Source organism: Huaxiibacter chinensis (assembly GCF_022171985.1).
Classification (GTDB): Bacteria; Pseudomonadota; Gammaproteobacteria; order Enterobacterales; family Enterobacteriaceae; genus Enterobacter; species Enterobacter chinensis_A.
Genome location: NZ_JAJVHF010000012.1, coordinates 56,718 through 111,993, shown reverse-complemented (window position 1 = coordinate 111,993; position 55,276 = coordinate 56,718). Strand labels below are relative to the sequence as shown.

The following is a 55,276-nucleotide window of genomic DNA, read 5'->3' as shown; positions in this document are numbered from 1 at the left end:
TAGCTGAACAGGAGGGACAGCTGATAGAAACAGAAGCCACTGGAGCACCTCAAAAACACCATCATACACTAAATCAGTAAGTTGGCAGCATCACCAGGTACCAGGATACTCTTCGCAAGCGCCTATTTGATCTGAACCCCTTTTTACCATTATGCAATGCGATGCGGCTAAAAATTACCCTGTCCTGGGTTGACTGAGTGCGTAGCGAGACGCAATGTAAATCTGTTCATTTCACATACAAAATGGCATAACACCCCTTAGCCGAATGAGTAAAGGGAGTAAAAAAAAATGATGGACATCGCCATCTCGCCTGCGCAACCGGATCATTTTGAAGAACTACGCGCCATTGAATTGGCCGCTTTTGAAACGCTGCGAAATGCGGGCGCGGTAACGGGTCAGGCCGCCGCGGGTAGCCTTGCAGAGTTCACGCATTTTTATCACCACGGACTGCTGCTTGCGGCGTTTACCCCGAATAAGGTGCCCGTTGGATTTGTCGCGGGGACGTTTGAGGAGCGATGGCTGCACATTGCTGAAGTCGATGTGCATCCTGACTGGCAACGCAAAGGAGTGGGGCGATTGCTGATGAAAACGATCCTTTCCGCAGGCCAGGCGCTCGACCTGCGCGGCGCTACGCTGACAACGGATATTGCCGCCGCGTTTAATGCCCGATTTTACGCCACGCTGGGGTTTGACATCGCGGATACCCATTCGCAACCACCGCATCTGGCACGCAGACTGGCTGACGAAATCGCCGGAGGTTTTGATCCTGGTCGGCGTACGGCAATGTGGATGAGTTGGCCGGGAAAATGAGACGTATCGGCTCACATATCCCGGCGTGAGCGAAAATTCAGGCGGCCGTCGCCGCCTGAACAGGGCTTATACCAGCGCGTTTGGGCACGCTTCACCCTTTTCAATCTGCTGTAAATTACCCAGCGTCGTTTCTGAAATACTGATCAGCGCTTCGGCAGTCAGGAAAGCCTGGTGGCCAGTAAACAGCACGTTATGGCAGGCAGACAGGCGACGGAACACATCGTCCTGAATCACATCATTGGACTTATCTTCGAAGAACAGATCGCGTTCGTTCTCGTACACGTCCATGCCAAGTGCCCCAATTTTTTGGGTTTTTAGCGCTTCAATCGCGGCTTGTGAGTCAATCAACGCGCCCCGGCTGGTGTTAATGATCATCACCCCATCTTTCATTTGATTAAAGGCTGACTCATTAAGCAGGTGATAGTTTTCGGGCGTCAGCGGGCAGTGCAAAGAAATGACATCTGACTGGGAGAACAGGGTCGACAGATCGACATATTCTACGCCCATCTCCAGTGCCGCTTCGGCTGGATAGGGATCGAACGCCAGCAGACGCATACCAAAGCCTTTCAGAATACGCAGCGTGGCCAGGCCAATTTTCCCGGTGCCGATCACCCCGGCGGTTTTACCGTACATGGTAAAGCCGGTCAGGCCTTCAAGAGAGAAGTTGGCATCACGGGTGCGCTGATAGGCGCGGTGAATGCGACGGTTCAGTGACATCATCATGCCAATAGCGTGTTCTGCCACGGCTTCCGGGGAGTAGGCCGGAACACGTACCACTTTCAGCCCCAGCTCTTTAGCCGCCTCCAGATCGACGTTATTAAATCCGGCGCAACGCAAGGCAATGTATTTCACCCCGTGCTTTTTCAGCTCTTCCAGAACCGGGCGGCTGCCGTCATCGTTCACAAAAATGCAGACTGCTTCGCAGCCGTGAGCCGTTTTAGCCGTTTTTTCGGTCAACAGAAAGTCGAAAAATTCAAGCTCGAAGCCAAAAGTCTCGTTAACATGTTGCAGATACTTTTTGTCGTACTGCTTTGTGCTATATACCGCGAGTTTCATAAGACTTTCTCCAGTGAGTTTACCTTCACGTTAGCATGGTTAAAATAATCTTACAATTTATAAAATTTTATTGAATTCAATAAGTTCTATGAATAATTCTAGAGCATCTATCCTTAAAAATGGCGTTTACTTCAACTGACTGGCTAAACATGCCACAATAATGGGCACCGTCGGCTTATTTTTTCGCTAAATCAGGATATTAACTACCCATGAAGGGTAAATACAAAGCCGCTATCGCGCTTTCTTTGCTGTTCATCCTTGTGCCGCTTACGCTGTTGATGACGCTCGCCCAGTGGCTGCCCACCATCGCAGGGATCTGGCTACCGTCCGGCACGCGAATCGCCTTTGAACAAAGCCCACGACTGACGCGCCACAGCATTATTGTTCCCGATCTTCGTTATCTGGTTGAGGACTGCGAAATTGCACGCCTCCAGAATGCGACTATTTCTCATCCCAGCCGCTGGAAAGTGGACATCGGGATGCTGGATCTCAATACCGTTTGTCTGAGCAAACTGCCCTCATCCGGTCAGGCGACCACCGCCCCCAGGACGCTTGCCGAGTGGCAGGCCCTCCTGCCCAATACCTGGCTCACCATCGATCGGCTCACCCTGTCACCCTGGCAACAATGGCAGGGAAAATTGAATGTGTCACTGACCCCAGCCGTTCAGGAGATCGTATATCAGGGCGAACAGGTGAGAATACGTTCCTCGCTGCGCGGACAAACGCTGACGGTCAGCGAGTTTGCGCTGCACCTGCCGAACTATTCACAGCCAATAACCCTGGTCGGTGAATTTACGCTGCCGCTGGTGCCAGACGGCGCCCCGGTCAACGGTCATGCCCAGGCGACGTTCAACGTGCCACAGCTCTCCTCGAGTGTCGATGCCGACCTCGACTGGGAAAACAATCAGGGACAGCTGGTGATGATGGCGCGGGGCAAGCCCGATCCGCTGCTTGATTTGCCCTGGCAAATGACCAAAGACAGACTGAGCGTAAGCGACGGTCGCTGGAGCATCGAGCCGGCGGGTATGCCGCTGAGCGGCAGAGTCGCGTTCAACGTTGATAACTGGCAGCGCGGTCTGGAAGGCGCGACGATCGGCGGTCGACTCAATGTGCTGACCCGTGGCGATGCAGGTAAAGGTAACGCCGTGCTGACCATCGGCCCGGGAAAACTGAGTATGGACCAAAGCGCCATGCCGCTGCAGCTCACCGGTGAAGCCAAACAAAACGATCTGATTCTTTACGCCATTCTTCCCGCGCAGTTGACGGGCAGTCTGGCCGATCCGCAGCTGAGCTTTGCCCCGGGCGCGCTGTTACGTTCCCGGGGAAGAATCATTGATTCTCTGAATATTGATGAGATCCGCTGGCCGCTGGCGGGGGTGAAGCTGTCGCAAAAAGGGGTCGACGGACGCTTGCAGGCCATTCTGAAAGCGCATGAAAACGAGATGGGCGATTTTGTGTTGCACCTCGATGGCCAGGCGAACAACTTTTTGCCGGACAACGGTCTCTGGCAATGGCGTTACTGGGGTGACGGACACTTCACCCCAATGAATGCCCGCTGGGACGTGGCGGGCAAAGGGGAGTGGCGCGACAGCGTGATTGAGCTGACAGCGCTATCGACCGGCTTTGATAAATTGCAGTACGGCTCGATGCTGGCCAGCAAACCGCGCCTGACGCTCGAAGCCCCGGTGCGGTGGCAGCGCGCGTCGCACCCTCCGCGCTTTAGCGGCGCGTTATCGCTGGATACGGCACAAACGACCTTCACGGGAGGCAGCGTTCTTCCGCCGTCTACGTTGAAATTTAGCGTAGACGGCAGCGACCCCACGCTGTTTCAGTTTAAAGGCGATCTGCACGCGGGTGATATCGGGCCGGTGCGGGTGAATGGTCGCTGGGACGGCGAACGTCTGCGCGGTCAGGCATGGTGGCCAAAACAGTCTCTGACGGTATTCCAGCCGCTGCTCCCGCCTGACTGGAAAATGGATCTGCGCGGCGGCGATCTCTATGCACAGGTGGCATTTTCCGCTGCGGCAGGACAGGGGTTTGAAGCTGGCGGGCACGGCGTGGTAAACGGCGGTAGCGCCTGGCTGCCGGACAATAAAATCAATGGCGTCGACTTTGTGCTGCCGTTCCGCTTTAGCGAAGGCGTCTGGTCACTGGGGACGCGTGGGCCGGTGACGCTGCGCATTGCCGAGGTGGTAAATCAGTTCACCGCCCAGAATATCACCGCCGATTTACAGGGCGATTACCCCTGGTCGGAAGACCGTCCGCTGTTGCTCAGCAACGTCAGCACGGACATCTTAGGGGGCAAAATTACCCTTCAGCAGTTACGGATGCCGCAGCACGATCCGGCGCTACTGCGGGTGCAAAATATCTCGGCAAGCCAACTCATCAGCGCGATTAACCCGAAACAGTTTACGATGTCCGGCCCGGTCAGCGGCGCGCTGCCGTTCTGGCTGAATAACGAACGATGGATCGTTAAAGATGGCTGGCTGACTAACCCCGGTCCGATGACGCTCCGGATTGACAAAGACACGGCGGACGCCATTGTGAAGGATAATATGGTGGCCGGGGTGGCGATTAACTGGCTTCGTTATATGGAAATTTCGCGTTCGTGGACGAAAATCAATGTAGATAATCTTGGCGTATTAACCATGCAGTCGACCCTGAGCGGAACCAGTCGGGTAGACGGGAAAAGTAATACCGTCCATCTCAACTACACCCATGAACAGAATCTTTTTACCCTCTGGCGCAGCCTGCGTTTTGGGGACAATTTACAGGCATGGCTTGAACAACATGCGGCGCTACCCCATGCCCGCTGTCAGGCTGGGAAGAAAGAATGCGAGGAACAACGATGAAAAAGCGGGCAGGCGCGCTCGGCGTGGTCATGGTCGGGATGCTAACGGGCTGTACGCCACGCATTGAAGTCGCGGCACCAAAAGAGCCGATAACCATCAATATGAACGTGAAGATTGAGCACGAAATCCATATTAAAGTGGATAAAGATATCGAAACATTGCTCAAGTCGCGAAGCGATCTGTTCTGAGGTGCGGATGAAAAAGCGGATTATCACAGGGTTGCTGGTGCTGGGGTTAAGTGCGCCGGCATTTGCGCTCACCCTTAATGAGGCGCGCACGCAGGGGCGGGTAGGCGAAACCCTAAGTGGCTATATTGCGCCACTGCGCCAGGACGCTGACACGCAGGCATTGGTCAAAGAGATCAATGCAGCCCGCAGTGAGAGCTATCAGAAACTGGCTGACAGCCATCATTTACCGGTAGATGAAGTGGCAAAAATGGCCGGCCAAAAACTGGTGACCCGGGCGCAGCCGGGAGAATATGTTAAAGGCATTAACGGCAAGTGGATGAAGAAGTGATCAGCGATAGCGCTTGCGATACTCGCCAGGCGAGACGCCAAAGCGCTGCTTAAAAGCCGTTGAGAAATGGCTATGATCGGCAAATCCCCAGCGGTAACCGATGCCCGCCAGCTTTTCCTCATCGCCCGTCGCCCGCAACACCTGCGCACAGAGATCCAGACGTCGGTTTTTGATGTACTGCGCCACCACCAGCCCTTTGTCGGCAAACATGCGATACAGACTGCGCACCGACATGCCGCACTCGGTGGCGATCCACTCCGGACGTAACGCATCCGACTGTATATGGTCGTCAATCAGCGCGACCACATTGCGAAACAGCCGTTCCTTACGCGGCTGAGCCACCTCACGCTGCTGGAAAGCAGGACGGAGCAAACAGACCATCGCTTCCAGCGCCGCCTCGCTCTCCTGCGAACTGAGCGCGGCGTTATTCATACTCTCCCTGAGCAAACGGTGGCTGAGCTGAACGGTAGGCAAATGGCGCGAAAGCGTATGGGCGCAGCTCACCTCCTGGAAACGGCACTGTTGTTCAAGGATTTGGCGCGGTAACAGCAGCGAAATCTGCCGGGAAGGCTCTTGCCAGTAAAGGGCGCAGGGGCGTGAGGCGTCGATTAAGGTAATATCGCCCGCTTCGATCAGGGTCTGGCTGCCATCCTGCTCGACCGTGGCGCGGCCTTCAAGCTGAAAGACGGTATAAAACCAGGCATCATTGCTGGTTTTGATCTCCTGACGGGTACGAAACAGACTGACGGCACCGGCGGTAACGGTGCTGAGCTTGAGGCTGCGGGCGTAGCTGGTTTCCAGCTCGCCGATAAACTGACCGGGCAGAGGGCGAGCCGCGAAGCTCCCGCAGACCTGGTTAATTTGTGCCAGCCAGTGCTGATATTTTTCCTGTTCGCTTGCACACGCCATGGCTCATCTCGCTGCTTTTTAGTTGTTTTCGTATTGTTACATTTGTGTTGCATTTTGTCAGAACCTAAAGGCTGACTATAGGAAAGAACACTCCCTGGTAACAGCGTTATAAGCGGCAATTATCACAATTTGCGGTGCCTGTCACAGGTGGCAAAGCGAATGTCACAGAGACAAAAGCACAATACGTAAACCCCGCATAGACTGCGTTAACACCCTGCGAAGAAAGAGAAAGGAGTTACCGATGTCTGAATCATCTATCGCCATTCTGCCCGCCGTGCAGCAGTTTCTGGACCGACATCATGGCCTGTGGATCGAAGGCCGCCAGGCGGCCTCTGACAGCGAAAAACGGCTGAATATCTACAACCCGGCGACAGGTGACATTATCGCGTCCACCGCCGACGCCAGCGTGGACGACGTGGATCGCGCGGTGATGTCAGGCTGGCGCGCGTTTGTCGCCCGCAGCTGGGCCGGAAAGCTGCCCGCGGAACGCGAACGGATTCTGCTGCGTTTTGCCGATCTGGTGGAACAGCACGGTGAGGCGCTGGCCCAGCTCGAAACCCTTGAGCAGGGAAAATCAATTAACATCTCGCGGGCCTTTGAAGTGGGCTGCACCCTGAACTGGATGCGCTACACCGCCGGGTTAACCACCAAAATTGCCGGGAAAACCCTCGATCTCTCTATCCCTTTGCCACAGGGCGCGCGTTACCAGGCCTGGACCCGCAAGGAGCCCGTAGGCGTGGTGGCGGGGATTGTGCCGTGGAACTTTCCGCTGATGATTGGCATGTGGAAGGTAATGCCCGCCCTGGCGGCAGGGTGCTCAATTGTCATTAAACCCTCCGAAACCACACCGCTGACCCTGCTTCGGGTGGCGGAGCTGGCGAGCGAAGCCGGGATCCCGGACGGCGTGTTTAATGTGGTGACGGGCAGCGGTGCCGTGTGTGGCGCGGCGTTAACGTCTCATCCCCATATTGCGAAAGTCAGCTTTACCGGCTCAACCGCAACCGGAAAACAGATTGCCCGTGCCGCCGCCGACACGCTGACCGGCGTGACGCTGGAACTGGGCGGTAAAAATCCGGCTATCGTGCTGAAAGATGCCGATCCTGACTGGGTAGTTGAAGGACTAATGACCGGCAGCTTCCTCAATCAGGGGCAGGTCTGCGCCGCCAGTTCGCGCATTTATATCGAAGCGCCGCTCTTTGACACCCTGGTCAGCGCTTTCGAACGTGCGGTCAAGTCACTGAGCGTCGGGCCGGGAATGTCGCCGCAGGCGTTCATCAATCCCCTGGTTTCCCGTGCCCATTGCGATAAAGTGCAGGCGTTTCTGGACGAGGCGAAATCCGGCAATGCAGAGCTCATCACCGGCCAGAGCGGCCCGGATAGCAAAGGTTATTATGTTGCTCCGACGTTGGTGGTTAACCCCTCGGAGCAGCTGCGCCTGACGCGCGAGGAGGTCTTTGGTCCGGTGGTGAATCTGGTACGCGTCGCCGACGGAGAAGAGGCGTTGCGACAGGCTAATGATACGCAGTATGGGCTGACGGCAAGTGTCTGGACGCAAAATATCAGCAAAGCGCTGGACTATACAGAGCGTCTGCAGGCGGGCACCGTATGGGTAAACAGCCATACGCTGATCGACGCCAATCTGCCGTTTGGCGGGATGAAGCAGTCCGGTACCGGGCGCGATTTTGGACCGGACTGGCTTGACGGCTGGTGCGAAACGAAGTCGGTATGTGTCCGATACTGACGCAACAAGAGAGGGAATATCAGGCCGACCAGCGATCCCGACCGCCGTCTTTGGCGCGATAGAGCGCGGCGTCGGCCTGAGCGATAACCTGGCCGGCAGAAAGTCCTTTTTGCCTGCTGGCGATGCCCATACTGACCGTCACGCACGCGCTGACCTTTGATTTCTCATGGGGGATGGCTTCGGCCCTCAACGCCTCCTGAATCCGCTGCGCCACCTGTTCGGCCATCTCTTGCGAGCAGTCGAACAGGATCACCACAAACTCCTCGCCGCCATACCGGGAGACCACATCGTCAGGCGTTCGCACCGAGCGTTTAAGCACCTGAGCCACGCGTGTCAGACACGCATCGCCAGCCTGATGGCCGTAATGGTCGTTGTAAAGCTTGAAGTAGTCGACGTCCAGCATAATCACCGTGAACGACTGCCCCTGGTTCACGGCATTCTCCAGCACGTTTTCCATTGCTCGCCGGTTTGCGGTATCTGTGAGCGGATCCTGATGGGCCAGCGTATCAAGACGCGCAATTAACAGCTGATTTTGCTGATTGCGCCGCCATGCCTCGTTAAACCATCGCACCAGGATAAAACGTCCTAAGAGCAGGATCAGCGAAAATACCGCCCAGATCACGGCGAAGCGCAGATTAATTCCCTGATTGAGCACCATGCTGGCAACCGGTAATACCAGCCAGAGGGGGAGCACAAAGGCGAGCAGGCCGCTCGGATAAAAATAGAGCGCGGCCATAGCGGATAACAGCAGAATGACGCACAGCGGCCAGGCGTGGGGCAGTTGCCAGGCGGTAAGCAAGGCGTAGCAGGTGCCGGACCACATCACGCTGGTCAGACATAATACGATGTCGATTCCGCGAACTTGTCGCCAGCCCATAAACACTAACGCCAGCGACAGGACGATGATACCCAGTAAAAAGCCATTCACCATCACGATCAGCGGCTGCGCGATGCTGTAAATCGGGTCAAAATCCGCGAGCATGACGTTACGCAACAATATCATCAGGGCAAAGCTGATGTTCACAAAGGCCAGCCAGGGCAGGTTCAGGGCCAGACCATGGGCGACCATAGCCTCACGGGTGGGCCAGGAGATTAAATCGGTAGGATGAGGGTGCCTTTTGTCCATTAACAGTTATCTTCCAGGCGCAGAGCGCATAAAAAAGGGCGGAGTCTCCGCCCTCAGGGTTTGTCCGATCTCTTAAGATAGTAAACTAAAAAAAGCCGGATCGTTGTGCGTCTGCTGCTGGCAGATTACGGGGCGTCCATTTTCTTGCCGAGCGTGGGGGTTTCATCAAAGAAGTTCCACGGCTTGAGCAGGGCATGTACCCATTCAGTGGGCATGATGGGCCACTCTTCGGCGCGGGCAACGTGCGTGGTGCCGGTGGTTATCCAGACCACATCATCCTGGTTATCAATTGACTCATCATTTTTGCTGTACTGACCCAGCCCGGTATCGTGCGTGGAGCGGTTAGGGTATTTCCCTTCCGGATATTTCTCTGTTGGTTGATAACGCGTCACCCACAGCTGTTTATCCATAAAACTCAAACGATGGTAGATCCACTCGTCTGGCGCAAATTTCGCCCCGGTGGCGACCGGATGCGTGCCGCCTGCGTACGGGATAATTTGATACGAGACGGGATTTCCCATGCGGTTTTCTTTATGCGTGTTGCTCAGCAGACGAATGGTGCCGGGATCGAATTTCTGCGCCGCCTTTTGCTCGCTGTCGATAGTGTACTGATTCACCTCGAGGGCGCTGGTGCGCGGGCCGCCCGCCGTGTTCGGTTTCACCTCCGGGTCGAGGGCGACCAGGCGATTTTCCGTGCCGTCCACGTCCATATCGAGGCGGAAGTTGTAGATGTGCTGATGGGTCGTGCCGACGATGTTATGGTCGATGAGCGTGCCATACTGCGTATCTTTTTTCGCCGTGGCATCGTGCATGGTTTTTGCCTGCACGCCTTTGACGGCTTCGATACCCGTTGCGCCCGCATCAATACCGATTGTACCGTTCTCGTGGAATACCCAGTCGAAGAGGTAATCATAGTTGCCAACCGTGCTGACCCAGCGAACCACCAGCTCACGTCGCTCGGTGCTGACGTTTGGCTGGCCCATCTCCTGGTGTTTGTATTCAGGTCCGGCATAGCGCTCAAAAATGGCGATAGCGCGCGGGATCTCCGTGGGTGCGCCGGTGTAATCGGCGATGGTCTCATTCAGCATCACCGCATTGGCAGGGGCATCTTTACCGCGTACCTGCGGGGAGGTTAACGTCCCCATGCCATAGTCGCCGGAGTCCAGATACGCCTTAAAGTACCAGCCCACGTCCGGATCGCCGTAGGGAACAATCATCCCGCCCAGCGACCCCTGATACATCACCTGACGTTTTTTACCGTTGTCGTTATAGGTGACGGTCGAGATCATGGGCCCAACGCGCGAATCCAGGCTCAGGTGAAAATCCCAGTTTTGCCAGTGCACCCGATCGCCGGTGATGGTGTAGTTCTTGCCCTCCGGCTCCACAATCGAGAGGGGTTTTTTCGTCGCGGCAACGCGGTCGCGCCCATCATAAGGACGCGGCGCTAAGGGCACCGGTACAACCGGGCCTTCTTCAATTTTGATGATTTTTTTCTGTTCGAGATCGACCACCGCCACCAGATTTTCAATCGGGTGCGCCCAGTAGTTGCCATCGCCGACGTCCAGATAGCTCACCACTTTTAGCAAACGATCTTCCTGCTTCAGGCCGTCCTTGCCGTCGAAATATCCCACGGTGAGCGGGGTGGTCATCACTTTTTTCGGATCGTTCACGCCGTGCTTTTTCACGGCCTCGGCAAATTCTGCGCTCTCATTGATGATCTGCTGCACGGTGGCGAAATCATCCAGCAGCACCATGCCGTGGGCGTCTTTCACTGCGGTCCAGCTCAGGACTTTTTTATCCTTAAGATCGACCCGGCTTTCGATGATGTGCTTCCCGTCGAGCATCGTGATATTCGCCTGACGTGGGGTATCAACGGCGGTGCCGTTCAGGACGTAATCCCATACTTTGGCTTTATCCGGCTCGGCAAGGGCGATCTGCGTGAAACGGGTGTTGGGCTTAAAGTCGGCTGAGGCTTTAACAATGCCGACAGCGAGTTTGATTTCCTCCGCGGTTAAAGCGTTCAGAGGATGAGGGCTTTTTTCAACCTGGAAAGTCTGATCGAGTCCCGACTGGAAGACGTCGTTAATGAAGGTGTCAGAGATAAACGCGTGCTTATCTTTCATCACCACCGGAACCTGTAACGTCAACGTTTTGCCGTTCACGATGGCGGTTTTAGCGCCAGGTTTCACCTTCACATAGGCTCCGTCTTTGGTCAGGGTAAACATCCCGGCGTAATCATCCCATTGCACATCGGCGCCAAATGCCGCAAGGGTCGACTCCATGGGAACCATATGCGCTTCGCTGCCGTGGGCGAAGACAGGTGACTGCCATGCACAAAGCAACGTTACTGCCATGGCCAGTGCCGTTTTACGGGGAGAAAAAGAAGAGTGACTTCCCATCGTTGACCTCATTTTAGTTGTTGTGTGTATCGTGTTATGCCAGCGTTATCCTGACAGGCGCAGGCGAAAAGCGTTTGCCTGCATCTGCCAGGTTATTTGTCAGTTTTGCCAGAATGAAAAGCCGGGAAGGGATCGTCCCGGCAAAAGGAGAGGATTACGCGTGACTATCGCCGTGCTGGCGCGCGACCAGCGTCAGGATGGAATAAAGGGCAACGGCCTGCTGATGTTGGTTGAAGATCTCCACCGCCCATTCGACCACGCCGGTCGGTTTTTCTTCTTCGGTACGCTGTTTCTTCAGCGTTTTGCGTTTGCAGGTTAACCGCACCTGAATGGTGTCCCCGGGCTTCACGGGCTCGATAAAGCGCAGATTCTCCATACCATAGTTGGCAATCACCGGGCCGACGCCTGCGTCGACAAACAGCCCCGCCGCAGCAGAGATCAAGAAGTAGCCATGCACGACGCGTTCGCCAAAGAATGACTCTGCCGCGCCAATTTTGTCCATATGGGCGTAGAAGTGATCGCCGCTGAGGCAGGCGAAATTCACGATATCGGTTTCGGTTAAGGTGCGGCGGGGCGTCAACAGGCTGTCGCCCGGCTGCAGCTCCTCGAAGTATTTGCGGAAGGGGTGCACGCGATCCTCATGCACCTCTGCGCCGCGTACCCATTGTTGACCGATAGCCGCCAGCATCGTTGGGCTGCCCTGAATCGCGGTGCGTTGCAGGTAATGCTTCACCGCGCGCAACCCCCCCAGCTCCTCGCCGCCGCCCGCACGCCCCGGCCCGCCGTGCACCAGCTGCGGCAGCGGCGAACCGTGTCCGGTGGACTCTTTAGCCGACTCTTCATTCAGGATCTGGATACGGCCATGGGCTCGCGCCGCGCCGGCAATAAACTGGCGGGCGAGGTGTGGATCTGCCGTCACCAGCGTAGCCACCAGGCTGCCTCCACCGGCGCGAGCCAGCGACAGCGCGTGCCGGGCATCCCGGTAAGGCATGAGGGTGGCTACCGGACCAAAGGCTTCGGTGGCGTGGACGGCGGGCGTCTCATCTGGCTGGGGGCAAAACAGCAGCGTCGGCGGGAAAAATGCGCCTGGCGCCTGAAGATCCGCTTTGCCGCCCAGGCGGATCTGGCAGCCAGCCGCAAGCAGGTAGTCGACCTTTTCCTGAACGTCGGCTCGCTGTTCAGCGTTCACCAGCGCGCCCATTTTGACCCCTTCCTGAGCAGGATCGCCGACCACGACCTTCTCCAGGCGCGCAATCAGCGCCTGGCTTACGGCGTCAATTTGTCCGTGCGGAACGATAATCCGGCGGATCGCGGTACATTTCTGGCCCGCCTTGGCGGTCATTTCACGCACAATCTCGCGAATGAACAGGGCGAACTCAGGACGATCCGGCGTGACGTCCTCGCCTAAAACACAGCAGTTAAGCGAATCCGCTTCCATGGTGAACGGGATCCCGTTCGCCACGATATTGGGATGCACGCGCAGCATCTGCCCGGTGGTCGCCGAGCCGGTAAAGGTCACCACGTCCTGGCTGTCGAGCCGTTCGAGCAGATCGCCCGCGCCGCCGCAAATCAGGCTGATCGCGCCGTCGGGGACCAGCCCGCTCTCCACGATGACCTTCACCATCTCCTGGGTTACCTGCGCGGTGGCGGTTGCCGGTTTAATGATAGCGGGCATGCCGGCAAGCCAGGTGGGGGCGAGTTTTTCCAGCATTCCCCAGCAGGGGAAGTTAAACGCGTTGATATGCACCGCCACGCCCGATTTGGATGTCAGCACGTGGCGCGCCGCAAATCCGCCCTCTTTTGACAGGGGGATCAGCTCATCTTCTGGCCAGAGCGTGTCGTCCGGTAGCTCGCGGCTGCCGAGTCCCGCATAGGTAAACAGCGTGCCGATGCCGCCTTCGATATCCACCCAGCTGTCAGCACGCGTCGCGCCGGTTTGCGCTGAAAGGCTGTAGAAAAGATCTTTGTGCGCGAGCAGATGCCGGGCGACCGCTTTCAGCATTGCGGCACGTTCAATAAAGGTCATCGCATGCAGCGCTTCACCGCCGTGCTCAATGGCAAAGCGGCGGGCGTCGGCCATGTTCAGCCCTTCGCTGGTCACTTCCCATAATGGTTCGCCGCTTATCGCGTGCTGGATGGTGCGCTCACGGCCCTGACCAGACTGCCAGGTGCCGGACAAGAAGCTGGCTAACTTCTGCATCTCTCTTCTCCAAGTGTTACGTCATTTAGCTTTAGATAGTTGGATTATGAATCATAAAAATCAAGTCGTGTTTTTAATGATTTGTTAACAATGTGATCTCGTCAGTGAGTTTCAGGCAGCATTCACCCTCGCTTGAAGGCCATTACGTAAAAGGCTTGCGAGCGACGTCACAAATCAAACAAACATTTCTTGGGGTTATATTTAACCTTTGTGTAACTTTTACGAAACAACATGATTCACTATTTTGCTTTAATGAATCATTTAACGAATCACAAAAGGTGACGATGTGACGGAAGAACAACGCTTTGAGCAGCGCATTGCGCAAGAGACCGCTATCGAGCCGCAGGACTGGATGCCGGATGCCTATCGCAAAACCTTGATCCGCCAGATTGGCCAGCACGCCCATTCAGAGATCGTCGGCATGCTGCCGGAAGGTAACTGGATCACCCGTGCGCCGACGCTGCGCCGCAAGGCCATTTTGCTGGCGAAAGTGCAGGATGAAGCGGGACACGGCCTGTATCTCTACAGCGCGGCGGAGACGCTGGGCTGCGCCCGGGAGGACATCTACCAGAAGATGCTCGACGGCAAAATGAAGTACTCCTCAATTTTCAACTACCCCACGCTGAGTTGGGCAGACATCGGGGTCATCGGCTGGCTGGTAGACGGTGCGGCCATTGTGAATCAGGTGGCGCTGTGCCGGACCTCTTATGGCCCTTACGCACGGGCGATGGTGAAAATCTGTAAAGAAGAGAGCTTCCACCAGCGTCAGGGCTTTGAAGCCTGCATGGTGCTGGCTCAGGGCAGCGAATCCCAGCGTCAGATGCTGCAGGACGCGATCAACCGTTTCTGGTGGCCGGCGCTGATGATGTTCGGACCAAACGATGACAACTCACCCAACAGCGCCCGCAGCCTGGCGTGGAAAATTAAGCGTTTTGGCAATGATGAACTGCGCCAGCGCTTTGTCGACAACACGGTTCCGCAGGTGGAGATGCTGGGGATGACGGTGCCGGATGCGGATCTGCAGTTCGACGCCGGGACCGGGCATTACCGTTTTGGTGAAATTGACTGGCAGGAGTTCAACGAGGTGGTCAACGGACGCGGGATCTGCAATCACGAACGGCTGGCCGCCAAAAACCGCGCCTGGGAAGAGGGGGCCTGGGTGCGCGAGGCCGCTCTGGCGCATGCAAAAAAACAACACACCCGCAAAGTCGCGTAAGGGGAAGCACAATGAGCAATGTTTACTGGCCGTTATACGAAGTTTTTGTCCGCAGCAAACAGGGATTATCCCACCGGCACGTGGGCAGCCTGCACGCAGCCGACGATCGCATGGCGCTGGAGAATGCGCGTGATGCCTATACCCGCCGCAGCGAAGGCTGCTCGATTTGGGTAGTGAAGGCGAGTGAAATTGTCGCCTCGCAGCCCGAAGAGCGCGGTGAATTTTTCGATCCTGCGGAAAGCAAGGTCTATCGCCACCCGACCTTTTACACCATCCCTGATGGCATCGAGCACATGTGAGGGCAGTAATGAATACGACATCCGCATATGCCCTGCGCCTGGGCGATAACTGCCTGGTCCTGTCACAACGCCTCGGAGCGTGGTGTGGACATGCGCCGGAGCTGGAAATCGATCTGGCGCTGGCCAACATTGGTCTCGATTTGCTGGGGCAGGCACGCAATTTTTTAACCTATGCCGCCGAGCTTGAAGGCGAAGGCAGCGAAGACACGCTGGCGTTTTCCCGTGACGAACGCCAGTTCTGTAACCTGCTGCTGGCCGAGCAGCCGAACGGCAACTTTGCCGACACCCTGGTGCGGCAATATTTCATTGATGTGTGGCACGTGGCGCTGTTCAGCCGCCTGACGCAAAGCCGCGACGCCCAGCTGGCGGCGATTGCCGCAAAAGCCATTAAAGAGGCGAGGTATCACCTGCGGTTCAGCCGCGGCTGGGTGGAGCGCCTGGGTAACGGCACCTCCGTTTCGGCAGAAAAAATGCAGCAGGCCGTGGATACGCTGTGGCGTTTTACCGCCGAGCTGTTTGACGCGGATGAGATTGAAACGTCGCTGGCAGCGGACGGTATCGCCATAGACCCGCGTGAACTGCGCGCCGAATGGGAAGCCGAGGTATATGACGGTTTACAGCAGGCCACGCTCACGGTGCCTGCCGAGGCGGCGTATCGCACTGGCGGTAAACACGGGCTGCACACGGAACATCTGGGACCGATGCTGGCAGAAATGCAGTATCTCCAGCGCATGTATCCCGGGCAGCAGTGGTAATGAAGGAGGCCGCCATGCAACGTCTTGTCGAGATCGCCCCGGCGCAAATCCCGCAAATCTGGGCGCTGTTAAGCCAGATCCCCGATCCGGAGGTGCCGGTCCTGACCATTACCGATTTAGGCATGGTACGGAGCGTCGACGCGCAGGGTCAGGGCTGGGTGATTGGTTTTACGCCTACGTACTCTGGCTGTCCGGCGACGGAACACCTGCTGGGCGCGATTCGCGAGACGATGACCGCGCACGGTTTCACGCCGGTCCATATCGTCCTGCAGCTCGATCCGGCCTGGACGACGGACTGGATGACCCAGGACGCCCGCACGCGGTTACGCGAGTACGGCATTAGCCCGCCTGTCGGCCACAGCTGCCATGCGCATGCCCCCGCCGAGGTGACCTGTCCGCGCTGTATGAGCACGCACACCTCGGTGATCAGTGAATTTGGTTCCACGGCCTGCAAAGCGCTTTATCGCTGCAATGACTGCCGTGAGCCTTTCGATTATTTCAAATGTATTTGAGGTTGCCATGACTACGTTTCATGCCCTGACGGTGGCTAAAGTAGAACCCGAAACGCGCGATGCGGTGACGATTACCTTCGCCATTCCGCCGGGATTACAGGAGGCCTATCGTTTCCGCCCCGGTCAACACCTGACGCTGAAAGCGAAACTGGCGGGTGAGGAGCTTCGCCGCTGTTATTCCATCTGCCGCAGCGTAGGGCCGCACGAGGTCAGCGTGGCCGTAAAGGCTATCGACGGCGGACGCTTTTCCCGCTATGCCCGGGATGAGATCAAGCAGGGCATGGCAATGGAGGTCATGGTGCCGCAGGGGCATTTCGGCTACCAGCCGCAGGCCGGACGACAGGGGCGCTATCTGGCAATCGCGGCAGGTTCGGGCATTACCCCGATGCTGGCGATCTTATCGGCGACGCTGACCACCGAGCCGGAAAGCCACTTCACCCTGATCTACGGTAACCGCAGCAGCCAGAGCATGATGTTCCGCCAGGCGTTGGCGGATCTGAAAGACTCCTACGCCCAGCGCCTGCAGCTGGTCAATATCTTTAGCCAGGAGACGCTCGACAGCGAGTTGCTCCACGGGCGTATTAATGGCGAAAAGCTTCAGGCGCTCGCCAACACGCTGATTGATTTTAGCCAGTTTGATGAAGCCTTTATTTGTGGACCCTCCGTCATGATGGACGAGGCCGAACAGGCGCTGAAAACGCTGGGTATCGCCGATAAAGCGATTCACCTTGAGCGCTTCAACACGGCGGGCACGCCCGTTAAGCGTGCAACCACGATCCAGACTCAGGGCCAGAAGGTGACGGTGCGCCAGGATGGCCGCGATCGCCAGATCACCCTGACGGCCGAGGACGAAAGTATTCTCGACGCGGCCTTGCGCCAGGGCGCTGACTTACCTTACGCCTGTAAAGGCGGCGTCTGTGCGACCTGCAAATGCAAAGTGCTGCGCGGCAAGGTTGATATGGCGACGAACTACAGCCTGGAGCCGGATGAGCTGGCGGCAGGCTATGTGTTGAGCTGTCAGGCGCTGCCGTTAACGCCGGACGTGATTGTCGATTTCGATGCGAAGGGGATGGCATGAGCGAGTTAATCACCACCCGCCACGGACGCGTCTTACAGCTGACGCTCCATCGCCCGGCGGCGCGAAACGCCCTCAATAACGCGCTGTTAGGCGAACTGGCGGCAGCCCTTGAGGCGGCAGCAGCAGACAGCCACATTTCCGTTTGCGTGATTGACGGCGGAGAGCGTGGCTTTGCCGCCGGCGCCGATTTAAACGAGATGGCGCAAAACGATCTGCCCGCCACCCTGAATGATATCCGTCCGCAGCTGTGGGCGCGGATAAACGCCTTCAACAAACCCTTCATTGCCGCGGTGAATGGCTACGCGCTGGGTGCCGGGTGTGAGCTGGCCTTGCTGTGCGATGTCGTCATCGCCGGGGATAACGCCCGTTTCGGTCTGCCGGAAATTACCCTTGGGATCATGCCTGGCGCGGGCGGCACCCAGCGGCTGATACGCTGCGTCGGCAAATCTTTAGCCAGCAAAATGATCCTGACCGGCGAGAGTATCACTGCCCTACAGGCGCGCGAAGCGGGTCTGGTGAGCGATATCTGTCCGCCAGCGCTGACGGTGGAATATGCCCTCCAGCTTGCCGCAAAGATGGCGCGTCACGCTCCGCTGGCGTTGCAGGCGGCGAAGCAGGCGTTACGTCAGTCGCAGGAGGTTCCGCTGCATGCCGGTCTCGCTCAGGAACGTCAGCTCTTTACGCTGCTGGCGGCCACCGACGATCGCCGGGAGGGCATTGCGGCTTTCCTGGAGAAACGCACACCCGATTTTAAAGGACGCTAATTGTGGAATCTATTCTCTGTCACGTTGAGCAAGGCGTAATGACCCTTACGCTGAATCGTCCGGATCGTCTGAACAGTTTTAATGACGAGATGCACCAGCAGTTGTCCGCCTGCCTGAAACAGGCCGAGCGGGATGACACCGTGCGCTGTCTGCTGATAACGGGGGCCGGACGCGGTTTTTGCGCCGGCCAGGATTTAAACGATCGTAATGTCGATCCAAACGGTCCCGCACCCGATCTGGGCATGTCCGTTGAGACATTCTATAACCCGCTGGTGCGCCGTCTGGCGGCCTTACCTAAACCGGTGATCGCTGCCGTGAACGGCGTGGCGGCAGGTGCAGGGGCAACGCTGGCCCTGGGCTGCGACATGGTCATTGCCGCACGCTCGGCCAGTTTTGTCATGGCCTTCAGTAAGCTTGGACTGGTGCCGGACTGCGGAGGGACCTGGCTGCTGCCAAGAGTCGCCGGACGGGCGCGCGCAATGGGGCTGGCGCTGCTGGGGGACAAACTGAGCGCTGAGCAGGCATGCGACTGGGGCATGATCTGGCAGGTGGTGGAAGATGAAGATCTCTCTGCTTGCGCACAGAAGCTGGCCCTGCATCTGGCTTCTCAGCCCACCTTCGGTCTGGGTCTCATTAAGCAGGCGATCAATGCCGCCGAAACCAACAGCCTCGATACGCAACTCGATCTTGAACGGGATTACCAGCGTCTGGCCGGACGAAGCGACGATTATCGGGAAGGGGTCAGCGCGTTTCTGAGCAAGCGCCCGCCGACTTTCACGGGGAAATAAGATGACGATAAACATTCGCACCGTCGCGGTGATCGGCAGTGGCACCATGGGGGCCGGTATTGCGGAAGTGGCGGCCAGCAGTGGACACCCGGTTTTACTTTACGATATCGCTGCTGATGCGGTCTCCCGGGCGATTGAGGGCATTCGCACGCGTTTGTCATCCCGCGTTGCGCGCGGCAAGCTCTCTGCACAAGCCTGTGCCGCCATTCTGGCGCGCCTGAAGCCGGTGACCGGAATAGAGGCGCTGGCAGACGCCGATCTGGTCATTGAAGCCGCCTCCGAGCGCCTTGAGGTGAAAAAAGCCCTTTTTTCGCAGCTTGCCAGCCTCTGTTCGCCACAGACGCTGTTAACCAGCAACACCTCTTCTATCTCTGTTACCGCCATCGCCGCCGACCTGCCTCATCCGGAACGCGTTGCCGGGCTGCATTTTTTTAATCCTGCGCCGGTGATGAAACTGGTTGAAGTGGTGAGCGGGCTGGCGACGTCGCCAGAAGTGACGGATCTGCTGTGCGAACTGGCAATAAGCTGGGGCAAACAGCCCGTGCGCTGTCAGTCGACGCCGGGGTTTATCGTCAACCGCGTGGCGCGTCCGTTTTATTCAGAAGCCTGGCGGGCGCTGGAAGAGCAGGTCGCTTCCCCGGAAGCGATTGATGCCGCTCTGCGCGAAGGGGCAGGTTTTCCGATGGGCCCGCTGGAGCTCACCGATCTGATTGGTCAGGACGTCAATTTCGCGGTGACCTGCTCGGTATTTAATGCTTTCTGGCAGGAACGGCGTTTTCTGCCGTCGCTATACCAACAGGAGCTGGTCACGGCTGGGCGGCTCGGCAAAAAAAGCGGGCAGGGCGTCTATGACTGGCGCGGCAAAAAGCCGCAGGTTCACTGGCTGGATGACGTCTCCGGGACCTCTGCTGCGTTTAACGCGTCCAGGTTAAGTGACGGTGTCACTGAAATTGACGACGCTCTCCTCATTGAAACGCAGGGTGAAACAGCACAAAGCCTGGCCCTGCGCCTGAATAAGCCTGTCGTGGTCGTGGACCGGATGGAACGCGACGTGGCGGTGATTGCCGCCGCCGCCAGTAATCCGCCCGCCGCGACGCAGAAGGTGGTGCAGTACCTGCAACAGCAAGGAAAACGCGTGCTGATGATTGCGGACTATCCCGGTCTGCTGATCTGGCGCACGGTGGCGATGATTATCAATGAAGCGCTGGATACGCTGCAAAAAGGGGTCGCCAGCGAAGAGGATATCGATACGGCGATGCGTCTGGGCGTCAACTATCCCTGCGGGCCGGTGGCCTGGGGTGAGCGCCTGGGCTGGCAGCGGCTGCTTTTCCTGCTGGACAACCTGCAACGCCACTACGGTGAAGAACGTTACCGTCCCTGTTCACTGCTGCGCCAGCGCGCGCTTCTGGAGAGTAGCTATGAGTCATAACGCCTGGCAAAACGCCCATGCCATGTATGAAAACGACGCCTGCGCACGGGCGCTGGGCATCGAGATTATTGAGATGGATGACGGTTATGCCGTCGTGACCATGACCATTACGCCGCAGATGCTCAACGGGCATAAAACCTGTCATGGCGGACAACTTTTCTCGCTGGCGGATACGGCATTTGCGTACGCCTGCAACAGCCAGGGGCTGGCGGCGGTGGCCTCAGGCTGTTCAATCGATTTCCTGCGCCCCGGATTTGCCGGAGACAGGCTAACGGCCACTGCCCGGGTAAAGCATCAGGGCAAACTGACCGGCGTCTACGACATTGAAATTACCAATCAACAACAAAAAACAGTCGCCCTGTTTCGCGGTAAATCCCACCGCACGGGCGGCAGTGTGACAGGAGAAGCCTGATGCGTGATGCCTATATTTGTGACGGCGTACGAACCCCGATTGGACGATACGGCGGCGCCTTGTCAGGCGTACGGCCCGACGATTTAGCCGCGGTGCCGCTGCGCGCGCTGCTGGCGCGTTATCCGCAGCTGGATGCCGGACTGATCGATGATGTGCTTCTGGGCTGTGCAAACCAGGCGGGGGAAGATAACCGAAACGTCGCCCGCATGGCGGCACTGCTGGCCGGGATTCCCCAGACGGTGTCCGGTACCACCCTCAATCGCCTGTGTGGATCTGGTCTGGACGCGGTAGGGTTCGCGGCCAGGGCAATTAAAGCAGGCGAGGCGGAGTTAATGATAGCCGGTGGCGTGGAGTCGATGTCCCGCGCCCCCTTCGTCATGGGTAAAGCGACGTCGCCGTTCCAGCGTCAGGCCGACATGTTTGATACCACCATCGGCTGGCGATTTGTGAATCCGCTCATGCATCAGCAATTTGGTACTGACAGCATGCCGGAAACGGCAGAGAATGTAGCTGAATTGTTAAAAATAAGTCGCGCCGATCAGGATGCTTTTGCCTTGCGCAGCCAGCAGCGTACGGCGCTGGCCCAGCAAAACGGTATCCTGGCGCAGGAGATCGTGCCGGTGAGCGTGGCGGGCAAAAAAGGGGTGACCAGTGAAGTCTCCCTTGACGAGCATCCGCGTGCTGAAACCACGTTAGCCCAGCTTGCGGCGTTGAAAACCCCTTTCCGCCAGAACGGCGTGGTGACGGCGGGGAACGCGTCCGGCGTGAATGACGGCGCGGCAGCGCTGTTGATTGCCGGTGAGAAGATGGCTCAACAGCAAGGGCTCACGCCGCGAGCCCGCGTTGTGGCCATGGCCAGCGCAGGCGTGGAGCCTCGCCTGATGGGGCTTGGGCCCGTGCCGGCCACCCGTAAAGTGCTGGAGCGCGCAGGGTTAAGTATCAACGATATGGATGTCATTGAGCTGAATGAGGCCTTTGCCGCACAGGCGCTGGGCGTGTTGCGTCAGCTTGGACTCGCGGACGACGCCGAACACGTTAACCCTAACGGGGGGGCCATTGCGTTGGGCCATCCGTTGGGGATGAGCGGGGCGCGTCTGGTCATGGCGGCTACGAATGAATTACATCGACGCAACGGGCGGTATGCGCTGTGCACGATGTGCATCGGTGTGGGCCAGGGCATTGCCCTGATCCTTGAGCGTGTTTGAGCAAAAAACAATGTGAGTACCCTACAATGACAACGACAACAAGCCAACTCGATCCGATTGAAACCGCGTCCCTGGACGAACTACAGGCGCTGCAAACCCAACGTCTGAAGTGGACGCTCGAACATGCTTACCGCAACGTGCCGATGTACAAGCGCAAATTTGATGCGGCGGGCGTGCATCCTGACGATTTCAACGAACTGTCCGATATCAATAAATTTCCGTGCACCACCAAGCAGGATCTGCGGGATAACTATCCCTTTGATACCTTTGCGGTGCCGATGGAGCAGGTGGTGCGGATCCACGCCTCTTCCGGGACAACCGGCAAACCAACCGTGGTTGGCTATACCCGGAACGATATTGATAACTGGGCCAACATTGTCGCCCGCTCGCTGCGCGCCGCAGGCGGCAGCGCGAAAGATAAAATCCACGTTGCCTACGGCTACGGGCTCTTTACCGGCGGGCTGGGCGCGCACTATGGCGCTGAACGCTTAGGCGCGACGGTGATCCCCATGTCGGGCGGACAAACGGAAAAGCAGGCGCAGCTTATCCGCGATTTTCAGCCGGACATGATCATGGTGACGCCATCCTATTGTCTGAACCTGATAGAAGAGCTGGAACGTCAGATGGGGGGCGATGCCAGCCCGTGCTCGCTGCGCGTGGGTGTCTTCGGTGCCGAGCCCTGGACGCTGGCAATGCGCCACGAGATTGAACGTCGTCTGGGCATTACCGCCCTGGACATCTACGGCTTATCAGAAGTCATGGGGCCGGGTGTGGCGATGGAGTGTCTGGAAACGGCCGATGGCCCGACCATCTGGGAAGACCATTTCTATCCGGAAATTGTTAACCCGAACGACGGAACGCCGCTTGCAGACGGTCAGCAGGGCGAACTGTTATTTACCACCCTCACGAAAGAGGCGCTGCCCGTTATTCGCTACCGCACGCGCGATCTGACCCGCCTGCTGCCCGGCACGGCCCGCACGATGCGCCGGATGGATCGTATCAGCGGACGCAGCGATGACATGCTGATCATTCGCGGCGTCAACGTCTTCCCGTCCCAGCTTGAAGAGGAGATCGTTAAGTTTGAGCATCTTTCTCCGCACTACCAACTGGAGGTGAATCGCCGTGGACATCTTGATTCGCTTTCGGTCAGAGTGGAGCTCAAAGAGAGCAGCTTAACGTTAACCCATGAGCAGCGCTGTCAGGTTTGTCATCAGTTGCGCCATCGGATCAAGTCGATGGTCGGGATCTCAACCGACGTGACCATCGTTAACTGCGGCAGTATTCCGCGTTCCGAAGGGAAAGCCTGCCGCGTATTCGATCTGCGCAAGGTGGCCGCTAACGGTTAAAAGCGGACCGCGCCCTCTGCCATTTCCGGCAGAGGGTAGCCTGAATCTTCTGTGCTATGATTCATCCAGGATAAAAAACACAACAGAATGAATCAGATGAGCAAACTCGATACCTTTATTCAGCATGCCGTCAGTTCGGTGCTCATTAGCGGTACTTCGCTGATTTCGTCGCTCTACGGTGACGCACTCTCCCATCGAGGCGGTGAAATCTGGCTGGGAAGCCTGGCCGCGCTGCTGGAAGGGATGGGCTTTGGCGATCGCTTTGTGCGCACCGCGCTTTTCCGTCTCAACAAAGAAGGCTGGCTGGATGTCTCGCGCATCGGCCGTCGCAGCTTCTATCGCCTGAGCGATAAAGGGCTGCGCCTGACCCGCCGCGCGGAGCATAAGATCTACCGGGGAGAACAGCCTGCCTGGGATGGAAAATGGTTGCTGTTGTTGTCCGAAGGGCTGGATAAAAACACCCTGGCTGACGTGAAAAAACAGCTGATCTGGCAAGGCTTTGGTACCCTGGCCGCCAGCCTGATGGCCTCTCCGTCGCAGAAGCTGGCCGATGTTCAGCAGCTTCTGCATGAGGCTGGCGTGGCAGAAAACGTCATCTGTTTTGAAGCGCACTCGCCTCTGGCGCTGTCGCGCGCGGCGCTGCGCTCGCGTGTGGAAGAGTGCTGGCAGCTGACGGAGCAGAACGTCATGTATGAAACCTTTATCGACTCTTTCCGCCCGCTGTTGCCGCTCTTAAAAGAGGCAAAGGCAGAGGAACTGACGCCGGAACGTTGCTTCCAGATTCAGCTGTTGTTGATCCATTTTTATCGCCGTGTGGTGCTTAAAGATCCGCTGTTACCGGAAGAGTTGCTTCCGGCACACTGGGCAGGCCAAACCGCGCGGCAGTTGTGTATCAATATTTATCAACGTGTGGCCCCTGGCGCGCTGGCCTTTGTTAGCGAAAAAGGGGAAACCTCGGTGGGGGCGCTGCCTGCCCCGGGGGCGCTATATGCCCAACGCTTTGGCGGGCTGCCGCACGCATAACGGAGGAGCTATGCCTGTTTATCAGATTGACGGACTGACACCCGTGGTGCCAGAAGAGAGTTATGTGCATCCCACAGCGGTACTGATTGGCGACGTGATTTTAGGTAAGGGCGTCTATGTCGGGCCTAACGCCAGCCTGCGCGGGGATTTTGGGCGCATTGTGGTCAAAGACGGCGCCAATATTCAGGATAACTGCGTGATGCACGGCTTCCCCGAGCAGGATACGGTGGTGGAAGAGGAGGGTCATATCGGCCACAGCGCCATCCTGCATGGTTGCGTCATCCGCCGTAACGCCCTGGTGGGCATGAATGCGGTGGTGATGGACGGGGCGGTAATTGGCGAAAACAGCATCGTGGGGGCCGCCGCCTTTGTGAAGGCCAAAGCGGATATGCCGGCAAATCATCTGATCATTGGCAGCCCGGCGAGAGCTATTCGCACGCTGAGCGAGCAGGAAATCGAGTGGAAAAAACAGGGCACGCGGGAGTATCAGGTGCTGGTTGAGCGCTGCAAGCGCACAATGCATCAGGTAGAGCCGTTACGAGAAGAGGAGCCCGGACGCAAACGCCTGGTCTTTGATGAGAACCTCAGGCCGAAATCAGCCTGAAGAAAACGTTCCTGAAAAGGAAAACTCTCCCACCGGGGGTGGGAGAGTGAAATCTTACGCAGCCACCAGGCTGTCGATGGCTGCTTTAGCGTCGGACTGTGCTTTAGTCGCCACTTCCGGACCGTAAGCAATGCCTTCTGCGAAGACAAAGTTCACGTCGGTGATACCGATGAAGCCCAGGAACAGGGTCAGGTACGGTGCAACCAGGTCGGTTGGGGTGTCTTTATGGATACCGCCACGGCTGGAAAGCACGATAGCACGTTTCCCCGTCACCAGACCTTCCGGGCCGTTTTCGGTATAACGGAAGGTCACACCCGCACGCGCCACCAGGTCAAAGTAGTTTTTCAACTGCGTTGGGATGTTGAAGTTGTACATTGGGGCGTTGATGACGATCACGTCATGGGCCTTCAGTTCGGCAATCAGCTCATCGGACAGCGCCAGCGCTTCCTGCTGACGTGGCGTCAGAGGGGCATCGCTCGGACGCAGTGCGCCAACCAGTTCTCCATCCAGCACCGGAATCGGCTGAGCAGCCAGATCACGTACGGTGATTTCGTCAGCGGAGTGCTGTTCGCGCCACTGTTCAACGAAATAATCAGACAGCTGACCAGACTGAGAGTACCCTGCCAGAATACTGGATTTAAGAACTAATACTTTGCTCATGGGTGATTCCTTTAATGTATTTGATAAGGGGGATTGCCCCGTTGCTTGCTGACACTTTATTCACAATCCTGTCGCAGGGATAGCGCAATATATCGAAGCCTATGTTCGAATTTTTTGAATAAGGCAGTACAGACGCCGTTGTGATACTCTATCACTATCATTACTACGAGATTTTACCCGGCAGAGCACTGCCCTTTAACGCGATGACAGAACTTCAGAAAATCACCTTCTCCGCACTGCAAAAACAGCTCGATACGCTGATGTTGCGCGATAAACAGCGTTTCGCCCGCCGTCTGCAGGGGATTAAAAAGGTTAAAAATCCTGATGCACAACAGGCCATTCTCCAGGAGATGGCGAAAGAGATTGACCAGGCTGCGGGTAAGGTTGTGCTGCGTGAAGCGTCGCGCCCGGAGATTCACTACCCGGAAAATCTGCCCGTCAGTCAGAAGAAACAGGCCATTCTGGAAGCCGTTCGCGATCACCAGGTGGTGATTGTGGCCGGTGAAACCGGCTCGGGTAAAACCACGCAGCTGCCGAAAATCTGCATGGAGCTGGGGCGCGGCGTTAAAGGGCTGATTGGTCATACCCAGCCGCGTCGTCTGGCGGCGCGAACCGTCGCCAACCGTATCGCCGAAGAGCTTCACACCGAGCCGGGTGGCTGTGTTGGCTATAAGGTGCGTTTTAACGATCACGTGAGCGAAAATACCCTGGTCAAACTGATGACCGACGGCATTCTGCTGGCGGAAATCCAGCAGGACCGTCTGTTGATGCAGTACGACACCATCATTATCGATGAAGCGCACGAGCGCAGCCTGAACATCGATTTTCTGTTGGGGTATTTGCGCGAGCTGCTGCCGCGTCGTCCGGATCTGAAGGTCATCATTACCTCCGCGACCATCGATCCTGAACGCTTCTCGCGCCATTTCAACAACGCGCCCATTATCGAAGTGTCCGGTCGTACCTATCCGGTTGAGGTTCGCTACCGGCCGATTGTCGAAGAGGCGGATGATACCGAACGCGATCAGCTGCAGGCTATTTTCGATGCGGTGGACGAACTGGGTCGTGAAAGCCCGGGCGATATTCTGATCTTTATGAGCGGCGAGCGTGAAATCCGCGATACCGCAGATGCTCTCATTAAACGCGACTTACGCCATACCGAAATTTTACCGCTCTATGCGCGCCTGTCGAACAGCGAGCAAAACCGGGTATTCCAGTCACACTCGGGGCGGCGAATCGTGCTGGCGACCAACGTGGCGGAAACCTCGCTGACCGTGCCGGGCATCAAGTACGTTATCGATCCGGGTACCGCCCGTATCAGCCGCTACAGCTACCGTACAAAGGTGCAGCGTCTGCCGATTGAGCCGGTTTCACAGGCGTCGGCTAACCAGCGTAAAGGCCGCTGCGGACGTGTATCGGAAGGGATCTGCATTCGCCTCTACTCCGAAGATGATTTCCTGTCGCGCCCGGAATTTACCGATCCGGAAATTCTGCGTACCAACCTGGCTTCGGTCATTTTGCAGATGACTGCGCTGGGGCTGGGCGATATTTCGGCATTCCCGTTTGTCGAAGCGCCGGATAAACGCAACATTCAGGACGGCGTGCGCCTGCTTGAAGAGCTGGGAGCGATCGCGACGGATGAACAGGCGACGGCCTATAAACTGACGCCGCAGGGGCGTCAGCTCAGCCAGTTACCGGTTGACCCGCGTCTGGCGCGCATGGTGCTTGAGGCGCAAAAACACGGCTGCGTGCGTGAAGCGATGATCATTACTTCAGCGCTCTCGATCCAGGATCCGCGCGAGCGTCCGATGGATAAAAAGCAGGCCTCTGACGAAATGCACCGTCGATTCCACGATAAAGAGTCCGATTTCCTGGCCTTTGTGAATCTGTGGAACTACCTTGGCGAGCAGCAAAAAGCGCTCACCTCGAACGCTTTTCGTCGGCTCTGCCGGACGGAATACCTGAACTACCTGCGCGTGCGCGAATGGCAGGATATTTATACCCAGCTTCGTCAGGTCGTCAAAGAGCTCGGTATTCCGGTGAACAGCGAACCTGCCGAGTACCGCGAGATCCACGTTGCCTTACTCACCGGGTTGCTCTCCCATATCGGGATGAAAGATGCCGATAAACAGGAGTATACCGGGGCGCGAAATGCCCGTTTTGCCATCTTCCCGGGCTCCGGGTTATTTAAGAAACCGCCAAAATGGACCATCGTTGCCGAACTGGTGGAAACCAGCCGTCTGTGGGGGCGTATTGCCGCACGCATCGATCCTGAATGGGTTGAGCCGGTGGCGCAGCATCTGCTGAAGCGCTCTTACAGTGAGCCACACTGGGAACGGGCGCAGGGCGCGGTGATGGCCACGGAAAAAGTGACCGTCTACGGGCTGCCGGTCGTCGCCGCACGTAAGGTGAACTATAGCCAGATTGATCCGGCGCTTTCACGCGAGCTGTTTATTCGCCATGCGCTGGTCGAAGGCGACTGGCAGACGCGTCATGCCTTCTTCCGTGAAAACCTGAAGCTTCGCGCCGAGGTAGAGGAGCTTGAACACAAGACCCGCCGACGTGACATTCTCGTCGATGATGAAGCGCTGTTTGAATTTTACGATCAGCGTATCAGCCACGACGTAGTGTCGGCGCGTCATTTTGACAGCTGGTGGAAGAAGGCCAGCAAAGAGACGCCTGACCTGCTCAACTTTGAAAAGAGCATGTTGATCAAAGAAGGGGCGGAGTCGGTCAGTAAGCTCGACTACCCGAACTTCTGGCATCAGGGCAACCTTAAGCTGCGTCTGAGCTATCAGTTTGAACCCGGCACCGATGCTGACGGCGTAACGGTACATATTCCGTTGCCGCTGCTGAATCAGGTTGAAGAGGCGGGCTTTGAATGGCAAATCCCGGGACTGCGTCGCGAGCTGGTGATCGCCTTGATCAAATCGCTGCCGAAGCCGGTGCGCCGAAACTTTGTTCCGGCCCCCAACTACGCCGAAGCGTTTCTGGGCCGCGTTACGCCGCTTGAGATGCCGCTTCTGGATGCGCTGGAACGTGAGCTTCGCCGGATGACGGGCGTTACGATCGACCGGGAAGACTGGCACTGGGATCAGGTGCCCGACCATCTGAAAATCACCTTCCGGGTGGTGGACGATAAACATAAAAAGCTGAATGAAGGTCGCTCGCTGACGGCGCTGAAAGATGCGCTGAAAGGCAAAGTGCAGGAGACGCTCTCAGCCGTCGCCGATGACGGCATCGAGCAGAGCGGGCTGCATATCTGGAGCTTTGGCGATTTGCCGGATCACTACGAGCAAAAACGCGGTAACTATCGGGTAAAAGCCTGGCCGGCGCTGGTCGACGAGCGCGACAGCGTGGGGATTAAGCTTTTTGATAATCCACTGGAACAACAGCAGGCGATGTGGCGGGGCTTGCGCCGTCTGCTGCTGCTTAATATTCCGTCGCCCATTAAATATCTGCATGAAAAACTGCCGAATAAGGCCAAGCTGGGGCTGTACTTTAACCCTTATGGCAAGGTGCTGGATCTGATTGATGACTGCATCTCCTGCGGCGTGGACAAACTGATCGACGAAGCGGGTGGGCCGGTCTGGACCGAAGAGAGCTTTGCGAAGCTGCACGATAAAGTGCGGGCAGAGCTGAACGATACGGTGGTGACCATTGCGAAGCAGGTCGAACAGATCCTGACGGCGGTATTCAATATTAACAAACGCCTGAAAGGGCGCGTGGATATGACCATGGCGCTGGGTCTGTCGGACGTGAAGGCGCAGATGAGCGGTCTGGTCTATCGCGGGTTTGTCACCGGCAACGGGTTCAAACGCCTGGGGGATACCTTGCGGTATTTGCAGGCGATAGAAAAACGACTGGAAAAACTGGCGGTCGATCCGCATCGGGATCGCGTTCAGATGCTGAAAGTGGAAAGCGTGCAGCAGGCCTGGCAGCAATGGCTCAATAAACTTCCGCCCGCGCGTCGTGAGGACGAAGACGTTCAGGCCATTCGCTGGATGATCGAAGAGTTGCGCGTCAGTCTGTTCGCCCAACAACTGGGTACGCCGTATCCCATCTCTGACAAGCGCATTCTGCAGGCCATGGAGCAGATTTCAGCGTAACATTAAAGCCGGGCACGCGTCTGCGTGGCCCGGCTTTTTTACCCGTTTACGATTGCCAGCGTAAAACCATCCCAGCCTTTCACGCCCACGGTTTGTAACGCGGTGGCCGTCAGTCGCGGATTGTCACCCGTCATCTCGATAAAACGCCGTACGCCCTGTACGCGCGCGTCGTCACTCTGTCCGTTTATCACTTCGCCATCACGCACCACGTTATCGCCGATAATCAGCGTGCCGGGGCGGGAGTAGTGCAGCGCCCACTCCAGATAGCCAGGGTTGTTCGGTTTATCGGCATCAATAAAGATCAGGTCAAAAGGAGGGATGTCGCCAAAATCTTCAAGCGAGCGCAACGCCGGGCCTTCCCTTAATTCGATACGATCGTCAAGCCCGGCCAGACCGATATTCAGGCGGGCTACCTGAGCGTGCGTGGGGTCTGCTTCCAGCGTGATGAGCTTGCCGTCCGGCGGCAGGGCGCGGGCCATCCAGATGGAGCTGTAAGCCCCAAGCGTGCCGATTTCGAGAATACGTTTCGCCTGGGTCATGCGTACAAAAAGGGCCAGCAGTTGCCCCTGGTTTGCAGCGACGTCGTGTTGAGGTAACCCCGCACGCAGGTTGTTTTCCAGTACGCGCGTTAGAACTTCATCCCCAGGAATGAGTGAAGAAATCATGTATTTATCTACTGCAGACCACTGTTGTTGCATAGATTGACCCCTTATTGTGACGCTGACCACCCGCCGCCCAGCGCTTTGTATAAATCAATTTGCGCCAGCAGCAGGTTATTTTTTGCCTGCACAACGCTGGTTTGCACCGAGAAGAGGGTGCGCTGCGCATCCAGTTCATCAAGATAGGATGAGTAACCGTTGCGATAACGGTTTTGTGCAATACGCAGCGTCTCTTGCGCCACGTCCTGCTGTGCCAGCAGTTCGGTCAGCTGTTGCTGATACCGGGTGATAGCATCCAGGCTGTCGTTGACCTCCCTGAACGCATTGCGCACCGTTTTTTCATAGCTGTAGAGCGCCTGATTGCGCTGCGACTGCGAAATATCAACCTGCGCGTTGAGCGCCTGACGGTTAAGCAGCGGCGCAAGAATGCTGCCTCCAGCGCTCCACAGCTGTAACGGGTTATCCAGCAGCCCTGACAGGGTGCGATCCTGTATCGATCCGGTCGCGGTCAGGTTGATCGAGGGTAACAGGCTGGCGCGGGATGAGGCCAGCGTGGCATCGGCGGCAACCAGCTGGCGCTCGGCCTGCACAATATCCGGTCGGCGATTAAGCAGCGTTGAAGGCAACTGTGACGGCAGGCGAAGCGGCGTCAAAGAGTCGAAATCGTTATTGCGCGCTACCCCGCCTGGGTTTTGCCCCAGCAGCAGGCTGAGCGCATTTTCTTGCTGAGCAATTTGATGCTGCAGCAGCGGGAGCTGCGCCCGCGTGGAGCGCAGCTCGGAGTCGGATTGCATCAGCTCCAGGCGTGAACTGTAGCCGGTTTCAAACTGACGTTGGGCAAGTTTAAAGGCGTCTTCACGCGATTTCTGGGTGGACTGCGTTACGCGTAGCTGCTCGTCCAGCGCCAGAAGGGTGACATAACCAGACGCTACCGAGGAGGCAACGGTGAGATCCGCTGCAGAGGCGGCCGCTTTTTGCGCCGCCAGAGAGGCTTCCGCGGCATTAGCGGTCTGGCGATTCACGCCCCAGAGGTCCACGTCGTAGCTTGCGCTCAGACTCCCTTTATAGAGCGAACCATAGACGGGAAGGCCAGTGGCTGCCGATTGCGATCGGGCTCGCGTCCCGCTAAGGCCGGCATCAACGCTGGGAAACAGGCTACCGTCCGCCGCAAAGACCCGAGCCTGATACTCATTAATGCGTTCCCGGGCGATAAGCACATCGCTGTTATGGCGCAACGCCTGATCTACATAGCGATTGAGATTGTTATCGTGGAACTGTCGCCACCAGAGCTGTTCTGCCGGGCTGGCGGGGCCCGCCTCGGCGCGCCACTGGGCAGGAATGGAGAGCGTCGTTTTCGCCGGGGCGACGTCAACAGACTGGCAACCCGCCAGCCAAACGGCCATCGTTACACAGGCCAGGGGGCGAAGGGTCATGGTTTCGCCTCCCGGGTATCAATACTGACCTGGACCGACATGCCTGGTCGCAATAAGCCAATCGCCTCCGGTTTGCCCAGCACTTCGATGCGCACCGGTATACGCTGGGCGATTTTAACGAAATTACCGGTGGCGTTATCCGGGGTAATCGCGCTGAATTCCACGCCGGTGGCCGGTGAGATGCTTTCAACGCGACCCTGATATGCCTTGTCGTTTAACGCATCCACCGTAAAGCTGACCGGCTGTCCGACGCGTAAATCGGCCAGCTGCGTCTCTTTAATATTCGCAATCACCCAGTGTTGCGGCGGTACGAGGGTAGTGAGATGCGTCCCCGCCGTCACGTATGCGCCAAGACGCACGGCAATCTGCCCGAGCTGACCGTCACGTGGGGCGGTAATGCGCGTATTTTGCAGATCGATCTGAGCCAGTTCGAGGGCGGCTCTCGCATTCTCGACGTCCGCCTCCAGCGCGCCGCGATTAACGATAACGGTTTGCAAATCCTGACGCGACATCTCAAGAGTAGCTTTCGCCTGTTCAATATCGGCATTGCCCTGCGCGGCGCTTGCCAGCGCGGCATCCCTTTCACGGACAGACAGCGAACCGTCTGCCGTCAGATCTTTTACGCGCTTCAAATCTGCCTGGGTTTTCAGATTTTGCGCCCGGGCATTTTTCAACGCCGCGTCATTGCGCAGAATGACCGCTTCGGCGCTTTTACGTTGCTGAAGATTATTATTTAGCGCGGCAATTTTCATCGCCAGCTGGGCCTCAGCCTGATGGACGCGCTGACGATAGATGCGGTCGTCTATTTGCAGCAACAAGTCACCCTGTTTGACCCGATCAAAATCCTTCACCTTTACGTCGGTGATATAGCCATTCACCTGGGGGCTGATAAACGTCGTAAGCCCGCGTACGTAAGCGTTATCGGTAAATTGCGTATGCCGTGTAAACGGGGGCAATTGCCACGCATAAAGAATCACCAGCACGCCTACGATGCCGATAGCAGCGGCGGTAAAAAGGGAGACAACACGCAAATTATTGCGCGTATTAGCCTGATCTTTGGCGGCATCCTGCTGGCTCATAACGTCTCCTGGGGTAAAACTGTCTTCATGTTGTGTGACATCCCTTATTTCGTTCCTGTCGCGTTTTTAAGTGCCATTCGGGCAGTAATTCTCAGACGCAGCAAGCGCCACAGAATCCAGACCAGCGTCGCGGTGGCAATGCCCGCCGTCAGAAGGTAAGTATCATTGTAAGCCAGAATGTTGGCCTCAAGCGTGGTGACGGTTTGCAGCTGCGTGACGGCCTGCGTGCCGCGCAAGGCGCTGTCGCCAATGATATTTTGATACAGGCTGGTATAAAGCTGTAACCGTTCGTTGACCAGCGGGTTAAGGGTGGTGAGCTGATCGGCGAGTAAACTGGAGTGATATTTTTCACGCCAGGTCTGGAAGGTGCCGAGAATAGCGGAGCCGAGCAGCCCCCCCACGTTCTGGCTCATGCCAAACAGCACCGAAAAACTGACGAGGTTGCGTGGATCGGCGATAACGCCGCCAATGCCTGCCAGCATCGCCGGTGCCAGAAAAAAGGCACTGCCAAAGCCGAGGAGAAACTGGCTCAGCATCAGTTGATCCGGGCGGGTCAGATTGTTGGACTGGCTGTCCAGCAACGAGGCCACGATCATCAGCACCAGCGAGGTGATAATCGGCCAGGCCAGTTTTGTCGGTTTGATGGTCAGGCAGCTGGCGACAATACCGCAAACAATGCCTGCGAGAATTGACCATGCCAGATGCGTCATTTGTTCATTCTGCAAACCGACATACTGCAGCCAGCCGATGACGCCGGTGTTTTGCTCCGCCAGCACGATGCGGATAAGCAGCATAATCAGCCCGAGCCGCACAATGCTGCCGCTGGAGAGCCAGCGCGTATTGAGTAGCGGATTACTGCGATTGTGTTCAAAAACGATAGCCGAGACGATCAGCACCAGAGACAACGCCAAAGACCAGCCAATCCAGGGCGCCTCAAACCACCAGTCCAGTCGTCCTAATGAGAGCACGGCGCACAGTAACGCCATTCCTGGGGCCAGCAAGAAGAAGGTGATGAAATCCTTCTTTTCAAAGACCTTACGCCGATCGCCTGGAGGCAGCTTAAGGGCAATCACGCAGCCCAGTGAGACCAGCGCCAGCCCCAGTTCGAAGAAGTACAGACCGCGCCACTCGTCGAGCTGTAACAGCTCCGTTGAAAAGAGACGGGCAATGGGGATAGCCAGCGAGGAGCCGGTGATGCCGATAGTGAGCGCTTTGAGCCGATGTTTCGCCGGCCAGGCCTGAATTTGATAATAGATCCCAAGCGAACTCAGCGCTGCCGCCACCATCCCATGCGCGGCGCGGACCATCAGCGCGGAGCTGAGATCGTTAACAAAGAGGTGGAAAAAGGTGACCAGGACATACAGCACCAGAAAGCCTTCGGTGAAGGCGCGCAGACCATACTGCTGACGAAATTTCACCAGCAGCAGGTTAATCGAGACGTTGGTCATGACATAGACCGCCGGCAACCAGGCGATTTCCGTGGACCAGACCGCAAACGTCCCCTGTAAATTTTGCAGATTGGCCGCGACCATCGCGTTACCCAGCGCGCCCGTCAGGCACACCAGCAGGCCAACAATACCGTAGGCAAAACGTTTAGGTGTACTATGCAGCGGCGTAGAAGGCGACCCGAGCAGGGCCGGTTTTTCGTGTGGCTGCCACTCGCGAGGAGCATAAGGATCGCGTTGAGGCAGGCGCATATCGTTTTTACCTTGGGAAAATCGAATTATTAGTGGGCTAATGATTTTACGTCTGGCGCAAACCATAATTCAAGTGAATATGAAAAGCTGTATTTAATCAAATGCTGATTGTATTTGAAGGAGAAATAACCGGGAATGCGGGCGCAGAAGATGGCGATCGGCCTTTAGGAGTGCTCCTGTGGTGAGTCAGGTGAGATGCGTTAGGCTGAAAACAAAGGCTGTAAGGAGGTCACAATGATACTGGAAATTTTTCCCCGTCTTCCCGACACCACTCTCGCTGCCGTTAATACGGTTGGCGACTGGCTGGCGCAGGATGACCTGCTGGGTATTCAGCAGGTTGATGCAGTGATCCTGGCGGGTAACGCCGTTATTCCGTCGATAGATGCGGCCTGTCGTTTTGCGCAGGAGCAGGACGTGCCGCTCGTCATCAGCGGTGGTATTGGTCACTCCACGACGTTTCTTTACGCGTCCATTGCCCGTCACCCACGCTACAATACCGTCCCGACGACAGGCCGCGCTGAGGCGGCAATCCTTGCGGATATTGCGCGTCAGTTCTGGGCCATTCCGGATGAGAAAATCATTGTGGAAGATCAGTCAACCAACTGTGGTGAGAATGCCCGCTTTAGCTGGGATTTAATCAAACACCGGAATATGAAAGCTGACCGACTTCTCGTGGTGCAGGACCCGACCATGCAACGCCGCACCATGGCGACCTTTGCCAGGTTGCTGCAGGAGGAAGCCACGCCACCGCAGCGGGTGAGCCATCCGGGCCTTACCCCGCGACTGCAAAACAGCGACGATGGGCTGGTCTTTAGCGGGCCGAGCGACGGTCTCTGGCCCGTCGAGCGCTATCTGTCGCTGGTCTTTGGCGAAATACCGCGTCTGCGCGACGACGTTAACGGCTACGGTCCTGCCGGTCGCGACTTTATTATTCACGTCGATATCCCGCAGGAGGTAGAGGCCGCCTGGCAAATCATCCGCACCGATACCATTTTAACGGATGCGCTGGTCAGCCGTTCGCTTCTCTGAGCCTTGCCCGTTTGCGTCACCTTTGCCGCAAACGGGCATTTAATGTTGCTTGGGTGTAATTCAAATGTTGTATATTCGCGGTGCTTTTTTGAGATGTCTCACAAAAACAGCGTGATAGGGTAGGAAACTGACTTCAGGGTTGTAGTTTTTAACAATAATTTTACTTGTTAAAAACAGTGCAATTACAGGAGCAGGTTATGACAGTACCCGTACAACATCCTATGTATATCGATGGACAGTTTGTTGCCTGGCAAGGTGAGGCGTGGATTGATGTCATTAACCCCGCCACCGAAGAGGTCATTTCCCGCATCCCCGACGGTCACGCTGAAGATGCGCGTAAGGCCATTGATGCCGCTGAGCGAGCGCAGGCTGGCTGGGAAGCGCTGCCTGCTATCGAACGTGCCGGTTGGTTGCGTAAGATCGCTGCCGGGATCCGCGAGCGTGCCAGCGAAATTAGCGCCTTGATCGTGGCGGAAGGCGGCAAAATTCAGCCCCTGGCCGACGTGGAGGTGAACTTCACGGCCGATTATATCGACTACATGGCTGAATGGGCACGCCGCTATGAGGGAGAAATCCTGCAAAGCGACCGTCCAGGCGAAAATATTCTGGTCTTCAAACGGGCGTTGGGCGTCACTACCGGCATCCTGCCGTGGAACTTCCCCTTCTTCCTGATTGCCCGCAAGCTGGCGCCGGCGCTTATTACCGGTAATACCATTGTGATTAAACCCAGCGAATTTACCCCGAATAACGCCATTGCCTTTGCCAAAATTGTCGATGAGATTGGCCTGCCAAAAGGCGTCTTTAACCTGGTTCTCGGCCGCGGCGAAACCGTCGGTCAGGAGCTGGCCGGAAACCCGAAAGTGGCGATGGTCAGCATGACGGGCAGCGTGACCGCGGGTGAAAAAATCATGACGGCCGCGGCAAAAAATATCACCAAAGTGTGCCTGGAACTGGGCGGCAAGGCGCCTGCGATTGTTATGGACGACGCGAATCTGGAGCTGGCAGTCAAAGCCATTGTGGATTCACGTGTCATTAACACCGGGCAGGTTTGTAACTGCGCCGAGCGCGTGTATGTGCAAAAAGGGATTTACGATCGTTTTGTGAATCGTCTGGGCGAGGCGATGAAGGCCGTTCAGTTTGGTGATCCGGCAGAACGCCAGGATATCGCGATGGGACCCTTGATCAATGCCGCGGCACTCGAACGCGTAGAGCAAAAGGTGGCGCGTGCCGTTGAGGAGGGCGCGAGCGTAGTGCTTGGGGGAAAAGCCGTTGAAGGCATAGGGTTCTTTTATCCGCCGACGCTGCTGCTGAACGTGCGTCAGGAGATGACCATCATGCATGAGGAGACCTTTGGTCCGGTTTTACCGGTGGTGGCTTTTGACACGCTGGAAGAGGCCCTGGAGATGGCGAATGACAGCGAATACGGCCTGACGTCATCGGTTTATACGCAGGATCTGAATGTCGCCATGAAAGCTATTAAGGGGCTGAAGTTTGGCGAAACCTATATCAACCGCGAGAACTTTGAAGCGATGCAGGGCTTCCACGCGGGCTGGCGCAAGTCGGGGATAGGCGGTGCCGACGGTAAGCATGGTCTGCACGAGTATCTCCAGACCCAGGTCGTCTACTTACAGTCGTAATACGTAGAGCCCGGCGCAGGCATCTGCCCCGGGCCATTTTTACACTTTAGTGGCTATCCAGTTCATCATCAGTTCCGGCCAGACCGCGACGGGTAAGCCGATCGCGTCACGAATTCCAAATCCGTGTTTACCTCGCTCAAACAGATGCATTTCGACGGCAACCCCGGCGCGCCGCAGGGCGTTGAACATGACCAGACTGTTGTCCACTTTTACCGCCGGATCGTCAATGGCATGGAGCAGAAAGGTGGGTGGCGTGCTGCTGGTGGCACGGTCTTCAAGGGAATAGCGATGCACCTGTTCAGGCGATGGAGTGTCACCAATCAGCTCATGACGCGAGCCGGGGTGGTCAATATCCGCATGCATGGTGATAACCGGATAGACCAGCGCCATAAACGCAGGGCGCGCGCTTTGCTCATCAATGTCATCCACCGGCTGATAAACCTTTTCGTCAAAGCGCGTGCCCAGACTTGCCGCAACGTGTCCACCCGCCGAGAAACCCATCACCCCAATACGCAGCGGGTCCAGTTGCCATTCCCGGGCGTTGGCCCGAATCGTGCGCAGGGCGCGCTGTACATCGGCCAGCGGAGCATCCGCGCCTTCCAGATGCTTATCACCCGGCAGGCGGTAGGTCATCACAAACAAGGTATAGCCGCGTTGATTAAAAAAGGGGGCGAGGGCGCTGCCTTCTTTATCCAGCACCACGCGGCGGTATGACCCGCCTGGCGTCACCAGAATGCCTGTGCCGTTCGGCTTCGCGGGCGCATAAACCGTGATTTCCGGTGCGCGAACGCCAGTGACTGAGCGATCGTAATTCGACGTACCCGTATGATGAGGTTCAGGCGTAAACACCGCCTCACTCGCTTTCGCGCCGGGGGCCTCGCCGCCGGGCCACACGGAGAAGGTCTTCGAACGGGCCACGGCGTCGGCCATCAGGTCTTCAAGCACTTCGCGGGTCAGCGCATCCATCTGTTCACTCCCTTTTTGAGAAAGTCAGGGTTATACCATGGCAAGCTTTATAAAAACGGGAAGGGATTCACAACGGCGGGCAGCAGGCTGCCCGCAGGAAGGTTATAGCGCGGCAAACTTATCGAGAGTACGCACTAGCTGTGTGACAAAGCCATATTCGTTATCGTACCAGGCCACGGCTTTGACCAGTTGCACATCACCCGCCTCAGCCACTTCGGTTTGGGTGGCGTCAAATACCGAACCGAAATGGGAGCCAATGACGTCAGAGGAGACAATCTCCTCGTCGGTATAGCCGAAGGATTCGTTTCCTTCCGTGGCTTTTTTCAGCGCCTGATGGATGTCGTCTACGGTCACTTTTTTACCCAGAACGGCCACCAGTTCTGTCACGGAACCGGTTTTCACCGGAACGCGTTGCGCATGGCCTTTCAGCTTGCCGCTCAGGGCGGGAATCACCAGTCCAATTGCTTTAGCCGCCCCGGTGGTGTGGGGAATAATATTTTCAGCCGCGGCACGCGAGGCGCGAAGATCTTTTCCGCGTGGGCCATCCACCAGCGCCTGAGTGCCGGTATAGGCGTGGATCGTGGTCATCGTGCCCACTTTGATTTCAAAGGCATCATGCAGGGCCTTCGCGAGCGGCGCCAGGCAGTTGGTGGTGCAGGAGGCGACGGAGATGATGGTATCGCTGGCATCAATGGTGTCGTCATTCACATTGAAGACAATGGTTTTCATCTCACCCGCAGGGGCGGAAATCAACACTTTTTTCGCGCCCGCTTCCAGATGCGCTTTGGATTTGTCTTCCGATGTGTAGAAACCGGTGCATTCAACCACCAGATCAACGCCCGCCGAAGACCACGGAATATGTTTCGCCTCTTTTTCGGCGTACACCGAGATGGACTGACCGTCCACAATCAGCGAATCTTCCGTAAAGTCGACGCTCCAGGGGAAAGGACCGTAGTTAGAGTCATGTTTAAGCAGGTAAGCCAGCACCTTCGGAGAGGTGAGATCGTTAATCGCCACTACGGTATTGCTATCCTTCGTTTCAAGCAGGCGACGCAGCACCAGACGCCCAATACGGCCAAACCCATTAATGCCAATTTTACTCATGGTCACTCCCGTTAGATTGAACAATGCGACAGTTTAAACTTATCCAGGCTTAGACCATGTCGGCGCGTGAGGCAATTGAAGATGCTTCATTTACCTGCAAAGCTTTTGATAAATCATCAAGAAAAGTTAATGAATTTTTAAGGAAAGCCCGTTATGTTGACGCTTTCTACGTATTCGTTCAGGAAATAATATGCGTAACAAATATACCGGCCTGCAAATCGGTATCCACTGGCTGGTCTTTCTGCTGGTCATTGTGGCGTACTGCGCCATGGAATTTCGCGGTGACTTCCCGCGCAGCGCCCGTCCGCTTATCAATATGATCCACGTCTCGTGCGGGATTTCGATCCTGGTGCTGATGGTGGCGCGTCTGTTTATCCGTCTGAAATTCCCGGCTCCGCCCATTCAGCCAAAACCCAAACCGATGATCACCGGCATGTCGCACCTTGGCCATTTGATTGTCTATGTGCTCTTTATCGTGCTGCCGATTGTGGGCATTGTGATGATGTACAACCGGGGCAATGACTGGTTTGCTTTTGGCATGGTGATGCCGCACGCGGCGGAAGCGAATTTCGATTTGGTGGATTCGCTGAAAGCGTGGCACATCACGTTGGCTAATCTGGGCTACTTTGTGATCGGCCTGCACGCGGCGGCTGCCCTGATGCACCACTATTTCTGGAAAGATAATACGCTGTTGCGCATGATGCCGAAAAAACGCGGTTAATCCTTCTCCGCGCTGGCGAAACCCGCTGCTCTGTCAGCGGGTTTTTTTGTGATCGTGATTTGTTTTCGGTCGCGTCATTCCGCGTTATGTCACATTTTTTATCATCAGATTACGTGAATCCGTCGCATTAAGTATATCTATAATAGAAACACTGCGACGAGAAAGCCTTCCTCTGCTCTGGCGCCAACTCCGTCGTTAACTGGCATACTGTTCAGGAGAGGGTATGAATCATTCATCTCAGCAATCATTAGACAGTTCACTTGAGACCAGTGAGAACCGCGCCGTGCCTAAATTGCGTAAAGTATTACTTGCCACCGGGATTGGCCATTTTGTGGAATGGTTTGATTTTGGGCTATACGGCACGCTGGCCGCCATTATTGGCCTGCAGTTTTTCCAGGCCGGAGAGCCGTCGGTCGCCTTGCTCTCGTCATTTGCTGTATTTGGCGCAGGCTTTATTATGCGCCCGCTGGGTGGGCTCTATTTCGGCTCCCTTGGCGACCGCATCGGGCGTAAAAAGGTGCTGGCGACGGTGATTATGCTCACCTCGGGTGCCACCTTTTTAATGGGGCTACTGCCGACGTATTCGCAGGTGGGGATTACCGCTACCGTATTGCTGGTATTAACGCGTCTGGTGCAGGGCTTTGCCGCAGGGGGAGAGAGTTCCGGCGCGACGACATTTTTGGCGGAATATGCCCCGACAGAGCGGCGTGGCTATTTCACCTGCTGGATTGATAACTTCGGCTTTATGGCATTTGTTGCCGGTTCGGGACTGGTCTTTTTACTGACCGCCTCGCTGGGCGAGGCCGCCATGACGGACTGGGGCTGGCGTATCCCATTCCTGATCGCCGGGCCGTTAGGCTGGGTGGGCCTGTATCTGCGAACGCATCTCGAAGATTCACCGGAATTTCTGGAAATGGCGAAGAGTGGCAAAACGGCTTCTTCGCCACTGCGTATGGCGCTGACCACAGCCTGGAGCGCGCTCTTTTTCTGCGTGGGGTTTGTGGTGATTAAAGCCGTCGGGCACTGGACGCTGCAAACCTTTATGCCCAGCTATCTCTCAACCGAACTGCATTATTCGAAACTGGACTCCTACGCCATCACCACCATCGGACTCTTTGCCATTGCCGTCATGGTGCCGTTTATGGGGTATCTATCCGACAAGTTTGGCCGTAAACCGCTGATGCTGGCGGGATGTGCAGGGTTTATTCTCTTCACCTGGCCGGCGATGATGCTCATGGCTCGCGGCGATATGTTATCCGCGGTGATGGCCATGCTGCTGCTCGGCGCCTTTATTGCCGCGTTTGACGGGGCCTGTACCGCGGCGATGGCGGAGCTGTTCCCGACCCGCATTCGCTACGGTGGGATCTCCATTGCGTATAACGTGGCTGTCGCTTTTTTTGGCGGCATCACGCCGTGGTTCTCGGCCTATCTGATGACGGCAACGGGCAATCCGTTTTCACCGGCCTGGTACGTCATGGGCGCAGCGTTGATTACCTTTATCACCGTCCTGCGTGCCAAAGAGACGGCGGGACAGCCTTTACAGCGCTAGTCAGGCGCGACCTGCGGCAGGCCGCAGGTCGCTAATCCGTTATTACAGTTGTTCCCGCTCGCTGTCCGTCAATGACACGGTTTGCGTGGTGCCGGTGTCGGAGGATTTAACCGCCGCTTCCAGCACCGCCATTACCGCCAGCGCCTCAACCGGAGGAACCGGATTGCTTCTTTTCCCGTTCAGGGCGTCGCGTATCTGAATATAGTACTGGCGCTGATCGCCCTTAGGCGTGCGATGCGTCTGTGGCTGCCCGCTGGCGTCGTATACCACCAGATCGTCGCTGTCTTCGCCCCAGTGTGCGCTGCCAGGAATAACCCCCGCCAGCAGCTGGCTTTCCTGCTGATCGATAGTCGCTTTGACGACGCTGGCGTTGTCGCCATGGACGGTGAAACGCTGAACGCCACCTGCCGCCAGCATACTGCAGTGCAGAATGACCTTATGCTGCGGGTAATTCAGGACGACGTGCGCCCAGTCGTTGATCTCCGCACCCTGACGCAGAGTGGCGATATTGCCCTGTACCGACTGGGGTAAACCAAACAGCTGCAACGCCTGGTCAATGATATGCGGCCCTAAATCAAACCATAAACCGCTGCCCGGAACATTTTGCTCTCTCCAGCGCACGCGCACTTCCGGGCGAAAGCGATCGATATGTGACTCAAAATGCTTCACATTGCCAATCATTCCTTGTTCGATAACCGCTTTAATGCCCAGATAATCACTGTCCCAGCGACGATTATGGAACACCGACAGCAGGGTCTGTTTCTCCTCCGCCAGCGCAATGAGATCTCTGGCTTCACGCATATCAAGGGTGAACGGTTTATCCACCACCACATGCTTGCCTGCCTTCAGCGCCAGCGTGGCCAGTGGGGCATGAGTGGCATTGGGCGAGGCGATAACGACCAGATCAATATCCGGATGGTGAATGGCTTCTTCCGGCGTCGCTACCACGGTAACGTCCGGCAGATCGCGATTGACCTTTTCTGCATCTCTGGATGAGACTAGCGTCAGGTTCAGGCCGGGCACTGACTGGATTAACGGGGCATGAAACGTCTTGCCAACGAATCCATAGCCGATCAAAGCGACATTGATACTTTTACCGTCTTGTATAACTTTATTCATAACCACTCCGCATTAGTCTGCTTTTGCAATATGGACGTGCATGTCGCCTGCGTCCCTGAGTTCTGCCCAGGGACGATCGAGAAACAGGTGTTGAATATCGCTCAACCCGGCCACGAGGTAAGGGGCGCGCTGGTTGAGCTTCATATGATCGGCGACCAGCCAGTGCTGATGGCTCGCTGCGATCATGGCGCGCTTGACCCCGGCATCGGCTTCCTGGCTGGCGCTCAAACCCAGTCGGGCATCGATAGCACAGGCGCCAAGAATGGCGATATCTGCCCGGTAGCGATTCAGAAGTGACAGTGTCGCGCTGCCCGCGAACAGCCGCTGCTGCGCATCCCAGTTTCCGCCTGCCAGAATCAAGTCGATATCCGCCCGCTCACTGAATAACTGAGCAATGTCCAGGGACGTCGTGATAACGGTAAGCGGGCCCTTGAGAAAGGCGGCAACCGCCATCATCGTGCTCCCCGCATCGAGAAAAAGGGTGGAACCGGCGGGAACCTGTGCCGCGACCATTTTGCCCAGCCGTTGCTTCGTTTCTGGCAAAAGGGTGGTGCGTTCACGTCGGTTCATGGCAGAGAGATCGAGCGCAATCGCGCCGCCGTGGTTTTTTTGCGCCAGTCCTTTTTTCTCAAGGTCGCTGAGATCGCGCCGAACGGTATCCGCAGAAACCTGCAGTTTATCAACCAGCTCACTGATGCTGACCTGACCATTTTCACTAATCAAATCAAGCAAATATTTTTGACGGGCGGTTTTATGCATCGATCAGTGTTCCTGCAAAATGTCGCAATATATTGCATATTACAGCATTTTTTATGAAATGAAACACGGGTAACCGGGTCTGGACGTCGGCACGGGGAGAAACCGAGGTTTGCATCCTGAGAACGCAGGGTATACCATACCCCCCTACAGTATACAGGAGGCGCTATGCCACAATCCCCTGAAGACAAAAAACGCGTTCTGACCCGGGTGCGGCGTATCCGTGGGCAGGTTGATGCCCTGGAGCGCGCGCTGGAGTCGGGCGATCCTTGTCTGTCTATCCTGCAACAAATTGCCGCCGTTCGTGGCGCGGCAAACGGGTTGATGGGCGAAATGGTTGAAATTCATCTCAAAGATGAGCTGGTGGCTGGGGAAACCACGCCAGACCAGCGCGCGGTGCGCATGGCTGAAGTCGGTCATTTACTGCGCTCTTATCTAAAATAAAAACAGACATCACAGAAAGGAAAGCATTATGAAATCACGTGCAGCCGTCGCATTTGGCCCAGGCCAGCCGCTGAAGATTGTTGAAATTGACGTTGCTCCGCCTAAAAAAGGCGAAGTCTTAGTGAAGATTACCCACACGGGCGTGTGCCATACCGACGCTTTTACCCTGTCGGGTGACGATCCTGAGGGGGTGTTCCCGGCGGTATTAGGTCATGAAGGCGGCGGTATCGTGGTCGAAGTCGGCGAGGGCGTGACCAGCCTGAAGCCAGGCGACCATGTTATTCCGCTTTATACCGCTGAATGTGGCGAATGTAAGTTCTGTAAATCGGGTAAAACCAATCTCTGCCAGGCGGTTCGCGCCACACAGGGTAAAGGCCTGATGCCGGATGGCACCACCCGTTTCTCTTACAATGGCGAGCCTGTTTATCACTATATGGGCACCAGTACCTTCAGTGAATACACCGTCTGTGCTGAAATTTCTCTGGCGAAGGTCAACACGCAGGCGCCGCTGGATAAAGTGTGTCTGCTGGGCTGCGGCGTAACCACCGGTATTGGCGCAGTGCACAATACCGCGAAAGTAAAAGAGGGCGACACCGTTGCTGTGTTTGGTCTGGGCGGCATTGGCCTGGCCGTAATTCAGGGGGCTGTGCAGGCCAAAGCCGGGCGCATCATTGCCGTCGATACCAACCCCGAGAAATTCAAGCTGGCGGGCGAGATGGGCGCCACCGACTTTATTAACCCGAAAGACTACGACAAACCGGTGCAGGACGTGATCGTCGAACTGACCGACGGCGGCGTAGAGTTCAGCTTCGAGTGTATTGGCAACGTGAACGTGATGCGTTCCGCGCTGGAGTGCTGCCATAAGGGCTGGGGTGAAAGCATCATCATTGGTGTGGCGGGTGCAGGTCAGGAGATCAAAACGCGTCCGTTCCAGCTGGTGACCGGTCGCGTATGGCGCGGTTCGGCGTTTGGCGGCGTGAAAGGTCGCACCCAACTGCCAGGCATGGTGGAAGACGCGATGGTCGGCAAAATCGATCTCGATCCGTTTATTACCCACCGTTTGCCGCTTGAGCAAATCAACGAAGCCTTCGATCTGATGCATGAAGGCAAATCTATTCGCACCGTTATCCATTTCGGCGACAAGTAATTATTCTGCCAGCGGTTTTTGCCGCTGGCGTTTCTTTAATATTCTTTTCTAAAGTGTGACCTGTCTGGCGATTTTAGCCATAATCTAATTCCCTGCCGTGCCGATGACTATTTTACAGGCGTGTTTTTCACGCATCTACCTATAAGAGAGTCGACGGTCATGGACAACACAACACCGGCAAGCGCCCGGCAAAAGCTTAGCTTCCTGCATCATATTCGCCTGGTTCCGCTGTTTTCCTCCATTCTCGGTGGGATCATCCTGCTTTTTGCGCTGAGTTCGGCGCTGGCTGGCTATTTCTTGCTGCAAGCCGATATTGACCAGCAGGATGTGACGGCGGAAATACAGGTCAGGACCGGTCTGTCGAACAGTTCTAACCATTTGCGCACCGCACGTATCAATATGATTCACGCCGGTGCGGCCAGTCGTATCGCGGAAATGGACGCAATGAAGCTCAACATTGCTGAAGCCGAAACGCGAATCAAGCAGTCTCAGGATGGCTTTAAAGCCTATATGAACCGAGCGGTACGTACTCCGGCTGACGAAGCGCTGGATACTGACCTGAAAACCCGCTATGACGCCTACATTGCGGGATTACAGCCGATGCTGAAATTTGCCAAAAACGGCATGTTTGAAGCCATTATCAATCACGAGAACGAATCCGCGCGCCCGCTGGATGACGCTTACAATGACGTTCTGCTCAAAGCCATCAAAATCCGCACCGATCGGGCAAATGCCTTAACCGCCACGGCGCATACGCGTACCCAGCTTGGCCTGATGTTTATGGTGGGCGCGTTTGCCCTTGCATTAGTGCTGACGGTAATCACGTTTGTCGTGCTGCGTCGTACGGTGATCACCCCGCTGCAGCGCGCAGCGCGCCGAATTGAGATGATTGCGAAAGGCGATTTGACGCTGGCAGACGATCTGACCGGACGCAGTGAAATCGGCCGGTTAACGCACGATCTGCAAACCATGCAACATTCTCTGGTGACCACGGTGGGCACGGTACGTCAGGGGGCCGAAGAGATCTATCGCGGCACCAGCGAGATTTCGGCGGGCAACACCGATCTCTCTTCACGCACCGAGCAGCAGGCGGCGGCGATCGAACAAACAGCCGCAAGTATGGAAGAGCTGACGGCCACGGTGAAGCAAAACGCCGATAACGCGCATCACGCCAGCAAGCTGGCGGAAGATGCCTCTGGCAAAGCCAGCCGCGGCGGGCAGATGGTGTCGGGCGTGGTGAAAACGATGAACAATATTTCGGCCAGTTCCAGAAAAATTTCTGAAATCACCGCCGTGATCAACAGCATCGCCTTCCAGACCAACATTCTGGCGCTGAATGCCGCCGTTGAAGCTGCCCGTGCCGGTGAGCAGGGCCGTGGCTTCGCCGTGGTAGCCAGTGAAGTCCGCACCCTGGCGAGCCGCAGCGCAAACGCTGCGAAAGAGATTGAGGGGCTGATCAACGAGTCCGTCACCCTCATCGATCAAGGTTCAGGTGAAGTGGTCGCCGCCGGCAATACGATGAATGACATTGTGGATGCCGTTAAGCGCGTCACCGATATCATGCTCGAAATTGCGGCGGCCTCCGATGAACAGAGCCGCGGTATTGTGCAGGTAAGCCAGGCCATTACCGAAATGGACAAAGTGACCCAGCAAAACGCCTCGCTGGTGGAAGAAGCCTCTGCGGCGGCGGCTTCGCTCGAAGAGCAGGGCGCTCGTCTGACCGAAGCGGTAGGCGCGTTCCGTCTGAACGGCGGCAATGCCGGGCGGGGTACGCCAGCAACGCCAGCCACCTCGAAACCTGCTCACGTGTTACGTCCTGCGGTCGCGAATAGCGGCGAGAACTGGGAAACCTTCTAATCCCCTTGATGGGTTGACGGGTCGCCAAAGCTGTGCAAAAAGGGTTCATGTTCCGCATGAACCTTTTTTTATGGTGAAGATATGATGGATAAAGGCAAAGGTATGACAATGCTGGTCGCGTCCTGTTTGCTGTCCGCGTGTTCAGTGGGCGTGGGAGGTGTCGGCATCGGTGGCGGTAACAGCGGCGTCGGTGTGGGAGCCGGTCTCACGTTCCCCATCGGAGGGTCCTCGCAGGACAAAACCGCCGATTCCAGCCAGTCGGACTGTCGGGGTGAGGTGTATCAGGTGCTGCCTAACTATCCCGCTCAGGCTGCGGCACAGGAATTTGAGGGAAAAGTGACGGTCGCATTTGATGTGAATTCGAACGGCAGGGCGACTGAATACAGCGCCAAAGGCGATAAAGCCTTTTTCGATGAAACCTGGAAAGCGGTAGCGCGCAGCTGCTGGACACCGGGCGTCAGACAAAATCTGGATGTGAACTTCACCCTGAATAAACCGGTAACGTTCACCCCCGCGCAGGGGTAAAAAAGCCCGCCATGCAGGATGGCGGGCCACTGCGAGTCAACCCTGATTACGCCTTATCGGGCAGGGCGTAAGCAATGATGTAATCACCGCGATCCGGTGACTGACGTGCGCCACCCGCGTTAATGATGATGTACTGTTTACCGGTTTTCGGCGAAACGTAGGTCATCGGGCCTGACTGGCTTCCTACTGGCAGACGATCTTTCCAGATTTCTTTCCCTGTCGCGGTATCAAACGCGCGCAGATAGAAATCCTGCGTACCCGCAAAGAACAGTAACCCGGACTGCGTTGACAGCGTTGCACCCAGCGTTGGCATGCCGACAGGAATGGGCATATGCATACGAATGCCAAGCGGTCCGGTATCTTCGACGGTACCAACCGGAACCTGCCAGACCAGCTTCCCGCTCTTCAGATCAACCGCCGACATCGTGCCGAAAGGCGGTTTCTGACAAGGAATCCCCAGAGGGGACAGGAAACGTTCGCGCATCGCCCCGTAAGGGGTCCCGTCCATTGGCACGATACCCATTTCGATACCGCTGGCGTTTTTCGCAACGCTGGCGCGCGGCACCATATAGTTTGCCAGACCCAGGCGCATGTCATTGACGAACATCAGCCCATTGTTCGGGTCGACCGAGACGCTACCCCAGTTCATGCCGCCAAGGGAGCCCGGGAATTGCAGAGAGCGATCAAGACCCGGAGGGGTAAAGACGCCCTGATGACGCATCTCTTTAAACTGGATACGACACAGCAGCAGATCGACGGGCGTTGCGCCCCACATATCAGATTCGGTGAGCGTCTGGTTGCCAATCATTGGCATGCCGACCGAATACGGTTGAGTTGGGGAGTAGCGTTCACCTTCGACGTTGCCTGCCGGCACCGGACGTTCTTCCACTTTCGCTACAGGTTCGCCGGTTTCGCGATTGAGCATGAAAATCATGCCCTGTTTGCTGGTCTGCACCAGTACGGGGGTTGTACCGCCTTTACCGTCCGGCAGATCGTACAGCAGCGGCTGAGAAGGGAGGTCAAAATCCCAGAGATCGTGGTGCGTCGTCTGATAGTGCCAGCGCACTTTCCCGGTGGTGGCCTCCACCGCGACGATGGATGAGCTGTATTTATCGTCAAGCGCGGTGCGTTCACCGGCGAAGAAATCAGGCGTGGCGTTACCGGTTGGCAGATAAATCAGGTTTAATTTTGCGTCATATGACATGGCCGACCAGACGTTCGGCGTGCCGCGGGTGTAGGTCTGGCCTTCTGGTGGCTCCCCGGTCAGGTCCGGATTACCGGGATCCCAGGCCCAGGCCAGTTTACCGGTGTGCACGTCATAAGCACGCACAACGCCAGGGGGTTCACCGGTCGAGAAGTTATCTGCGACGCGGCCACCGACGACGACCACGTCGCCCGCAACCAGCGGTGTAGAGGTCTGCTGGTAGTAGCCGGGTTTGACTTCACCCATCCCGACGCTGAGATCCACAATGCCGCGATCGCCAAAGTCTTCGCAGAGCTTGCCGGTATCGGCATTGAGCGCAATCAGACGGGCATCGGTCGTCGGCAGGAACAGACGACGTGCACACGCCGCGGGTTGCGTCTCGCTTTGTGACGTTGTCACCGATTGGTTGTCTTCAAAATAACCCAATCCACGGCAGCGCTGCCAGTTAGGCGCAGTCGCTTTTGAATCGTAACGCCATTTTTCTTTACCGGAATCCACATCCAGCGCCAGCACTTTGCTGTAAGGCGTGCAGACATAGAGCGTGTCGCCAATCTGCAATGGCGTGTTTTGATCTTCCGCGCCGGAGCCGTTGCTCTGCGGAATATCGCCGGTGTGCGCTGTCCACGCCACTTTCAGTTCATTAACGTTGTGCTTATTAATCTGATCAAGTGCGGCAAAACGGTCACCGTGGGTGGTATTGCCCCAGTGTTCCCAGTTTTTTTGTTGTTCGCCAGGCGCGACAGGCTTAACGGGAACGGGCTCGTTCGCAGCGACAAGCGTTTGCGGCTTAAACATCCACCCCAGGCTCACTAACATCGCAACAGCGAGAACGGCGGCGACGCCAAAGGCCGGTGCCTTGCGGACAGGAGTCGCACGGTTGGCTGCGGGCATGCAGGGCCAGATAAGGGCACACAAAAGCGCCAGCACGGCAAGGGTGAACAGGCGCGAGAAGAGCGGCCAGAACGCCCAGCCCGCATCACTCACGGCCCAAATGATCGAGGCGATAAACGCCACGGCATAAAGGATGATCCCGCTGGAACGACCTGTGAAGATTAAAAAGGCGGAGATTAGCATCACTACGCCCACGATCAGGAAGTACATACTTCCGCCTACGGTGACCAGTTTCAAACCCAGTCCACCGACTGCCAGACCGACAATCGCCATCAGTCCGACCAGGAGCCACTGCAGGAATCTTGCTACCCCGCGTGGCGCGCTGCCTGTTGCCATTTCTTTCTCCTGTAATGCCTCGACGTCTTCCGCTGCATGCTGTGCTGCATCTGTACCAAATGGGTCATTTCTTTCGAGGTTAATAATGGTTTTCATACAAAATGCCCTGTTTCAGGCGATAAAATTCACACTGGAATGGGTTTGTGAACCATTTGGTGAATTGGCGGGTATGATAAAACTGTTAAATTGTTTTGCGCAATTGTTAATAAATAATTTCGCATGATTTGACTAAATGAAAAACCCGCCATACAGGCGGGTCAGAATGCGGACGGTGGGGTCATTAGACCGGCATGGATTTACGTATGGCGCTGAGCAGAGCTTGCGTGCCGCTGGAGAGCGGGCTGTCCACTCGGGTCAGAATGCCTATCGGCTCACCCGCGCCGGGTGAAGCAACAGGTAAAGCCACCAGCGTGCCCTGACGTAAATCTTCTTTCACCGCGCCGGAAGGAACAAACCAGACGTAGTCATAATCCACCGTCAACTGGCGTGAGAGGGAGGCCGACAGCGTTTCGATACACCCTGAAGGAAGTTTACAGCCTTGCATTTGCAGCATCACTTCGGCGTTATGCCGTGGTGCGGTGCCTTTTGGTGAAACCACCACCGGCCACTCCATCACCCGGCTTAAGGTGACAGTGTCACGCAGAATAGGGTGATCCGGGCGCACGACCAGCTTCAGGGATTCCAGAAACAGCAGTTCGTAATTCAGACCCACCATCAGTTCAGGGTCGGACATACGCCCAATCCCTAAATCCAGTTCGCCCGACTTGAGTCCGGCCAGGATCATGGGATTGTTCATGGTGGCAACCTGCAGCGTGGTGTGCTTTTGCTGTTTGTGAAACTGTCCGATCACCGCAGGCAGGATCCCCAGCGCCGCCGTGGGCAGGGCGCCAATGCGTACCACGTCCGCCGGTTGTTCATCTTTGCGGGTTAACGCCTGACCCGCGGTATTTAACGCATCAAGCACCTTTACAGCATGGGTGAGAAACTGCTCGCCGACCAGCGTCAGCTGCGCGCCCAGGCGGCCACGATTAAAGAGACGGGTTCCCGTTAGCTGCTCCAGTTCGTTCAGCGTTTTCGAAAGTGCGGGCTGGCTTAAATTAAGCGTTTCAGCCGCACGCCCCAGCGTTCCCTGTTGAGCGACGGCCACAAAAGTATGCAAATGGCGCAAGCGTATGCGCTGACTGAACAAACCATTTTTTTCCATAAGCGATGTTAAAAACAGAGCGATACGGGTGACAAGGAAAGATGTTTAAATTTGATAACCTGCTAGCAAAATATATTTAACATTTGATCTATTTGAGTAACAAGCGTTTTTTAGGGCAGGTGAATCTCCTCTTCTTGCCCTCCCGGTCCTGTCTGCAGGCCAAAAAAGTACAGTAAAGCGTCATCTGCCTGTCAGGATCACAAATCAGAAATTCTTCCCCACGACGGGAACGGTCTTCTCTACACTCCAGGTAATATTCACTGGAGGCATGACATCATGGCGAACACCATCACGGCTGATGATATTCGGGAACACTTTTCGCAGGCTATGTCGGCGATGTACCAGAAGGAAGTTCCGCAGTACGGCACGTTGCTTGAACTCGTTGCAGACGTCAATCTGGCCGTACTGGAAAATAATCCGCGCTTGCATGAACAACTGGCGAACGCAGATGAGCTGTCGCGCCTGAATGTGGAGCGTCACGGGGCGATTCGCGTGGGCACGGCAGAGGAGCTGTCAACGCTTCGGCGCATGTTTGCCATTATGGGGATGTTTCCTGTCAGCTATTACGATCTGTCACAGGCCGGCGTCCCGGTGCATTCCACCGCGTTTCGTCCCGTTGATGATGCGGCACTGTGCCGAAACCCCTTTCGCGTGTTTACCTCGCTCTTACGGCTTGAGCTCATCGAGAACGTTCGGCTGCGTGAACGAGCGGCTGAAATACTGTCGCGTCGTCAGATCTTTACACCGCGCTGCCTGGCGCTGATCGACCTGCATGAAGCACAAGGCCAGTTTACCCAGCCGCAGATGGAAGAGTTTGTGCAGGAGGCTCTGGAGACGTTTCGCTGGCACCGCCACGCTATTGTCGATCGGGAAACCTACCTGGCACTGCATAACGAACACCGTCTTATTGCGGATGTGGTCTGTTTTCCCGGCTGTCATATCAACCATCTGACGCCCCGCACGCTCGATATCGATCGGGCTCAGGAGCTGATGCCGAAATACGGTATTGAACCGAAAGTGTTGATCGAGGGGCCGCCGCGACGCGATGTGCCGGTTCTGCTGCGTCAGACCAGTTTTAAAGCGCTGGAGGAGCCGATTCTGTTTGCCGGTGAACATGCCGGAACGCACACGGCGCGTTTTGGCGAAATTGAACAGCGGGGCGTAGCGCTTACGCCGAAAGGGCGCGCGTTGTATGACCGCCTGCTGAGCGAAGCCGGAACCGGCAAAGATAATCTGACGCATCAGCTGCATTTACGCGACGTTTTTCAGGCCTTCCCGGACAGCGAGATGTTTTTGCGCCGCCAGGAGCTGGCCTATTTTCGCTACCGTTTAACCCCGGCAGGCGAGGCGCACCGGCAGGCATTTCGCCCGGGAGATGATCCGCAACCGCTGATTGAACGCGGCTGGATGGTGGCGCAGCCCATCACCTATGAGGATTTTCTTCCGGTCAGCGCGGCGGGGATTTTCCAGTCTAATCTGGGGAATGAAACGCAGGCGCGAAGCCACGGCAACGCCAGCCGCCACGCGTTTGAAGAGGCGCTGGGCGCACCGGTTCTGGATGAGTTTACCCTCTATGAGGAGGCAGAAGCGCGTAGCAAACGGCGTTGTGGTTTGCTCTGAACAGGTTATTCTGCAGGGGTGTGATGGAACAAGAAGGACGTTATGCATAATCCCTCTACCCCTGTGGTTGAAACGCGCCAGGGCGCACTGCTTGGTTTTACCGATGACGATGTACATGTCTGGTGTGGCATTCCTTTCGCCGCGCCACCCGTTGGCGCACTGCGCTGGCGCTCCCCGCAGCCGCCCAAAGCCTGGGAAGGGGTACGGGACGCTCACGCGTTTTCGGCCTCAAGCTGGCAAAGCAGCGAGTATTGCAAGGCATTAGGCGGGGGCGATCCGGGGCAGTTCTCGGAAGATTGTCTCTACCTTAACGTCTGGTCTCCGGTTAAACGGCCGAACGCGCTGCCGGTGATGGTCTGGCTGCACGGCGGCGGTTTCACGATCGGCTCGGGCGGGCTGCCTCCTTATAACGGAAAATCCCTGGCCCGACGCGACGTGGTGATCGTCACCGTGAATTACCGGCTGGGGCACCTGGGTTTCTTTGCCCATCCGGCTCTGGAAGGGGAAGAATCGCGGGCGGTAAATAACTTTGCGTTGCTGGATCAGATTGCCGCGCTGGAGTGGGTTCGGGACAATATCGCCAGTTTCGGCGGGGACCCTGATAACGTCACGCTGTTTGGCGAATCTGCTGGTGCCCGAAGCACGCTGTCCTTACTGGCATCGCCGCTGGCTAACGGGCTGTTTCACAAAGCAATCGTGCAAAGCGGCTATACGTTACCGGACACGCCGCGTGAGCAGGCGCTGAAAAAAGGTGAGGCGCTGGCCGCCCATTTCGGCCTTAAGAATGCTACAGCAGAACAGCTTCGGGCCCTTCCTGCCGAGGCGTTCTGGCCGCTGGCGGCACCGCTGAATACAGGACCGGCGCCCATCGCCGGAGATTGCGTCCTGCCGGTTCCCATGCTGGATCTCTTTTTTGCCGCGCAGCAGCACCCTGTGCCGGTGATGATTGGTTCAAATAGCGATGAAGCGAGCGTCATGTCGGTATTTGGTATCGACCTGGCCGATCAGATTCAAAAGCTCAGACGTGAACGTCGGTTCGGTCTTGGCCTGATCAAACTGCTCTATCCGGGGATAAAAGGAGATGAAGCTCTCGGCCGGGAAGTGTGTCGCGATATGGCCTTTACCACCCTGGGCTATGTTGTGATGCAGGCGCAACAACGCCTTGGCGTTCCCTGCTGGCGTTACTGGTTTGATTATGTCGCAGAGGCAGAGCATGACACCTACCTCCACGGTGCCTGGCACGGCAACGACGTGCCGTACGTGTTTGATACCCTTGGTCAGGTTGAGCCGTCGCGGACGTATGTGAACGAACGGGACCTGACGTTTGCCGCACAGGTGGCCGATTACTGGGTCGAATTTGCCCGTCACGCCAGCCCCTCCGGTGAGGCGTTAAATGGGCCTGTACGATGGCCTGCCTGTAAAAAAGGGCGGGATGTATTAATGCGCCTTGGGGTGCATAAAAATGCAGGATTTAAGCTGGAAAAACGATTTATGCGTGCCCGTATGAGCCTCTTTAAACGGGTCATGAAGCATCACGTCAGCCTTGATTAAGCAAACATGCGCGAAACGCGGCAAGCCCGGCGGCTTTGCCGCGAGAGTCGCGGAGCACCAGACGATAGCTGGCGCCGGTTTTCACGCTCAGGTCGTAAGGGCGCACCAGACGACCGGCACGCACATCCTCTTCGACCAGCGTTTCATCGGCAATCGCAACCCCTAACCCCTGAATGGCCGCCGTAATGGCTAAATCCATGGTGTCGAAGTGTTGATTTTTATGCATAGCGAGCGAAAAACCCTCTTGCTTCGACAGCCATAGCGACCAGTCCGTTTTATCCCGCGTCGGATGGAGTAGCGTCAATTTATCCAGCGTGGAACTGGCCCGAAACGGGTTCATCACCGGCGTTAGCCTCTCTTCGAACAGCAGGTCACCGGCGCTCAAATGCGTGCCAAAAACGATGGCTGCATCACAGGATTCCGTTTTGAAATTCACGGTGTGATCGGTGGTGGTGGTCAGCGCGATCTGGAGCTCGGGCTGTTCGCGCTCCAGATGAAGTAATTTGGGCACCAGCCAGCGCATGGCGCATGTCGGTACCTTAAGGCGAACGACGGTTTGCTGTGCCCGCGCCTGATCCACCACGGTCAGAAGCTGCTCATACGCCGCCTGGAGGTCGGGCAGCAGGGCGCTGCCCTGAGGAGAGAGTCGCAATCCCCGCGCGTGGCGTTCAAAAAGAGGAAAACCAAACCAGGCCTCGAGCGTCGCGATCTTACGACTGACCGCGCCTTGTGTCAGGCAAAGATCTTTCGCCGCATGTGTCAGGTTCAGGCGGCGTGCGGTAACCAAAAAAGCGTCCACAGCAGTATGTGGAAAGGAACGGCGCGACATAAAACACTCCAGGTATGCATTTTGATCATGGCTATTATGACAACAATTCGATTGTCGCGGCAACAGAGATGCTGTTTGAATAGTTATGCATTATTCACGAGAAGGATTGACGA

47 protein-coding genes (1 of these 47 running past the window's edge) are annotated in these 55,276 nt (G+C 56.7%); 30 read left to right on the top strand and 17 right to left on the bottom strand.

Features of this window, described 5'->3' with window-relative positions:
• Positions 1-288 precede the first annotated feature (288 nt).
• Complete coding sequence (locus LZP96_RS19950) at positions 289-810, top strand: GNAT family N-acetyltransferase (protein ID WP_232462971.1); 522 nt, start codon at positions 289-291, stop codon at positions 808-810.
• A 66-nt stretch (positions 811-876) separates the two neighbouring features.
• Here the strand turns inward: LZP96_RS19950 and LZP96_RS19945 are convergent, their stop codons facing one another.
• Positions 877-1,866 (bottom strand): 2-hydroxyacid dehydrogenase, encoded by a 990-nt coding sequence (locus tag LZP96_RS19945; protein ID WP_064326029.1) that lies wholly within the window; start codon positions 1,864-1,866, stop codon positions 877-879.
• A 209-nt stretch (positions 1,867-2,075) separates the two neighbouring features.
• Here LZP96_RS19945 and LZP96_RS19940 point away from each other — a divergent pair, with 209 nt between their 5' ends.
• From LZP96_RS19940 to LZP96_RS19930, 3 genes are read left to right on the top strand one after another with little or no spacing between them, the layout of a single operon-like run.
• Positions 2,076-4,718 carry a YdbH family protein gene (locus LZP96_RS19940; RefSeq protein ID WP_258926293.1) on the top strand — a complete coding sequence of 881 codons (2,643 nt, stop codon included), beginning with the start codon at positions 2,076-2,078 and terminating at the stop codon, positions 4,716-4,718.
• The gene (locus tag LZP96_RS19935; RefSeq protein ID WP_064326031.1) at positions 4,715-4,906 is read left to right on the top strand and encodes a YnbE family lipoprotein; all 192 of its coding nucleotides are present in this window, start codon (positions 4,715-4,717) and stop codon (positions 4,904-4,906) included. Before LZP96_RS19940 ends, LZP96_RS19935 begins: the two co-directional genes overlap by 4 nt.
• 7 nt (positions 4,907-4,913) lie before the next feature.
• Positions 4,914-5,234 carry a YdbL family probable chaperone protein gene (locus tag LZP96_RS19930; RefSeq protein WP_064326032.1) on the top strand — a complete coding sequence of 107 codons (321 nt, stop codon included), beginning with the start codon at positions 4,914-4,916 and terminating at the stop codon, positions 5,232-5,234.
• On the opposite strand, the gene feaR is transcribed toward LZP96_RS19930, so the two are convergent.
• Entirely contained in the window at positions 5,235-6,143 is a 909-nt protein-coding gene (feaR, locus tag LZP96_RS19925; protein WP_064326033.1) for a transcriptional regulator FeaR, read from the bottom strand.
• 241 nt (positions 6,144-6,384) lie between these two features.
• Here feaR and LZP96_RS19920 point away from each other — a divergent pair, with 241 nt between their 5' ends.
• The gene (locus LZP96_RS19920; protein WP_064326034.1) at positions 6,385-7,884 is read left to right on the top strand and encodes an aldehyde dehydrogenase family protein; all 1,500 of its coding nucleotides are present in this window, start codon (positions 6,385-6,387) and stop codon (positions 7,882-7,884) included.
• Between the two features lie 19 nt (positions 7,885-7,903).
• Here LZP96_RS19920 and LZP96_RS19915 read toward each other — a convergent pair whose 3' ends face one another.
• The 3 genes from LZP96_RS19915 to paaZ all read right to left on the bottom strand — a co-directional run bounded on the left by LZP96_RS19915 (position 7,904) and on the right by paaZ (position 13,609).
• Positions 7,904-9,010, bottom strand: a complete 1,107-nt coding sequence (locus LZP96_RS19915) for a sensor domain-containing diguanylate cyclase (RefSeq protein WP_064326035.1) — start codon at positions 9,008-9,010, stop codon at positions 7,904-7,906.
• Positions 9,011-9,135: 125 nt separating this feature from the next.
• On the bottom strand, positions 9,136-11,409 hold the full coding sequence (tynA, locus tag LZP96_RS19910) for a primary-amine oxidase (protein WP_064326036.1): 2,274 nt from the start codon (positions 11,407-11,409) through the stop codon (positions 9,136-9,138).
• Positions 11,410-11,563: 154 nt separating this feature from the next.
• Positions 11,564-13,609, bottom strand: a complete 2,046-nt coding sequence (gene paaZ, locus LZP96_RS19905; RefSeq protein WP_064326037.1) for a phenylacetic acid degradation bifunctional protein PaaZ — start codon at positions 13,607-13,609, stop codon at positions 11,564-11,566.
• Between the two features lie 286 nt (positions 13,610-13,895).
• Between paaZ and paaA the strand changes: the two genes are divergently transcribed.
• The 13 genes from paaA to paaY all read left to right on the top strand — a co-directional run bounded on the left by paaA (position 13,896) and on the right by paaY (position 25,040).
• A complete protein-coding gene (gene paaA / locus LZP96_RS19900; RefSeq protein ID WP_064326038.1) occupies positions 13,896-14,825 on the top strand; it encodes a 1,2-phenylacetyl-CoA epoxidase subunit PaaA in 930 nt (309 codons plus the stop codon).
• A gap of 11 nt (positions 14,826-14,836) precedes the next feature.
• Positions 14,837-15,124, top strand: coding sequence for a 1,2-phenylacetyl-CoA epoxidase subunit PaaB (gene paaB, locus LZP96_RS19895; protein WP_008502380.1), 288 nt, complete (start codon positions 14,837-14,839; stop codon positions 15,122-15,124).
• A gap of 8 nt (positions 15,125-15,132) precedes the next feature.
• Positions 15,133-15,879: a 1,2-phenylacetyl-CoA epoxidase subunit PaaC gene (gene paaC, locus LZP96_RS19890; RefSeq protein WP_064326039.1), complete on the top strand. Its 747-nt coding sequence runs from the start codon at positions 15,133-15,135 to the stop codon at positions 15,877-15,879.
• 14 nt (positions 15,880-15,893) lie between these two features.
• Positions 15,894-16,391 carry a 1,2-phenylacetyl-CoA epoxidase subunit PaaD gene (gene paaD, locus LZP96_RS19885; RefSeq protein ID WP_064326040.1) on the top strand — a complete coding sequence of 166 codons (498 nt, stop codon included), beginning with the start codon at positions 15,894-15,896 and terminating at the stop codon, positions 16,389-16,391.
• A 7-nt stretch (positions 16,392-16,398) separates the two neighbouring features.
• Positions 16,399-17,469 carry a 1,2-phenylacetyl-CoA epoxidase subunit PaaE gene (paaE, locus tag LZP96_RS19880; protein WP_064326041.1) on the top strand — a complete coding sequence of 357 codons (1,071 nt, stop codon included), beginning with the start codon at positions 16,399-16,401 and terminating at the stop codon, positions 17,467-17,469.
• Positions 17,466-18,233, top strand: coding sequence for a 2,3-dehydroadipyl-CoA hydratase PaaF (gene paaF / locus LZP96_RS19875; RefSeq protein ID WP_064326042.1), 768 nt, complete (start codon positions 17,466-17,468; stop codon positions 18,231-18,233). Before paaE ends, paaF begins: the two co-directional genes overlap by 4 nt.
• Positions 18,233-19,021 (top strand): 2-(1,2-epoxy-1,2-dihydrophenyl)acetyl-CoA isomerase PaaG, encoded by a 789-nt coding sequence (paaG, locus tag LZP96_RS19870; protein ID WP_087892600.1) that lies wholly within the window; start codon positions 18,233-18,235, stop codon positions 19,019-19,021. Before paaF ends, paaG begins: the two co-directional genes overlap by 1 nt.
• A gap of 1 nt (position 19,022) precedes the next feature.
• Positions 19,023-20,450, top strand: a complete 1,428-nt coding sequence (gene paaH / locus LZP96_RS19865) for a 3-hydroxyacyl-CoA dehydrogenase PaaH (protein WP_064326043.1) — start codon at positions 19,023-19,025, stop codon at positions 20,448-20,450.
• A complete protein-coding gene (paaI, locus tag LZP96_RS19860; protein ID WP_064326044.1) occupies positions 20,440-20,862 on the top strand; it encodes a hydroxyphenylacetyl-CoA thioesterase PaaI in 423 nt (140 codons plus the stop codon). Before paaH ends, paaI begins: the two co-directional genes overlap by 11 nt.
• Positions 20,862-22,067, top strand: a complete 1,206-nt coding sequence (pcaF, locus tag LZP96_RS19855; RefSeq protein WP_064326045.1) for a 3-oxoadipyl-CoA thiolase — start codon at positions 20,862-20,864, stop codon at positions 22,065-22,067. Before paaI ends, pcaF begins: the two co-directional genes overlap by 1 nt.
• Before the next feature lie 26 nt (positions 22,068-22,093).
• Entirely contained in the window at positions 22,094-23,413 is a 1,320-nt protein-coding gene (gene paaK, locus LZP96_RS19850; RefSeq protein WP_064326046.1) for a phenylacetate--CoA ligase PaaK, read from the top strand.
• Between the two features lie 87 nt (positions 23,414-23,500).
• Complete coding sequence (paaX, locus tag LZP96_RS19845) at positions 23,501-24,436, top strand: phenylacetic acid degradation operon negative regulatory protein PaaX (protein ID WP_258926292.1); 936 nt, start codon at positions 23,501-23,503, stop codon at positions 24,434-24,436.
• A 10-nt stretch (positions 24,437-24,446) separates the two neighbouring features.
• Positions 24,447-25,040 carry a phenylacetic acid degradation protein PaaY gene (gene paaY / locus LZP96_RS19840; RefSeq protein WP_064326048.1) on the top strand — a complete coding sequence of 198 codons (594 nt, stop codon included), beginning with the start codon at positions 24,447-24,449 and terminating at the stop codon, positions 25,038-25,040.
• Between the two features lie 54 nt (positions 25,041-25,094).
• Here paaY and azoR read toward each other — a convergent pair whose 3' ends face one another.
• Entirely contained in the window at positions 25,095-25,700 is a 606-nt protein-coding gene (gene azoR / locus LZP96_RS19835) for an FMN-dependent NADH-azoreductase (RefSeq protein ID WP_064326049.1), read from the bottom strand.
• A 203-nt stretch (positions 25,701-25,903) separates the two neighbouring features.
• Here azoR and hrpA point away from each other — a divergent pair, with 203 nt between their 5' ends.
• Positions 25,904-29,806 carry an ATP-dependent RNA helicase HrpA gene (hrpA, locus tag LZP96_RS19830; protein WP_258926297.1) on the top strand — a complete coding sequence of 1,301 codons (3,903 nt, stop codon included), beginning with the start codon at positions 25,904-25,906 and terminating at the stop codon, positions 29,804-29,806.
• 38 nt (positions 29,807-29,844) lie between these two features.
• Here the strand turns inward: hrpA and LZP96_RS19825 are convergent, their stop codons facing one another.
• Genes LZP96_RS19825 through LZP96_RS19810 form a run of 4 tightly spaced genes read right to left on the bottom strand, consistent with a single transcriptional unit; the run spans position 29,845 to position 34,674 of the window.
• Entirely contained in the window at positions 29,845-30,504 is a 660-nt protein-coding gene (locus LZP96_RS19825) for an O-methyltransferase (protein ID WP_064326051.1), read from the bottom strand.
• 11 nt (positions 30,505-30,515) lie between these two features.
• Positions 30,516-31,898: an efflux transporter outer membrane subunit gene (locus tag LZP96_RS19820; protein ID WP_064326052.1), complete on the bottom strand. Its 1,383-nt coding sequence runs from the start codon at positions 31,896-31,898 to the stop codon at positions 30,516-30,518.
• Positions 31,895-32,977 carry an HlyD family secretion protein gene (locus LZP96_RS19815; protein ID WP_064326053.1) on the bottom strand — a complete coding sequence of 361 codons (1,083 nt, stop codon included), beginning with the start codon at positions 32,975-32,977 and terminating at the stop codon, positions 31,895-31,897. The genes LZP96_RS19820 and LZP96_RS19815 overlap by 4 nt, the downstream gene beginning before the upstream one ends.
• 44 nt (positions 32,978-33,021) lie before the next feature.
• Positions 33,022-34,674 (bottom strand): MFS transporter, encoded by a 1,653-nt coding sequence (locus LZP96_RS19810; protein ID WP_374230154.1) that lies wholly within the window; start codon positions 34,672-34,674, stop codon positions 33,022-33,024.
• 234 nt (positions 34,675-34,908) lie between these two features.
• Here LZP96_RS19810 and LZP96_RS19805 point away from each other — a divergent pair, with 234 nt between their 5' ends.
• Entirely contained in the window at positions 34,909-35,703 is a 795-nt protein-coding gene (locus tag LZP96_RS19805; RefSeq protein ID WP_258926291.1) for a YdcF family protein, read from the top strand.
• Between the two features lie 197 nt (positions 35,704-35,900).
• The gene (aldA, locus tag LZP96_RS19800; RefSeq protein ID WP_258926290.1) at positions 35,901-37,340 is read left to right on the top strand and encodes an aldehyde dehydrogenase; all 1,440 of its coding nucleotides are present in this window, start codon (positions 35,901-35,903) and stop codon (positions 37,338-37,340) included.
• A gap of 39 nt (positions 37,341-37,379) precedes the next feature.
• Here the strand turns inward: aldA and LZP96_RS19795 are convergent, their stop codons facing one another.
• Entirely contained in the window at positions 37,380-38,306 is a 927-nt protein-coding gene (locus tag LZP96_RS19795; RefSeq protein WP_258926288.1) for an alpha/beta hydrolase, read from the bottom strand.
• Positions 38,307-38,408: 102 nt separating this feature from the next.
• Positions 38,409-39,410, bottom strand: a complete 1,002-nt coding sequence (gap, locus tag LZP96_RS19790; RefSeq protein WP_258926287.1) for a type I glyceraldehyde-3-phosphate dehydrogenase — start codon at positions 39,408-39,410, stop codon at positions 38,409-38,411.
• A 190-nt stretch (positions 39,411-39,600) separates the two neighbouring features.
• Here gap and cybB point away from each other — a divergent pair, with 190 nt between their 5' ends.
• Together cybB and LZP96_RS19780 are read left to right on the top strand one after the other, a co-directional pair.
• A complete protein-coding gene (cybB, locus tag LZP96_RS19785) occupies positions 39,601-40,131 on the top strand; it encodes a cytochrome b561 (RefSeq protein WP_258926286.1) in 531 nt (176 codons plus the stop codon).
• 223 nt (positions 40,132-40,354) lie between these two features.
• Positions 40,355-41,680: an MFS transporter gene (locus tag LZP96_RS19780; protein ID WP_064326060.1), complete on the top strand. Its 1,326-nt coding sequence runs from the start codon at positions 40,355-40,357 to the stop codon at positions 41,678-41,680.
• A gap of 42 nt (positions 41,681-41,722) precedes the next feature.
• On the opposite strand, the gene LZP96_RS19775 is transcribed toward LZP96_RS19780, so the two are convergent.
• Together LZP96_RS19775 and LZP96_RS19770 are read right to left on the bottom strand one after the other, a co-directional pair.
• Positions 41,723-42,799, bottom strand: coding sequence for an oxidoreductase (locus LZP96_RS19775; RefSeq protein WP_258926283.1), 1,077 nt, complete (start codon positions 42,797-42,799; stop codon positions 41,723-41,725).
• Positions 42,800-42,811: 12 nt separating this feature from the next.
• Positions 42,812-43,558: a DeoR/GlpR family DNA-binding transcription regulator gene (locus LZP96_RS19770; RefSeq protein WP_258926282.1), complete on the bottom strand. Its 747-nt coding sequence runs from the start codon at positions 43,556-43,558 to the stop codon at positions 42,812-42,814.
• 165 nt (positions 43,559-43,723) lie between these two features.
• Here LZP96_RS19770 and LZP96_RS19765 point away from each other — a divergent pair, with 165 nt between their 5' ends.
• The 4 genes from LZP96_RS19765 to LZP96_RS19750 all read left to right on the top strand — a co-directional run bounded on the left by LZP96_RS19765 (position 43,724) and on the right by LZP96_RS19750 (position 47,528).
• A complete protein-coding gene (locus LZP96_RS19765) occupies positions 43,724-43,999 on the top strand; it encodes a metal/formaldehyde-sensitive transcriptional repressor (RefSeq protein WP_064326063.1) in 276 nt (91 codons plus the stop codon).
• Between the two features lie 28 nt (positions 44,000-44,027).
• The gene (locus tag LZP96_RS19760) at positions 44,028-45,146 is read left to right on the top strand and encodes an S-(hydroxymethyl)glutathione dehydrogenase/class III alcohol dehydrogenase (RefSeq protein WP_064326064.1); all 1,119 of its coding nucleotides are present in this window, start codon (positions 44,028-44,030) and stop codon (positions 45,144-45,146) included.
• 159 nt (positions 45,147-45,305) lie between these two features.
• The gene (locus LZP96_RS19755) at positions 45,306-47,003 is read left to right on the top strand and encodes a methyl-accepting chemotaxis protein (RefSeq protein ID WP_064326065.1); all 1,698 of its coding nucleotides are present in this window, start codon (positions 45,306-45,308) and stop codon (positions 47,001-47,003) included.
• Positions 47,004-47,084: 81 nt separating this feature from the next.
• Positions 47,085-47,528, top strand: coding sequence for a TonB family protein (locus LZP96_RS19750; protein WP_258926281.1), 444 nt, complete (start codon positions 47,085-47,087; stop codon positions 47,526-47,528).
• 46 nt (positions 47,529-47,574) lie between these two features.
• Here the strand turns inward: LZP96_RS19750 and LZP96_RS19745 are convergent, their stop codons facing one another.
• Together LZP96_RS19745 and LZP96_RS19740 are read right to left on the bottom strand one after the other, a co-directional pair.
• Positions 47,575-49,959 carry a membrane-bound PQQ-dependent dehydrogenase, glucose/quinate/shikimate family gene (locus tag LZP96_RS19745; RefSeq protein WP_258926295.1) on the bottom strand — a complete coding sequence of 795 codons (2,385 nt, stop codon included), beginning with the start codon at positions 49,957-49,959 and terminating at the stop codon, positions 47,575-47,577.
• A 280-nt stretch (positions 49,960-50,239) separates the two neighbouring features.
• A complete protein-coding gene (locus LZP96_RS19740; protein ID WP_064326067.1) occupies positions 50,240-51,163 on the bottom strand; it encodes a LysR substrate-binding domain-containing protein in 924 nt (307 codons plus the stop codon).
• 276 nt (positions 51,164-51,439) lie between these two features.
• Between LZP96_RS19740 and hglS the strand changes: the two genes are divergently transcribed.
• Both hglS and LZP96_RS19730 read left to right on the top strand, forming a co-directional pair.
• On the top strand, positions 51,440-52,783 hold the full coding sequence (hglS, locus tag LZP96_RS19735; RefSeq protein WP_258926280.1) for a 2-oxoadipate dioxygenase/decarboxylase HglS: 1,344 nt from the start codon (positions 51,440-51,442) through the stop codon (positions 52,781-52,783).
• A 42-nt stretch (positions 52,784-52,825) separates the two neighbouring features.
• Positions 52,826-54,334 carry a carboxylesterase/lipase family protein gene (locus LZP96_RS19730; protein ID WP_258926278.1) on the top strand — a complete coding sequence of 503 codons (1,509 nt, stop codon included), beginning with the start codon at positions 52,826-52,828 and terminating at the stop codon, positions 54,332-54,334.
• Here the strand turns inward: LZP96_RS19730 and LZP96_RS19725 are convergent.
• Positions 54,321-55,163, bottom strand: coding sequence for a LysR family transcriptional regulator (locus LZP96_RS19725; RefSeq protein ID WP_064326070.1), 843 nt, complete (start codon positions 55,161-55,163; stop codon positions 54,321-54,323). The genes LZP96_RS19730 and LZP96_RS19725 overlap by 14 nt on opposite strands.
• A gap of 112 nt (positions 55,164-55,275) precedes the next feature.
• On the opposite strand from LZP96_RS19725, the gene LZP96_RS19720 reads away from it, so the two are divergent.
• Position 55,276: a 1-nt sliver of a pyridoxal phosphate-dependent aminotransferase gene (locus tag LZP96_RS19720; protein ID WP_064326071.1), read on the top strand. It continues 1,169 nt past the right edge of the window; only 1 of the gene's 1,170 nt is visible here; its start codon straddles the right edge of the window (only 1 of its three bases is visible, at position 55,276); the stop codon falls past the right edge of the window.

Bases quoted from the DNA above. Each gene is read 5' to 3' on its own strand.
- LZP96_RS19950 (WP_232462971.1), top strand. From the start codon at position 289: ATGATGGACATCGCCATCTCGCCTGCGCAACCGGATCATTTTGAAGAA.
- LZP96_RS19945 (WP_064326029.1), bottom strand. From the start codon at position 1,866: ATGAAACTCGCGGTATATAGCACAAAGCAGTACGACAAAAAGTATCTG.
- LZP96_RS19940 (WP_258926293.1), top strand. From the start codon at position 2,076: ATGAAGGGTAAATACAAAGCCGCTATCGCGCTTTCTTTGCTGTTCATC.
- LZP96_RS19935 (WP_064326031.1), top strand. From the start codon at position 4,715: ATGAAAAAGCGGGCAGGCGCGCTCGGCGTGGTCATGGTCGGGATGCTA.
- LZP96_RS19930 (WP_064326032.1), top strand. From the start codon at position 4,914: ATGAAAAAGCGGATTATCACAGGGTTGCTGGTGCTGGGGTTAAGTGCG.
- feaR (WP_064326033.1), bottom strand. From the start codon at position 6,143: ATGGCGTGTGCAAGCGAACAGGAAAAATATCAGCACTGGCTGGCACAA.
- LZP96_RS19920 (WP_064326034.1), top strand. From the start codon at position 6,385: ATGTCTGAATCATCTATCGCCATTCTGCCCGCCGTGCAGCAGTTTCTG.
- LZP96_RS19915 (WP_064326035.1), bottom strand. From the start codon at position 9,010: ATGGACAAAAGGCACCCTCATCCTACCGATTTAATCTCCTGGCCCACC.
- tynA (WP_064326036.1), bottom strand. From the start codon at position 11,409: ATGGGAAGTCACTCTTCTTTTTCTCCCCGTAAAACGGCACTGGCCATG.
- paaZ (WP_064326037.1), bottom strand. From the start codon at position 13,609: ATGCAGAAGTTAGCCAGCTTCTTGTCCGGCACCTGGCAGTCTGGTCAG.
- paaB (WP_008502380.1), top strand. From the start codon at position 14,837: ATGAGCAATGTTTACTGGCCGTTATACGAAGTTTTTGTCCGCAGCAAA.
- paaC (WP_064326039.1), top strand. From the start codon at position 15,133: ATGAATACGACATCCGCATATGCCCTGCGCCTGGGCGATAACTGCCTG.
- paaD (WP_064326040.1), top strand. From the start codon at position 15,894: ATGCAACGTCTTGTCGAGATCGCCCCGGCGCAAATCCCGCAAATCTGG.
- paaE (WP_064326041.1), top strand. From the start codon at position 16,399: ATGACTACGTTTCATGCCCTGACGGTGGCTAAAGTAGAACCCGAAACG.
- paaF (WP_064326042.1), top strand. From the start codon at position 17,466: ATGAGCGAGTTAATCACCACCCGCCACGGACGCGTCTTACAGCTGACG.
- paaH (WP_064326043.1), top strand. From the start codon at position 19,023: ATGACGATAAACATTCGCACCGTCGCGGTGATCGGCAGTGGCACCATG.
- paaI (WP_064326044.1), top strand. From the start codon at position 20,440: ATGAGTCATAACGCCTGGCAAAACGCCCATGCCATGTATGAAAACGAC.
- pcaF (WP_064326045.1), top strand. From the start codon at position 20,862: ATGCGTGATGCCTATATTTGTGACGGCGTACGAACCCCGATTGGACGA.
- paaK (WP_064326046.1), top strand. From the start codon at position 22,094: ATGACAACGACAACAAGCCAACTCGATCCGATTGAAACCGCGTCCCTG.
- paaX (WP_258926292.1), top strand. From the start codon at position 23,501: ATGAATCAGATGAGCAAACTCGATACCTTTATTCAGCATGCCGTCAGT.
- paaY (WP_064326048.1), top strand. From the start codon at position 24,447: ATGCCTGTTTATCAGATTGACGGACTGACACCCGTGGTGCCAGAAGAG.
- azoR (WP_064326049.1), bottom strand. From the start codon at position 25,700: ATGAGCAAAGTATTAGTTCTTAAATCCAGTATTCTGGCAGGGTACTCT.
- hrpA (WP_258926297.1), top strand. From the start codon at position 25,904: ATGACAGAACTTCAGAAAATCACCTTCTCCGCACTGCAAAAACAGCTC.
- LZP96_RS19825 (WP_064326051.1), bottom strand. From the start codon at position 30,504: ATGCAACAACAGTGGTCTGCAGTAGATAAATACATGATTTCTTCACTC.
- LZP96_RS19820 (WP_064326052.1), bottom strand. From the start codon at position 31,898: ATGACCCTTCGCCCCCTGGCCTGTGTAACGATGGCCGTTTGGCTGGCG.
- LZP96_RS19815 (WP_064326053.1), bottom strand. From the start codon at position 32,977: ATGAGCCAGCAGGATGCCGCCAAAGATCAGGCTAATACGCGCAATAAT.
- LZP96_RS19810 (WP_374230154.1), bottom strand. From the start codon at position 34,674: ATGCGCCTGCCTCAACGCGATCCTTATGCTCCTCGCGAGTGGCAGCCA.
- LZP96_RS19805 (WP_258926291.1), top strand. From the start codon at position 34,909: ATGATACTGGAAATTTTTCCCCGTCTTCCCGACACCACTCTCGCTGCC.
- aldA (WP_258926290.1), top strand. From the start codon at position 35,901: ATGACAGTACCCGTACAACATCCTATGTATATCGATGGACAGTTTGTT.
- LZP96_RS19795 (WP_258926288.1), bottom strand. From the start codon at position 38,306: ATGGATGCGCTGACCCGCGAAGTGCTTGAAGACCTGATGGCCGACGCC.
- gap (WP_258926287.1), bottom strand. From the start codon at position 39,410: ATGAGTAAAATTGGCATTAATGGGTTTGGCCGTATTGGGCGTCTGGTG.
- cybB (WP_258926286.1), top strand. From the start codon at position 39,601: ATGCGTAACAAATATACCGGCCTGCAAATCGGTATCCACTGGCTGGTC.
- LZP96_RS19780 (WP_064326060.1), top strand. From the start codon at position 40,355: ATGAATCATTCATCTCAGCAATCATTAGACAGTTCACTTGAGACCAGT.
- LZP96_RS19775 (WP_258926283.1), bottom strand. From the start codon at position 42,799: ATGAATAAAGTTATACAAGACGGTAAAAGTATCAATGTCGCTTTGATC.
- LZP96_RS19770 (WP_258926282.1), bottom strand. From the start codon at position 43,558: ATGCATAAAACCGCCCGTCAAAAATATTTGCTTGATTTGATTAGTGAA.
- LZP96_RS19765 (WP_064326063.1), top strand. From the start codon at position 43,724: ATGCCACAATCCCCTGAAGACAAAAAACGCGTTCTGACCCGGGTGCGG.
- LZP96_RS19760 (WP_064326064.1), top strand. From the start codon at position 44,028: ATGAAATCACGTGCAGCCGTCGCATTTGGCCCAGGCCAGCCGCTGAAG.
- LZP96_RS19755 (WP_064326065.1), top strand. From the start codon at position 45,306: ATGGACAACACAACACCGGCAAGCGCCCGGCAAAAGCTTAGCTTCCTG.
- LZP96_RS19750 (WP_258926281.1), top strand. From the start codon at position 47,085: ATGATGGATAAAGGCAAAGGTATGACAATGCTGGTCGCGTCCTGTTTG.
- LZP96_RS19745 (WP_258926295.1), bottom strand. From the start codon at position 49,959: ATGGCAACAGGCAGCGCGCCACGCGGGGTAGCAAGATTCCTGCAGTGG.
- LZP96_RS19740 (WP_064326067.1), bottom strand. From the start codon at position 51,163: ATGGAAAAAAATGGTTTGTTCAGTCAGCGCATACGCTTGCGCCATTTG.
- hglS (WP_258926280.1), top strand. From the start codon at position 51,440: ATGGCGAACACCATCACGGCTGATGATATTCGGGAACACTTTTCGCAG.
- LZP96_RS19730 (WP_258926278.1), top strand. From the start codon at position 52,826: ATGCATAATCCCTCTACCCCTGTGGTTGAAACGCGCCAGGGCGCACTG.
- LZP96_RS19725 (WP_064326070.1), bottom strand. From the start codon at position 55,163: ATGTCGCGCCGTTCCTTTCCACATACTGCTGTGGACGCTTTTTTGGTT.